Genomic DNA, 57,671 nt, shown 5'->3' with positions numbered 1-57,671 from the left:
ATCGGCCAACCGGTGCACGGTATGTCGGCGCTGGTGCTGGATTCACGATTGAATCCGGTGCCGCCGGGGGTCGCCGGTGAGCTGTACCTCTCCGGTGGCGCGCTCGCCCGCGGGTACCGGAATCGGGCCGGGCTCACCGCGGAGCGGTTCGTCGCCAATCCGTGGGGTAAGCCGGGCTCGCGGATGTACCGCACCGGCGATGTGGTGCGCTGGTACGCCGATCCGGCCGATCGCGATGGGGCACAGCCGAACTGGGAGCTGGACTATGTCGGGCGCTCGGATTTCCAGGTCAAGATCCGCGGCTTCCGCATCGAGCTCGGTGAGATCGACGCGGTGCTCGGCCGCCATCCCGAGGTCGAGTTCGTCATCTCACTCGGGCGCGAGAATGCCGCCGGGGCAACGGTTCTGGTCTCCTATGTGCTGGGCGTTCCCGGAACCGCGCCGCAGCCGCGTGAGCTCATCGAGTTCGCGGCAGCCAGTCTGCCCGCACATATGGTGCCCTCGGCCGTCGTGCTGCTCGACGAGATTCCGCTGACACCGGTCGGCAAACTGGATCGCAAGGCGCTGCCGGAACCCGAACTGGCACAGCCGGAATACCGCGCGCCCGGCACCGGGGCGGAGGAGTCCGTCGCCGCCGTATTCGCCGAGGTGCTCGGTGTTTCGCGCGCCGGGCGCGATGACGACTTCTTCTCGCTCGGCGGCACCTCGCTGCTGGCCAGCCAGGTGGTGAGCCGGTTGCGCAAGGCGACCGGCGCACAGGTCATGGTCGCCTGGTTCTTCACCGATCCGACCGTGGCTGGCCTGGCCGCGCGGATCGAGGCGGAGCTCGGCGGCGCGGAGGCCGAGGCCGCCGATGTGGCGCTGGGTGTGGTGCTGCCCATTCGCGGCACCGGTAGCCGGACGCCGCTGTTCTGTGCTCCGCCGATGGCCGGAATGTCCTGGTGCTATGCGGGATTGGCGCAGTACCTGCCCGAGGATCAGCCGATTCTGGGCTTGCAATCCCCGGCGCTCACCGAATCCGGATACTGGCCGGAGTCACTGACCGAGGTGGCGCGGCGGTATGTCCGGGAGATGCGCGCCATCCAGCCGCACGGGCCATATCGGGTGCTGGGCTACTCGCTCGGCGGGACGCTGGCCCAGGCCATCGCCACCGAACTGCAGGCGCAGGGGGAGCGGACCGATGTGCTCGCGATCCTGGACGCCTATCCCGATGCGGATATGTCGGATTTCCGGGACGCACTGCGCGACGAATTCATCGCGCTCGGCGTGACCGACTTCCCGGAGGGCGATCTCCAGGAGCTCGGGGATGACGCACTGCTCGCCCTACAGGCCGCCATTCCGGCCGATCTCGCGGTCTTGACGCTGGAGCGGCTACGCCGGATCTACAGCGGTGCGGTGCGCACCATCGAACTCGGATCCGCGTATCGGCCGAGCAATTTCGATGGCGATCTGGAGCTGTTCCGGGCCGAGTACCGGGGCCCGGACGAGCCCGCCTACGGGCCCGGCCACTGGCGGCCGTTCATCGGCGGAGCCATTACCGACCGGCCGGTGCCGGTCACCCATCAGCTGATGGTGGGGACCGACGCACTGGCCCTCATCGGACCGGAGCTGGCGGCACTGCTCGACGCCGCCGACCGTGGACCCGCGCCCGTGCCGGGGCCGCTGCCGATCGAGGACGAATCCTCGGATTGGGCTATTACACAGGTGCTTCCGGTGATCACCGCGCTGCCGGGAATCCAGCCCGATCCGATGGCGACCACGGTGCTGCCGGTCATCACACCGGAGACTTCAGAGGCTCCGCTGGCCCGTGCCATCGCCGACCGGCGCAGCACGACCGACACCGTCTCGCCGCTGCCCGCCGGTGCGGTGAGCCTGCTCGCGGTCGAGCCCACCGGATTGCATGTGCGGGCGATCGCCCTGGATATCGCCGCCGGTGTCTCCGGCTCGCGCGTGCGGCGTTCGGTGGCCGGTCTGCGCGACCGGCATCCGGCCCTGTGGGCGCGGCTGCGGCAGGACGGCGAGCCCGCGCTGGAGATCCCGGCCCGGGCGAACTCCGATGACGCCGTCGTCTGGCAGATCGATCCGACGGTCGAGACCGTGGGAGATCCGATCGCGGCCGTCATTCACGCGGCCGCCGCCGAGCTCGACCCGGCCGCGGGCCGCAATATTCGATTCGTGCTGATGGACGGCATCGCACCCGATCTGGATCCGAGTCCGGATCCGGCCGATCGGCCCGGTGCCGTACTGATCGCCGTCGCCAACGGCCTCATCGTGGACGACACCTCCTGGCGGACGATTATCGAGGACCTGACCGCCTCCTGGTCGGGTGGGCACGGCGGCCCGCCGCGGAGCCTCGGCGGTGATTCCGTCGAACTCGCGCGGGCCAACGCCGAGCGGGCGCAGCGACCCGATACCGTCGGCGAATTGACCTGGTGGCGTACGGCATTGGCCACCGCCGCGGCGGGTGTCGCGGCCGATCCGACGGCGGATCGCTCGCGCGGGCGGATAACGGTCGCCATCACCGGCACCGGTGCCGCCGCGGTCGACGCCGTGGCCCGTCGCTATGCCGCCACCGTCGACGAGGTGCTGCTCACCGCCTTGGCCGTCGCCTGCTGGGATGAGGAGAGCGAATCGGTGCGCGCCACACTGGGTTCGGTGGTCCGGCTGGTCGCGGACGGCCGCCGAGGTGATCCGGCCGGGCAGTACGCGGTGGGAGCGTTCAGCACCGGGTATCCGTTCCCGCTCGCCGCGACCGGGGTGGATCACGATGACGTGCGCCGGGGTGGTGCGGCCGCCGGGCAGGCGATCACCCGGGTGCGCGATGCCCTGCTCGCGGTGCCGTCCCAGGGTGTGGGCTTCGGACTGCTCCGGTACCTGAACCCCGCCGCGGCCGCGGTGCTGTCCGGACTTCCGCAGGGCCGCATCGGTTTCCGATACCGCGATCTACGCCCGGCCCGGGTGTATCCCGAGCCCGTCACGGACGAGTTGTTCCTCGATATCACCGTCGACACCACCGCGGACGGCCTGCTCGCCCGGTTCGACTTCGCGGGCGCGGTGCTCGAACTCGACCAAGTCAAGGCGCTTGTCCAGGGGTGGGTACAGGCTTTGGGCGGGCTCGCCGAGCACGGAGAGGGGATCGATCACTAGCATTGCGTCCTTACACCCGTTTCTACGTGGACACCTGTCATCGGAGTGCCGGAAGGTACCCTGACGACGCGATGTCCATGTAGAGGCGCAGGTCGTGCCCACTCCCGATGCCGTGGCGCTGGTGTGCCAGAGCCCCGGCTGCCCTAGCTGGGACGAGTAACGCGACCCGCGCCCACCCGATTCTTCTCGGGGTGCACGGGCGGCAGGAGCAACGACGGACAGGATGAGGGACATCTTCATGATTCGGGTGGTCGGGCACCGGCAAATCGAGCGTCGGGCGGTAATCGCATGACCCGCACAGCTCGGGTACGGCCCACCCGCACCCGGCGGCCCCGCGTCCCCACCCTGCCGCAGCTGATCTCCACCGCCGTCGAGGCCAATCCGGCGGGCGTGGCCCTGATCCTGGCCGATGCCACGGGGACGCTGGCACGGCTCAGCTATGCCGAACTCGACGAGCGTTCGACCCGGCTGGCGCATCTGCTGATCGAACGGGGCGTGGGACCGGAGGATCTGGTCGCCGTCGCCATTCCGCGCTCGGTGGAGTCCGTGGTCGCGGTGTGGGCGATCGCCAAGACCGGTGCCGGATTCGTCCCGGTCGACCCGAACTATCCGGCCGACCGCGTCCTGCACATGATCTCGGATTCACAGGCCGTACTGGGTCTGACCATTACCGGCAAGCGGGCCGTGCTGCCCGGCACGGTCACCTGGATCGCGCTCGACGACGCCGAATTCATCGAGGCCACCCAGGGTTATCCGGCCGAACCGGTCACCAATGCCGACCGGGTGCGGCCGCTGCGCGCCGAACATCCCGCGTACACCATCTACACCTCGGGTTCGACCGGGCTGCCCAAGGGCGTCGTGGTCACCCACACCGGACTCTCCGGGCTGAGCGAAGAGCAGCGCGAACGCTTCCGCATCACCCCGGAATCGCGGGTCCTGCAGGTGGCCTCGCCGTCCTTCGACGCCTCGGTCTTCGAAATGCTCATGGCGATCGGATCGGCCGCCGCCCTGGTCGTGGCCGTGCCGGAGGTCTACGGCGGTGAGGACCTGGGCGCGCTGCTGGCCCGCGAGGCCGTCAGCCACGCGGTGATCACGCCCTCGGTCCTGGCCTCGCTGGATCCCCGTGGACTCGACCAGCTGCGGGTCGTGCTGGCCGCCGGTGAGGCATGCCCGCCGGAGTTGGTGCGGCGCTGGGTCGCTCCGATCGCCGACGGCCGGCGCCGACTCCTCAATGGTTACGGCCCCACCGAGACCACCGTGTGGAGCAACTGCGCGGAGCTGTCCCCGGACCGGCCGGTCACCATCGGCGCGGCCATTCGCGGAGCCGTCGCGCACGTGCTGGACGAACAATTGCGACCGGTTGCCCCGGGTGTGCCCGGCGAGCTGTACGTGGCCGGTGCGCTGCTGGCGCGCGGCTACCACCGCCGACCGGAGTTGACCGCGGCCCGGTTCATCGCGAATCCGTTCGAGGACAATGGTTCCCGGCTCTACCGCACCGGCGACCTGGTGCGCTGGACCACCGGCGGCGAACTGGAGTACCTGGGGCGCAATGACTTCCAGGTGAAGATCCGCGGCCTGCGCATCGAACTCGAGGAGATCGACGCGGTCCTGGCCGGAGCCGACGCGGTCGACTTCGCGGTCACCGTCGGACATCAAGTACAGGACCGCGCAACGGTTCTGGTGTCCTACGTGCACCCCGCCCCGGGCGCGAGCGTCGATGTGGCGGAGCTTTCGGCACTCGCCGAGAGCACCCTGCCGCCGCATATGGTGCCGGGCGCGATCATGGTGCTGGACGAGATCCCGCTGACCCCCGTCGGTAAGCTGGACCGGGCCGCGCTACCGCCGCCGGTGATCAAGGAGCGCGAGTATCGCGCACCGGAAACTCCTGCGCAGCAGATGGTTTCGTCCGTCATCGCCGAGGTTCTCAAGGTCGAGCGGGTCGGCCTGGACGACGACTTCTTCGCACTCGGCGTGGACAGCATCACCTCCATTCGGATCGTGTCGCGGGCGCGCGCACAGGGTTTGGCCTTCAAGGCCAAGGATGTCTTCGCCGCGCGCACCGTCGAGGGGCTCGCGGCCCTGGCCGCAGCGGTGACACCGGGCGAGGCCGAGGTGCAACTGGCCACCGGGCCGCTCGTCGAGGTCACCGACGCCGATCGTGCACGGCTGCAAGAGCTTTACCCGACCATGTCGGATATCTGGCCGTTGACGCCGCTGCAGGGCGGCATGCTCTTCCACGCGCAGCTGGCCGAGCACTCGGTCGACGCGTACATGACCCAGTTCACGGTCGAACTCTCCGGCGCACTGGATATTCCGCGCCTGCGCGCCGCCGCCCAGGCCATGCTGGACCGGCACGTGAACCTGCGGGTGGCCTTCGCCGAGGATTCGAACGGCAATCCGCTCCAGATCGTGGTCGACGACCTCGAAGTGCCCTGGCGCTACATGGATCTCGGCGATCGTGATACCGACGAGGCCCCCGCGCGCACCGACTGGTTGATGGCCGCCGAAATGACCGGCCACTTCGATATGCGCACCGCACCGCTGCTGCGCTTCACCCTGGTGCGCACCGCACCCGAACGCTTCCAGCTCTTCGTCACCAGCCACCACATTCTGCTGGACGGCTGGTCCCTGCCGCTGCTCATGCAGGACATGCTGGCCTTCTACGCACTCGGCGGCGATCCCGCACTGCTGCCGCCGGTCCGGTCCTACCGGGACTACCTGGCCTGGCTGGCCGCCCAGGATCGCGAGGCCGCGCGTGCCGCCTGGCGGGAGGCGCTGGACGGCTTCACCGAACCCTCACCGCTCGCTGCGGTCGACCGGTCCCGCGAAATCTCCGCCGGTATCGGCGAATTGGGCTTCGAACTCACCGCCGAGGAGACCGCCGCACTGAGCCGGGTGGCCGCCGAGGCGGGTATCACCGTCAACACCATCGTGCAGGCCGCCTGGGGTCTGCTCATCGGCCGCAGCACCGATCGCGATGATGTGGTCTTCGGCGCGACCGTCTCCGGCCGCCCGCCACAGCTGGCCGGGATCGAAACCATGGTCGGCCTCTTCCTCAACGCCATCCCGGTGCGGGTCAAGCTCGATGCCGCCGGAACACTCGCCGGACTGCTGCGACAGTTGCAGGACGAACAGGCCGCCCTGCTCGACCACCACTACCTCGGACTCGGCGAAATCCAGGAAATCACCGGTATCGACGGGATTTTCGACTCGCTCGTGGTGTTCGCCTCCTTCCCGGTCGACGATGAGGCCCTGGACGAGGCGGCCGCACCCATCGACGGTGTCGGCCTGCTCGGCACCTCCGCCGCGAACGGCACGCACTACCCGGTGACCGTCATGGTCACCCCGGGCAAGACGCTGCGGGTCAACCTCAAGTACCTGCGCGATCTGTTCGACACCGCGGCCGCCGAGGCACTGTCCGAGCGACTCGCCCTGCTGCTCAACCGATTCGGCAGCAACCCGCAGGCCCGGATCGCGGAGGTGGACGCGCTCATCGACAGCGAGCGCGAAGCCCTGGACACCGTCAATGCCACCGAAGTGCCCGAGCTGGCCGATGATTCGACGCTGCTCACCCTGTTCGACGCGCAGGCGGCCCGGACACCCGAGGCGCTCGCGGTCATCTTCGGCGATATCACCCTCACCTATGCCGAGCTCGACGCGCGATCGCGGCGGCTCGCGCGGGAGCTCATGTTGCGGGGCGTCGGTCCGGAGTCTCGGGTGGCGGTGGCCATGCGGCGTGGTATCGATCTGGTTGTTGGGATTTATGCGGTGTTGCGTGCGGGTGGTGCGTATGTGCCGGTGGATCCCGATCATCCGGTCGAGCGTAATGAGTATGTGCTGGGGAGTGCGGCACCGGTCTGTGTGCTGACTCGGGCCGGTGAGGGTTTCGAAACCGATTCCGGTGTACCGCTTTTCTTCGTCGAGGCGCTCGCGGGTGCGAGTGAGATCGAGTTCGTCGGGTCGGTGTCGGTGCGGGCGGACAATGCCGCGTATGTGATCTATACCTCGGGGTCGACGGGTCGTCCCAAGGGTGTGGTGATCACTCATAGGCAGATGGCGAATCAGTTCCGTTGGGCGCAGCGGACGTATCCGCATGGTGCGGGTGATGTGGTGTTGCATAAGACGCCGATTACTTTCGATATTTCGACGTGGGAGTTGTTCTGGCCGTTGCAGACCGGTGCGGCGGTGGTTATCGCGGAGCCGGATGGGCATCGTGATCCGGGGTATATCGCGCGGATGATCGGCGAGTACGGGGTCACCTCGGTGCATTTCGTGCCGTCCATGCTGGAGGCGTACCTCGACGGCCTCGCGCGGTCCTCGACCGCGCCGACCGAACAGCTGCGCTGGGTATTCGCCGCCGGTGAGGCGCTGTCCACCGAGACCGCCGTCAAGTTCGGTGCGGCACTGCCGGATACGGCCCTGGTCAACTGGTACGGCCCGGCCGAGGCGACCGTGGTCACCGCGCATCCGGCCGATCAGGCCGCGGGCAATGCCGTGCCGATCGGTAGTCCGGTCGCCAATACCCGTGTGCATGTGCTGGATCGTCAGCTGCGGCCGGTGCCGTTCGGCGCGGCCGGTGAGTTGTATGTCGCCGGAGTGCAATTGGCGCGCGGGTACCTCGCTGCGCCCGGGCTCTCCGCGGAGCGGTTCATCGCCTATGAGAATGGTGCGCGGCTGTATCGCACCGGTGATGTGGTGCGTTGGATCGTCGATCCGGCGGGGAGCGGTCACGCGCTGGAGTATTTGGGCCGCAGTGATTTCCAGGTCAAACTGCGTGGTCAGCGGATCGAGCTCGGTGAGATCGAGACGGTGCTGTTGAGTCATGCGGCGGTGCATCGGGCCGCGGTCACGCTGGTGCGTGCGGTGACCGGTGATCGGCTGGTGGCCTATGTCGTGCTCGAATCCGGTGCGGTGGTAGCGGATTCGGATCTGCTGGCGCATGCTCGTGCGGCGTTGCCGTCGTACATGGTGCCTTCGGCGGTGGTGCGCTTGGCGGCGATGCCGCTCAATGCCAGTGGCAAGCTGGATCGGAAGGCGTTGCCGGAGCCGGAGTTCCACGCGCGTGCCTATCGTGCCCCGTCGACTCCGGGTGAGCGTGCGGTGGCGGAGGTGTTCGCGGCGGTGCTGGGTGTGGAGACCGTCGGGGCGGATGACGATTTCTTCGAACTCGGCGGCAATTCGCTCAGCGCCACCCAGGTGGTCGCCCGCCTCGGTGCCGCCGTCGGCGCGCGCGTACCGGTGCGCACCATCTTCGAATCGCCCACCGTCGCCGAACTCGCCACAACCCTTGGCGACCAGGCGGATTCGCTCGGTACCCCGCTGCGCCCGATGGAGCGGCCGGAGCTGATTCCGCTCTCCTACGCCCAGCAGCGCATGTGGTTCCTGAACCGCTTCGACACCGCCGCGGGCACCTACAACCTGCCCACCGCACTGCGCATCACCGGACCGCTGGATGTGCCCGCCCTGCGCGCGGCGGTCCGGGATCTGGTCGAGCGCCACGAGGTGCTGCGCACCGTCTACCCGGAAAGGGACGGCGTCGGCCACCAGGTGATCCTGGCCGCCGATGATCCCGAGGCCATGCCCTCGATGCCCATGGTGGATGTGCGCGAGGACGGCATCACCGCCGCCGTCGCCGAGGCCGCCATCGCCGGCTTCGATGTCACCGCGGCCCCGCCGCTGCGAGTTCGCCTGCTGCGCTTGGGAACAGACGATCATGTCCTGGTCTGCGTGGTGCACCACATCGCCGGTGACGGGTTCTCGGCCGGACCGCTGACCCGCGACCTGATGACCGCGTACCTGAGCCGGATCCAGGGCCGCGAACCCGAGTGGACACCCCTCGAGGTGCAGTACGCCGACTACGCGCTCTGGCAGCGCGAAATCCTCGGCGACGAAACCGATTCCGGCTCCCTGCTGGCCCGCCAGCTGCACTACTGGCAGCGCACCCTGGCCGGACTGCCCGACCAGCTCGAGCTGCCCGGCGACCGGCCCCGCCCGGCCGTGGCCAGTGGACGCGGTGCGACCCTGGCCTTCGAGATCGATCCGATCGTGCACGCCGCGCTGCACCGGGTCGCCTCCGAGCACAACGCCACCCTGTTCATGGTGGTGCACGCGGCCTTCGCCGCCCTGTTGGCCCGACTCTCCGGCACCGGGGACATCGCCGTCGGCGCGCCCATCGCCGGACGCGGTGAGGCCGCGCTCGACGACCTCATCGGCATGTTCGTCAACACCCTGGTGCTGCGCGCCCAGGTCGACCCGGCCGCCTCCTTCGGTGAACTGCTGAACGCGGTGCGCGAGGGCGATATCGCCGCCTTCGGACACGCCGACGTCCCGTTCGAGCGTCTGGTCGAGGTGCTCGATCCGGCCCGCTCGCAGGCGCGGCATCCGCTGTTCCAGACCATGCTCACCTTCCAGAACGTCGGCAACTCCGAACTCTCCCTGCCCGGGGTCTCGGTCTCCGCGGTCGAGCTGGATGTGCCGCTGGCCAAGTTCGACCTGCAACTGACCGTCAGCGAACATGTCGACGCCGACAACGCCGCGCAGGGCATGACCGCCCTGTTCACCTACGCCACCGACCTTTTCGACACGGCCACCGTGCAGGGCTTCGCCGACCGTTTCCGCCGCATCCTGGTCGCGGTCACCGCCGATCCCACCCGCGCGGTCGGCGATATCGATGTGCTCGCCCTCGACGAGCGCCGCAAGGTGCTCACCGAATGGAACGAGACCGCCATCGATCTGCCCGCGGGACAGCTGTTCTCGCTGTTCGAGGCGCAGGCGGCCCGCAATCCCGAGGCGGTGGCGCTCAGCTTCGAGGGCACCGAACTCACCTACGCCGAACTGGCCTCCCGGGTGCACCGGCTGGCGCGCCTGCTCACCGCGGCCGGTGTCGGACCGGAAAGTCTGGTGGCACTGGGCATTCGGCGCTCGGTCGACCTCGTCGTCGCCATCTACGCCGTCCTCGAGGCCGGTGGCGGATATGTCCCGCTGGACCTGGATCAGCCCGCCGACCGCATCGAACATGTGCTCGAGACGGCCCAGCCGGTCTGCGTACTCACCACGCGCCGTGACGGTTTCACCCCCGCGCCGGGTGATGTACCCACCGGCCGGGTGCTCACCATCGACGCACTCGATCTCTCCGGTTACTCCGATGAGCCCATCCGCCATGACGAACGCCACGCACCGCTGTACAGCGCGCATCCGGCGTACGTCATCTTCACCTCCGGCTCGACCGGACGGCCCAAGGGCGTCGCGGTCTCGCATGCCGCCGCGATCAACCAGATCCGCTGGATCACCACCGAATACGGCATCAGCGCCGATGATGTGGTGCTGCTCAAGACGCCCGCCACCTTCGACGTGTCGGTCTGGGAGCTGTTCGGGCCGCTCGCGGTCGGCGCGAAGCTCGTGATCGCCACCGCCGACGGGCACCGCGATCCGGCCTATCTGGCCGAAGTCATCGCCGCCGAACGCATCACCATGACCTCGTTCGTGCCGTCCATGCTCAGCGCCTTCACCGATACCGCCGCTCCGGCGGCGCTCACCTCACTGCGCACCCTGCTCATCGCGGGTGAGGCGTTCACCGGGGACGCGGTCGCCGCGTTCCGGCGCATCGGGCGCGCGGAGCTGCACAATCTGTACGGCCCCACCGAATTCACCGTGCACGCCACCTATGCGCCCGTCCCGGCGGAGGTTTCGGGTGCGGTGCCGATCGGCGCACCGGTGTGGAACGCGCAGACCTATGTGCTCGACGCGCGCCTGCACCCGGTCGCCCCGGGCATGGCCGGAGAGCTTTACCTCGCCGGTGATCAGCTGGCCCGCGGGTATCACGGGCGCGCCGACCTGACCGCGGATCGCTTCGTGGCCAACCCCTTCGGCGAGCGCGGTACGCGCATGTACCGCACCGGCGATCTGGTGCGCTGGACCGATCGCGGTCAACTGGTGTACCTGGGTCGCACCGACTTCCAGGTCAAGCTGCGCGGACTGCGCATCGAACTCGGCGAGATCGAATCCGCGCTCACCGCACAGGAATCCATTGCCCGTGCCGTCGTGGTGCTGCGCCACGACGATCGACTGGGGGACCAGCTGGTCGCCTACGTCGTGCCCGCCGCTGGCGCGGTGGTCGACACCGTCGCGGTGAAGACCGCTGTGGCGGAACGGGTTCCGGGCTATATGGTGCCGTCGGCCTTCGTCGTCCTGGACGAATTCCCGGTCAACCCGTCGGGCAAACTGGACCGGCGTGCCCTGCCCGCACCCGATTTCGCCGCCGATCACGAGTTCCGGGCGCCCGAGACCGAGACCGAACAGGCCGTGGCCGCCGTCTTCGCCGAGGTGCTCGGCCTGGACCGGGTCGGCCTGGACGACGACTTCTTCGCGCTCGGCGGTAATTCGCTGGTCGCCACCCGCGTCATCGCCCGGGTGAACGCCGCCCTGGATGCCGATCTCGGCGTCCGGGATCTGTTCGAGGTCTCCTCGGTCGCCGCACTCGCACAGCGGGTTTCGGGTACCGAGGGCATCGCCCCGCGCCCCAAACTGGTCGCCGGGCCGCGCCCCGAACACGTACCGCTGTCCCTGGCGCAGCAGCGCATGTGGTTCCTGAACCAGTTCGACCCCACCTCCTCGGCCTACAACCTGCCGATCGCACTGCGGCTCACCGGTGCGCTCGATACCGAGGCACTGGGGCTGGCCGTCGCCGATCTGCTGGAGCGGCACGAAACGCTGCGCACCATCTACCCCGAGGTCGAGGGCACGGCGCACCAGGTGATCCTGCCCGCCGCGCAGGTGGTCCCGGAGCTCACGCCCGAGCGAATCGGTGTGGACGCGGTCGCCGAGCGGGTCACCGCCCTGCTCACCGCCGGATTCGACGTCACCCGCGAGATTCCGTTGCGGGTCAAGCTGTTCCGGCTCGATACCACCGACGACATCGAACATGTCCTGGTCGTGGTCACCCACCACATCAGCTCCGACGGCTGGTCCATGGGACCGCTCTCACGCGATCTGATCATGGCGTACATCGCGCGCTCGGCCGATACCGCGCCCGAGTGGGCGCCGCTGCCGGTGCAGTACGCGGATTACACCCTCTGGCAGCGCGCGGTGCTCGGCTCCGAGGACGATCCCGAGAGTCTGATCTCGAAGCAGACCGAGCACTGGCGCACCGAGCTCGCCGGACTTCCGGACGAGCTGAACCTCCCCGCCGATCGCCCGCGCCCGGCGACGCAGTCGTTCCGCGGCGGCAGTCTGAACTTCACCATCGACGACGAGACTCACCAGGGGCTGCGGCGGATCGCGCGGGAACAGCACGCCACGCTGTTCATGGTTGTGCACAGCGCGCTCGCACTGTTCCTGGCGCGACTCTCGGGCACCGACGATATCGCCATCGGCACCCCGGTCGCGGGCCGCGGCGCGGCCGAACTCGACGATGTCATCGGCATGTTCGTCAACACCCTGGTGCTGCGCACCCAGGTGCCGGGCGAGCTGCGCTTCGATGAACTGCTGGCCCGCACCAAGGACGCCGATCTGCGCGCCTTCGCCAATGCCGAGGTGCCGTTCGAGCGCCTGGTCGAGCTGCTCAATCCCGAGCGCTCCACCGCCCGCAATCCGCTGTTCCAGGTCATGCTGGCCTTCCAGAACCTGCCGGACAACAATGCGGAACTGCCCGAGTTGCGCATCGCCGCACTGGAATCCGAGGTCGAGACCTCCCAGTTCGATCTGTCGCTGACCATGAGCGACGGCGGGGGACAGGGGCTCCAGGGCGCCTTCACCTTCGCCCGCGACCTGTTCGACTACGCCACCGTCGGCGTCTTCGCGGACCGCTTCAAACGCCTGCTCACCGCCATCGTGGAGCGGCCGGGCACGCGCGTCGGCGATCTGCCGCTGCTGGACGACAGCGAATACGAGCTGCTCACCCACGTACACGGCGATGACGTCATGGCCACCGGACTGCTGCCGGAGCTGCTCACCCGCGGTGTCTCACTGGGCCGGGATCGGATCGCGGTGCGCTACCGCGGCCACTCCATCACCTACGGCGAACTCGACGATTACTCCTCGCAGCTGGCGCGGGTACTCATCGGCCGCGGCGTCGGACCGGAAAAGCTTGTCGCCATCGCCTTCCCGCGCTCCTTCGAAATGGTGGCCGCCGTACTGGCCGTCGCCAAGGCCGGTGGCGCGCACGTACCCGTCGATCCCACCTACCCGGCGGATCGCGTGCGGCATATGGTGACCGACTCCGGAGCCGTACTCGGCATCACCGGGCGCGCCCATCGCGACAGCCTGCCCGGCGAGGTCGAATGGCTGTGCCTGGACGACGCCGCCACCGACGGGGCCTGCATGGCGCAGTCCCCGGCGCCGGTCACCGACGCGGATCGTATTGCGCCGCTGCGCATGCAGCATCCGGCATACGTCATCTACACCTCCGGGTCCACCGGAATGCCCAAGGGCGTCACCGTGACCCATGTCGGTCTGGGCGGCCTCGCCGACTACGCGGTCCCGCTCTACGACCTCGCCGCCGAGCATCGGCTCATGCATATCTGCTCGCCCAGCTTCGATCCCTCGGTCCTGGAGTGGGTCTGCGCGTTCTACACCGGCGCGACCCTGGTCATCGTGCCCTCGGAGATCCTGGGCGGACCAGAACTCGGCGAGCTCATGCGCACCGAGAGCGTCTCGCACGCGCTCATCACCCCGGCCGTGCTCGGCACCCTCGATCCGGCGACCCAGCCGCAGCTCGAGGTGCTCTCGGTCGGCGGCGATGTGACACCGCCGGAGCTGGTGGCGCGCTGGAAGGCCGCCGGGCGGGTGTACCACAACGCCTACGGTCCCACCGAGACCACGATCATCTCCACCTACGCCCAGCTCACCCCGGGCCGCCACATCACCATCGGCAAACCGGTGCACGGCATGTCGGCACTGGTACTCGACTCGCGACTGAACCCGGTACCGCCGGGCGTCGCGGGTGAGCTGTACCTCGCCGGTGGCGCACTCGCGCGCGGATACCGCAATCGCGCCGGGCTCTCCTCCGAGCGATTCGTCGCGAACCCCTGGGGCGCACCGGGATCGCGGATGTACCGCACCGGCGACGTGGTGCGCTGGTACGCCGACGCCGACGAGCGCGGCGGCAATACCGCACTGCCCGATACCAAGTGGGAGCTCGACTATGTCGGGCGCTCGGACTTCCAGGTCAAGATCCGCGGCTTCCGCATCGAACTCGGTGAGATCGACGCGGTGCTCGGATCGCACCCGGATGTCGACTTCGCCGTCACCGTCGGACGCAAGAACCACACCGGCACCACGGTTCTGGTCTCCTACGTGCTCGGCAAGGCGCTCGACCCGGAGGCGCTGCAGAGCTACGCCGCGCAGAGCCTGCCCCCGCATATGGTGCCCGCCGCCGTCGTCGTACTGGACGAACTGCCGCTCACCCCGGTCGGCAAACTCGACCGCAAGGCACTGCCCGAACCCGTACTGCGCCAACGGGAATACCGTGCGCCCGCCACCCCGCTGGAGGAGACCATCGCGGCCACCTTCGCCGAGGTGCTCGGTGTCGATCAGGTCAGCGTGGACGAGGATTTCTTCGCCATCGGCGGCAACTCGCTGCTGGCGACGCAGATCGTCAGCAAACTGCGCAAGGTCTCCGGCGCACAGGTCATGGTCGCCTGGTTCTTCACCGACCCGACCGTCACCGGACTCGCCGAACGCATTCGCCTCGATCTGGAGAGCAAGCACGACTACGACTCGGCCGCCGACGCCGCGCTCGCCGTGGTGCTGCCGATCCGGGCCACCGGTGACCGCACCCCGCTGTTCTGCGCACCGCCCATGGTCGGAATGTCCTGGTGCTATGCCGGATTGGCGGGTTACCTCCCCGCCGACCAGCCGCTCTACGGTCTGCAATCCCCGGCGCTCACCGAGGCCGACTATGCCCCCGACAGCCTCGAAGAGGTCGCGCGGCGGTATGTCGAGGCCATGCGCGGGGTACAGCCGCACGGGCCGTACCGGGTGCTCGGCTACTCACTCGGCGGCATCCTGGCGCACGCCATCGCCACCGAACTCCAGGCCGCCGGTGAACAGGTCGATGTACTGGCCAACCTCGACGCCTATCCGGACGCCGAGTTCACCGACTTCACCGCCGCCGTGCGCGACGAATTCGCGGCCCTGGGCGTCGGCGAGGAAGCCTTCCCCGACGGCGATATGCGCGACCTCAGCGATGAGGCCCTGGCGGCGCTGCACGAGGCCATCCCCGCCGACCTCGCCGTGCTGACGGTGGAGCGACTGCGCCGCATCTACCGGGGTGCGGTGCGCACCGTCGAACTCGGATCGCGCTACCGCCCAACGGCATTCGACGGGCGGATGGAGCTGTTCGCGGCCGAACTCGGTCGCGGCGACGATCATCAGCACTCGGCCGCCGACTGGCGCCCCTTCGTCACCGGGCCGGTCAGCGAGCATGTGGTGCCGGTCAAGCATCAGCTCATGACCACCGCCGAGTCCTATGCCGTCATCGGCCCGCGGCTCGCCGCCATCCTCGATGGTGAAATCGGCGCTCCCGCAGGCGAAGTGACGGTCGACAGTGACAACGGTGAGGGTGAGGGCGACTGGACCATCACCCAGGTGCTGCCGGTCATCGACTTCGACACGTCCACATCGGAGATGAAACTCCAGGCCCGCGAAGAGGATTCGGAACACCTCACCGAGGAGGTTCCGGAGCGGATCGCCGAGGTCGAACCGGAACCCGCTCCGGAGCAGGAGCAGGTGGTCGAGGCCGAGACCGCCGCCGAGGTGGACGTCACCGAGCCCGAGGACGCACCCGAAAGCTCGGAATCGATTGCCGAGCCCGAGGTTCCGGCCGCACCGGCCGCACCGCCGATCATGGGTCCGAGACTCACCGCCGTGGGCAAGGTCTCCCCGCTCCCCGCGGGCGCGGTCAGCCTGCTGGAGATCGAACCCACCGGACTGTGGATTCGGGCGATCACCCTCGATATCGCGGCCGATGTCTCCGGCAGCCGCGTCCGCAGGTCCGTACGGACCCTGCTGGACCGGCATCCGGCACTCTGGTCCCGCCTGCGCCGCGACGGCGATATCGCCGTCATGGACATTCCGGTACAGGCGAATTCGCGGGACGCCGTGGTCTGGCAGCTCGATCCGTCGGTCGAGGCCGTCGGTGATCCCATCGAGGCCGTCATCCACGCCGCCGCCGCGGAACTGGACCCGGACAAGGGCCGCAATATCCGCTTCGTCCTGATGGCGGGTGGCGAGGCCGATCCGAATCTCGATCCGTCCGACCGGCCCGCCGCCGTACTGGTCGCGGTCGCCAACGGCCTGGTCGTCGACGACACCTCGTGGCGCACCATTATCGAAGACCTGACCGCCTCCTGGTCCGGTGGCCACGCCACCCCGCCCAGCGCGGACGCGCATCCGGTCGGCATCGCCCGCGACCTCGCGGAACGCGCCGCCGCCGCCCAGACCGTCATCGAATTGGAGTGGTGGCGTTCGGCTCTCACCTCCGCCCTGCCCGGCCGCGATCCGGCCGAGGTACTCGGCGGTGACGGCGACCCCCTCGACCGCGGCCGGGTCTCGGTCTCCATCACCGGTGAGGGCGCGGCCGCCGTCGACACCGTGGCCCGCTACTACGACGCCAGCATCGACGATGTGCTGCTGGCCGCACTCGCGGTCACCCTGCTCGACGACAGCGCCGAAACCGCCCGCACCGCACTGGGTTCGGTGGTGCAACTGGTCGCCGACGGCCGGGTACCGGGGGACCCCGCCGGGCATCGCACCGTCGGCGCCTTCTCCACGCCGTACCCGTTCCCGCTGCGCGTCTACGGCGTCGACTTCGAGGAGGTGCGGCAGGGCGGACCCGCCGCCGGATCGATCATCCGGCAGATCCGGGACCGCTGCCGTGAGGTTCCGTCCCAGGGCGTCGGATTCGGACTGCTGCAGCATCTGAATCCGGACACCGCCGACGCCATCGCCGGACTCCCGGTGGGCCGCATCGGCTTCCGCTACCGGGATCTGCGACCCGCCCGGGTGTATCCGGAACCCGTCACCGATGATCTGTACCTCGACGTCACCGTCGACACCACCCAGGACGGCCTGGTCGCGCGCTTCGACTTCGCCGGTGCGGTACTGGACCTGGAGCAGATCAAGCGTCTCGTCGAGGGTTGGGTACAGGCACTCGGCGGACTCGCCGAACACGGACGCGCGACCAATCCGTAACATTGTCCGCTATCGCGGCGATGGCATTAGCCGTATGGTCTCTCGGGGATGAATCCTGCCCGGAGACCACGGCTGGGTACCCGGGCAACACTGCGCCGCAGGGTGGTAAGACCGGCACAAACGAACCAAAGCGAAGGTGTGAACATTGATTCGTCGACACGTCCGTAATGGGATTGTGGGGCGTCGGCGCGGTGCGCGAACCGCTGCCTTCCTCGCCGCAACGGCAGTGCTGACCGGCCTGGTGGCCGGCGTCGGCGTACCGAGCGCCTCCGCCGACCCGATCATCGACAGCAAGAAGCTGCTCGCCGATCCCGTCGCCCCGGACGGGTCGAAGATCACCAAGGCGGAGATGAAGGACGGCCGCAATATCCGGCTGTACGTCTACTCCGCGGCCATGGACGCCACCTACCCCGTCGATGTGCAGCGCCCGGCCGACGCCTCCGAGCCGCGCCCGACCCTCTACCTGCTCAATGGTGCGGGCGGCGGACAGGACGACGCCTCCTGGCAGAAGAAGACCAATATCGTCAACGGCTTCCTCGGCGACAAGAACCTGAACGTGGTCCAGCCCATCGGCGGCAAGTGGAGCTACTACCAGGACTGGCAGAGCGATGACGAAACCCTCGGCCGGAACAAGTGGCAGACCTTCTTCACCGAGGAGCTGCCCCCGCTGATCGAGGCCGCGCTCGGCACCAACGGTGTGAACGCCATCGCCGGTATCTCCACCTCCGGCACCACCGTGCTGTCGCTGCCCGAGGCCAAGCCGGGCCTGTTCCGCGCCGCGGCCGCCTACAGCGGTTGCGCGCAGTTCGCCGATCCGGTCGGCCGCGAATTCATGCGCCTCACCGTCGAGACCTGGGGCGGCGGCAAGCTGGAGAATATGCACGGTCCGGAGGACTCCCCGGCCTGGGCCGAGAACGATCCGGTCATCCATGCCGAAAAGCTGCGTGGCACAGAGCTTTACATCTCCTCGGGCAGCGGCCTGCCCGGCCAGTACGACGCGCTGAACGGCCCGTACGCGCTGCCCGGCGCCTACGGCCTGGCCAATCAGCTGATCATCGGCGGCGCCATCGAGGCGGGCACCAACTACTGCACGCACAATCTGCAGGCCAAGCTGGATTCGCTGGGTATCCCGGCGACCTACAACTTCCGCGCCACCGGAACCCACTCGTGGGGTTACTGGAACGACGAGTTCATGAACTCGTGGCCGGTGCTGGCCCGGGGCCTGGGCCTCTGAGGCTGCGGCTCGCGGGGCGGTAAGCCCTGAACTCTGGAGACCGATCCGACGGAACCGTCGGGTCGGTCTCTTTTTGCCTGCGCGAAAATGGCCCGGGTCTTTTTTCTGGGGTAGCTCTCAACAAAAAGTTCGGTAACCCGTAAACTATTGTTGTGAGTACCAGCCTGGCCGATAAGCGCTCGACGTTCCAGCGAGCGCGATCGGCCACGGTCCTGCTCGGTCCGGCCTTCGTCGCCGCCATCGCCTACGTCGACCCCGGTAACGTCGCCTCCAATATCAGCGCCGGAGCCAAATTCGGCTACCTGCTGGTCTGGGTCATCGTCATGGCCAATGTGATGGCGGGGCTGGTGCAGTTCCTCTCCGCCAAACTCGGCCTCGTCACCGGCATGTCACTCCCGGAAGCCGTGCGGGACAAGGCCGGTCGCAAAACCCGGCTCGCCTACTGGGCGCAGGCCGAAACCGTCGCCATGGCAACCGATCTCGCCGAGGTCGTGGGCGGGGCCATCGCCCTGAAGCTGCTGTTCGACCTGCCGCTACTGCTCGGCGGGGTCATCACCGGCATCGTCTCCCTCGCACTGCTGCTGGTGCAGAACAAGCGCGGACAGAAACCGTTCGAACGCGTCATCACCGGCATGCTCGCCGTCATCGCCATCGGATTCCTTGCCTCCGTGGTGATTTCACCGCCCTCGGCCGGCGGGACCATCGGCGGACTGCTACCGCGCTTCGACGGCAGCGAGAGCGTACTGCTCGCCGCCGCCATGATCGGCGCGACCGTCATGCCCCATGCGGTATACCTGCACTCGGCGCTCGCCCGGGACCGGCACGGCAGCCCCGAACCGGGACCGGCGCGCGCCCGGCTGCTGCGCATCACCCGCTACGACGTCGGCCTGGCCATGCTGCTCGCGGGCACCGTCAACCTCGCCATGCTGCTCATGGCCGCCGGTACGCTGCGCGGGCGCGAGGATGTCGACTCGCTCGAAACCGCGCACGCCGCAGTGCGGGACACCCTCGGACCGGCCGCCGGGCTCCTGCTCGCGATCGGCCTGCTCGCCTCCGGCCTGGCCTCCACCTCGGTGGGCGCGTACGCGGGCGCGATGATCATGGAAGGGCTGCTCAACCGCACCATTCCGCTGCTGGTTCGGCGACTCATCACGCTGATCCCGGCGCTGGTCATTCTCGCCATCGGCGTGGATCCCACTCAGGCCCTGATCATTTCGCAGGTGGTGCTCTCCTTCGGCATCCCCTTCGCCCTGATCCCGCTGGTCCGCTTCACCGCCGACCGCAACCTCATGGGCGACGATGTGAACCCCCGCCTCACCACCGCGCTCGCCTGGTTGGTGGCCCTGATCATCTCCGCCCTGAACGTCGCCCTCATCTACCTGACGGTCACAGGTAAGTAGCCCCGCAGTGGCGCGAAGCCATCCCGCTATTCCGCGAAGACCGCCTTGCGCTTCTGGAGCATCGCGGTAGCGCCCTCGGCGAAGTCGGGGGCGCGCAAAAGCTCAGCCTGGCCGGTCTTTTCGGTCGCGAGCGCCGCGTCCAGCGAGGTCAGAGTGGCGGCATTGAGTGCGCGCTTGGTGAGCTCCAGGGCGCGCCGCGGGCCGTGCGCGAGCTTGGCGGCGGCGGCCTCGACCTTGGCGTCGAGCTCCGCATCGCCGTAGACGCCCGCGATCAGGCCGCGGCGCACCGCCTCGGTGACCGGGAGGCGATCGCCGAGCAATGCCATCTCCGCGGCGAGCGGGCGACCGGCCGCGGCGGCGACCATGGCCGCCGCGCCACCGTCGGGCATCAGGCCGATATTGATGAATGCCAGCAGCAGATACGCGTCCTCCGACGCATAGGTGAGGTCGGCGGCGAGCGCGAAGGCCACGCCCACCCCGGCGGCCGCACCCTTCACCCGTGCGATCACCGGGATCGGCGCGTCCACAATCGCCTTGATCATCCGATTCGCCACATCCATGGTCTGTTCGGGCGTGATACCGCGCGCAGCCTCGCCCGGACTCGCCGCCAGATCCGCACCGGTACAGAAGTCGCCGCCCTCGCCGGTGAGCACGATCACCCGGACAGCCGGATTCTCATATGCCGAAAGCACCGTCGCACCGAGCCCCGCCATGGTGTCGTAGTCGATGGCGTTCTTGCGCTTGGGATTGGTGATGGTGACACGCAGTACCCGGCCGTCCAGCACAGCGGTGTAGCCCGGGGTCGTCGCAGTGTTGCTCATGTCTGCTCCTGCTCTGCGTGCGGTGCGAATCGCGGCGCAATGTGTTCAGCTGTGCGAATTGTGGTTAACTTAGGTGGATCCGTCCGGCACTGTCAACAGCCGGTGCCGTTGAGAAGGAGAAGTGCATGGTCGCCGATCGCAGCGAAGCAGGACTCGCTTCCGCGCGACCGTCCGGCGAATCCGGACCCCGGCGACGACCCAAGAATCGCAAGGCCCAGATTGTCGGCGTGGCCGCTCGCGCCTTCGCTGAGCGGGGCTATCACCCGGTCGGCGTGGACGAGATCGCCGCCGAGGTCGGCATCTCCGGGCCCGCGCTCTACCGGCACTTCAGCAATAAGTACGCCATGCTCGTCGCCGCCGCCGAGATGGGCGCACAACAACTTCTGGACTCCGCCAAGGCCGCCGACAATCCGAAGCTGGAACCGGAACCGCGACTCACCGCACTGATTCGCGGCATTACCGAGCACACCATCGACTGCCGCCGCGAGGGCGGACTGTACCGCTGGGAGCGCCGGTATCTCGAGCGCGAGGACCGCGCGCGCATTCGCGTCAGCTACGCCGAACTGCACGAAACCGTCGCCGCACCCATCGCGGAGCTGTACCCCGACGCCGATCCCGCCGATGTCATGCTGCGCTCGGCCGCGGTGCTCTCGGCCATCGGCAGCGTCACCGGACATCGCACCGCACTCTCCAATGCGCGAATCGTGGCCCTGCTCAACGACATCTGCTGGGATATCCTGCGCGCCGAGCTACCCCCGCCGCCCCCGCCGGTCACCGGCGACCCGATCGTGCGCGGCCTACCCGTCATCTCCAAACGCGAACAGCTGCTCACCGAGGCGATTCGGATCTTCGGCCGGCAGGGCTATCACGAGGCCAGTATCGAAGAGATCGGCGCCGCCGCCGGGATCAACGCCTCCAGCGTCTACCGCTACTTCAGCAGCAAATCCGATCTGCTCGCGGCAGCCTTCCACCGCACCGGTGAACGTGTGGCCATCGCCAATGCCGAGGCGCTGTCCGAGGCCACCGGCCGCGCCGACGCCGCCGTCCGCATTGCCGAGCGCTTCGCCCGCATGACCTTCGCCATGCCGGAGATCCTCCCGGTCTACTTCGCTGAATTCTCCAATCTGCCCGCCACCGAACAGCACCGACTCCGCTCCATTCAGCGCCAGAACGTCCTGGAGTGGGCCAACCTCCTCGAAGGCGACCAAACCGAAGCCCGCTTCCGCGTCCACGCCGCCATCGGCCAGGTCATCGATGTAGGCCGCCGCCTCCGCTTCGACTCCCGCCCACAGCAATTGGCAAGAGTCCGCGCCCTGATGAGCGCGGTCCTGCTGGGTGCGGCCCCTGCCGACGAGTCGCCTCTTCCTCCCGGCGAGTAGCACCCCGTCATCCCGGCGCGCTTTTGGCCGGGACCCACATCCACAGGGCTGCAACGAGTTCGGTGGATCCCGGCCAGGAGTATGCCGGGATGACGAGGTGTCCGCCCCGGAGGGGATGAGAGTGATCGCCGACGGGATGACGAGGGTGGTCGGCTCAGACTCGATGACGCAGGCGGAATAGGGCTCTTGCCATTCGGAGGCGCTGGGGGTGATTGTCGAAGGTGCCCAACGGGTCTCGGTGGCGCTGTTCGGTGATGAGTTGGGGGCGGGTGAATTCCAGTAGGGATCGCGGGTCGCGGATGCGGCCGGGGCCGTTCACTCCGTAGACCGGGGTGGCGTTGACGGTGACCAGTGGGGTGCGCAGGCGTTCGGCGAATTCGGGGACGCTGCGGATGTCGCGGGTGAAAACGGCTACGGGGAGCGATCTTTCGGAGGCGTTGACCCGTTCCACCGCCTCGTCCATACCGGCTACCCGATTGACGACGAGGACCGGGCCTACCGCGTCGCCGGTGATGGCCAGGCTCACCTCGGGGACCTCGGTCAGGACCACCGGTTCGATATAGGGCTCCCGGATCGATTCGAGGCTGCCGACCACGGCGCGACCACCGCGGGTGAGTGCGTCGCGGACCTGGCGGCGCACCACATCGAGTTGGGCCTCCAGGACCATCGGACCGTAGGAGGCGCGGCGGTCGGCGGCGGGCCGCAGACGGCGGGCCGCAGCGGCGACCAGTTCCAGGAACGGCTCGTAGACCGAATCGGCGACGTACACCACATGTACGCCCGCCGGATGCTGACCGGAATTGGACATGGAACCGTAAACCGCTGCGGCAGCGGCGGTATCGAGCCGGGCGTCCACCTGCACCACCATCGCGCCGCGACCGCCCTGCTCGACGATCAGCGGTGTACCGGTCTGCGCGCAGAGCACGGTCACCTCGCGGGCTCCGGCGGGGGAGCCGGTGTAGGCGATCTTGTCCAACCGGGACCGGCAGAGTGCGGTTGCCGTGGTGCTGTCACCGGTAACCACCTGCAGCACAGGCTGACTGGGGGACAGGCGACTCCAGGTATCGGCCAGCCACGCGCCCACGCCGGGGGTCAGTTCACTCGGTTTGAAGACCACCGCGTTACCCGCCGCCATGGCGCTGGCGATCGAATTCATCGGCGCGAGAACGGGATTGTGCCACGGGCCGAGTACACCGATCACACCCAGCGGCAGATGTCCGATCGAACCGGGCTGATCGCGCCGGAATCGGGCGGCGGCGCGGGTGGTGCGGCCCAGGGTCCGCTCGGCATGGCGCGCGACCCAATCCAGATGTTCCACCGCCAATGTCACCTCGACGGCGGCGTCGAGGCGCGGTTTTCCGGTCTCGGAGCTGATCAGCTCCACCAGATCTCGGGTGCCGCGCGCGATGGCGCGTTTCCAATCCAGCAGCCAGCGTTTGCGTCCGGCGAAATCCATTGTCGCCCACCACTGTTCGGTGGTGTTCGCGGCGCGCACGGCGCGCGTCAGCTCGCCGGCGCCCATAATGGCGAAATCGCCCACGACCTCCCCGGTCCGTGGATCGTACGAAGTCAGGACCTTGGATCGGCCCGCTCCGGTGCGCGCTGCGGCCCGTGGCTGCTGCGCAGACTCGGCCATGGTTACCCTCTCGTGGCCATCGAAAACTCTCCCCTCCACGTCAGACTATGGTTCGACGCACACCCCCGACAAGGTGCGGAAATTCAGCAGACCGCCCGGTCTGGCCCTGGATCCGCGGCTATTCGTAGACCTACCGGTTTGTGGTCAAGCTCACGTTTGATCCAATGCTGCTGAGGCAAAGCAACGACCCCGCATCCGAGTGGCCGGTAACATCGCGCGCGACGGAGTGGATCATCCCGAGGGGATGTGGGGACCCGCCGCCCGGGGCGACTGAAATTGCCCGCCCAGCCGATAGTGGAGAGTTGATGCCGAGCCAGGACAAACCGGATTCGCCGCAAAGCGTTTCAACAACAGCGCGCGGCGGAAGCGATCCGGCCGTATATGTCGAAGACGTCCGCAAATCCTTCGGTGAGGTGCATGCCCTGAGCGGCATCAGCTTCACCGCCGAACGCGGACAGGTACTCGGCATTCTCGGACCCAACGGCGCGGGGAAGACCACCTGCGTCAAGATCCTCTCCACCCTGTTGCGCCCCGACGCCGGCATCGCCCGGGTCGCCGGACACGATGTGCGCAAGGATCCCGCCGCCGTCCGCCGATCGATCATGATGACCGGCCAGTACGCGGCGCTGGACGAGAACCTCTCCGGACGTGAGAACCTCGAACTCTTCGGCCGCCTCATGGGCCTGCCCCGCAAGGCCGCCCGCCAGCGCGCGGACAACCTGCTCGAGGAGTTCGACCTCACCAGCGCGGGCCGCCGCGCCGTCCGGCACTACTCCGGCGGTATGCGCCGCCGTGTCGACATCGCCTGCGGACTCGTGGTCCGGCCCGAGGTCGTCTTCCTCGACGAACCCACCACCGGCCTGGACCCGCGCAGTCGCCAGGGCGTCTGGGATCTGGTCAACGCGCTCAAGACCCAGGGCATCACCGTCCTGCTGACCACGCAGTACCTCGAAGAGGCCGACGTACTCAGCGACAACATCATCGTCATCGACAAGGGCACCGTCATCGCCGAGGGCACCGCGGACGCGCTCAAGGAGAAGACCGGCGGCAGCTACTGCGAGGTCGTCCCACTCGACCCCACCCATCTGATCCAGGCCGCCGACGCGCTCGGCGATCTCGTCCCCGCCACCGTGCGCGCCGAAATCGATGGCGGCGACCGACTTTCGATTCCCGCGCCGGAGGGGGCCGCGACCCTCGCCGAGGCGCTACGCCGACTCGACACCGCCGGTATCCCGCTCGCCGATATCGGGCTGCGCCGGCCCTCGCTCGACGATGTCTTCCTCTCGCTCACCGGACATACGGGCGGCACCCAGTGACCGCGGCGCCGGTCGAAGCCGTCCGCACCGATCTTTTCGCCGGACTGCCCAAGTCCAAGCCGAACAGTTTCGGCCAGTGGCGCGCGCTCACCGGACGCATCCTCTGGGTGATGGCCACCAAGGGCGAACTGATCTTCGCGACCATCACTCCGCTGGTGCTGACGCTCGGGTTCTACCTGCCGCTCAAGTACGTCATGCAATTCCGCGGCATCGACTACGCGCAGTTCGTCATGCCGATCATCGTGCTGCAGACCATGTCCGTCACCATGATGTCGAACGCGCAGATGGCCGCCTTCGAGGCCATGACCGGATTCAACACCCGATTGCAGACCATGCCCGTCGGCAAGATGGTGCCGCTGCTCTCCCGCCTGAGCGCGGGGCTGGTGCGCTCGATCGTCTCACTGGCCGCGGCCATCGGCTGGGGTCATATGATCGGCTTCCGATTCGTGGCCGGATGGTGGCAGGCGATCCTGTTCTGCCTGTTCTCGCTAGCGGTCGGCACCGTGCTCGCTATCGGTGCCGACGCACTCGGATCGCTCACCAAGAGCCCCGAATCATTGAGTCAGGCGCTCACCCTGCCGACGCTCATCTTCGGCATGCTCTCCTGCGGCTTCGTACCGGAATCCGGCTTCCCCGCATGGGTTCGGCCGTTCGTGCGTAATCAGCCCATCTCGCAGTTCTCCTTCGCACTGCGCGATATGGCGGCGCACGGGGTGACCTGGGGTGTGTTCTGGGTACCGATGCTGTGGGTGATCGGCGCCGCTGTGGTCTTCGTACCGGCAGCGGTCTGGGCGAGTATGAGGCGGTCATGAGTTCGGTAGTCGAAGCCCAGCAGTTCGAGGGCGAAACGATGACAGCGGAGCAGGATTCGTGGGCGGGGCATCAGCCGCTGCCCCGGGTGAAGCAGCGGTCCGAGCGGGCGCTCGCGGTCTGGTTGGAGCAGAGCCTCATCCAGTGCAAGCGACTGCTGATCGGATGGGCGCGCGACCCCGCGACCACCATTCAGACCATCGTGTACCCGGCGGCCACGCTGCTGATGTTCCGTGTGGTGCTGGGTGATTCGATCAGCTCGGCCACCGGCACACCCAGCATCTACGGCACCGTGCCGATGGTCATGCTGGTCGCCGCCATGTCCGGATCGGTGGTCTCCGCACTCGGATTCAAGGTCGAGAAGGTGACCGGCCTGCTCGGCCGGTTCTGGACCATGCCGGTGCACCGCGCCGCCGGACTCACCGGCCGACTGCTCGCCGAGGCGATTCGCGTCTTCGTCACCTCGCTGATCGTGCTCGCCGTCGGAGTCGGGCTCGGCTTCCGATTCTGGTTCGGCCCAGCGGCTTCGCTGGCGATGCTGCTGATTCCGGTGCTGTTCGGTATCGGCTTCGCGGTGCTGGTGACCGCGCTCGCCACCATCACCGAGGGCGTGATGCTGGTGCAGGTCATCGGTGTCATCAACACCCTGCTGATGTTCTTCAACACCGGATTCGTGCCCGTCTTCGCGTACCCGGTGTGGCTGCAGAAGACCGTCGAGAACCAGCCCATGAGTACGGCGATCGATGCCATGCGCGGGCTCGCCTACGACGGACCGATCGCCATGCCGTTGATGAAGACGGTCGCGTGGGCGGTCGGCATGGTGCTGGTATTCGGTTATCCGGCAATCCGCGGCTACCGCAAGGCGGCCGAGACCGGAGCCTGATCGGCAACGAGAATCCGTCCCGCATGCGAGCTTTGAGCGTTTTGCGGAGCCGCAGGCAGAGTGTGGCGCGCGTCACGCTAGGGTGAGCCCATGGCTTACCTGGTTACCGGGGCAACTGGGTTCATCGGTCGGTTCTTGGTTCCCGAACTACTGAAACGCGGCGCCACCGTCCACGTGCTGGTGCGCCCCGGCGAGGACTCCGTCCTGCGCTTCAACCGCTGCCGGCGGATGTGGAACGCGGGCGACCGGGTGCGCGCCGTACGCGGCGACCTCAACGCACCCGGCATCGGCGTCGACCCGAGCTGGATTGCGGCGCATCGGGGTTCGATCGAACACGTCTTCCACCTCGCGGGCGGACTCGACTCCGTCGAACCCGGCGGCGGCACCCGGCGCGTCGCCGAACTCGCGGCACAGCTGGAAGCGGGCCTGCTGCACCATATTTCGACCGCGCAGATCGCAGGCGGCTGGGACGGGGTCTTCACCGAGGACATGTTCGACGTCGGACAGGTGCTCGGCTCCCCGTACCAGCGCGCCATGCTCGAGGCCGAACGCGCCGTGCGCGATCAGGACAGGGTGCCGTGGCGGATCTACCGGCCCTCGATCGTCATCGGCGATTCGCACACCGGGGAGATCGACCGCATCGACGGGCCCTACTACTTCTTCCGGCTGCTGCGCATGGCGGCGCAGCTGCCGCGCATCCTTCCGGTGGTCTCACCGCAACTGGGCGAAACCAATATGGTTCCGGTCGATTACGTGGCGCGCGCGCTCGACCACCTCGCACATCGGCCAGGCGGTGGGGGAGCGACCTACCACCTCACCGATCCCCGGCGGCAGAGCGTCGCGGAGGTCTTCAACCTCTTCGCCGATGAGGCCGGGGCGCCGCACCTCATGGAGGTCATGCCGAAACAAACCCTCGACGTGACGCTGCGCGTACCCGGCATGGGCTGGGCGCTGCGTCAGGTCGGGGTGCCCATGGATGTCATCGAGCACAGCGAATTCGCCTGCCACTTCGACTCCCGCCAGGCCCAGGCCGCGTTGGCCGGAACCGATATCAGGGTTCCGCCGCTGGTCGGCTACGCGCCCATCATCTGGAAATACTGGATCGAGAACTGGGTCTGAGGGCCGGGCGCCCCGTCATCCCGGCATGCTTTCGGCCGGGACCCACACCCGCGGCGCGTTCAGGATGCGGAGTCGTCCTCGAACCCGGATAGCTCGCCGCGCTCGAGCCGCCCGTAATCCCAACCCACCCAACGATTTCGGTTGGTCCAGCCGACCAGGTCGTAACGCCAGCGGAACGGCCAGGTGCGGGCGACGGTCATGAACAGCACGCCGCCGAGCGCGGCGTAATCGTCATGCGCGGATAGTAGTGCCCGCTGCTGGCGCGGCGAGGCGGTGAAGAAGGCGTCGAACATGGAGATCGACTGTTCGGTGGTGAGCCGTCCCAGCCCGTACACCCCGCGCATCCGCATCCAATAGACCAGCCGCGCCCGCATCGGCCACAGCGCCGCGATCGGATCCTGCCCCCGCTGAACGGCTTCCACCGCCGTATCCACCAGCGCCAGCGAATCCGCCACGCTGTACCCGGTGCACGGATGCATCATTCCGCCCCGCGAACCGAATGGAATCGATTGCCCGGGACCGGATTTCGGCGGCACGTCATCGAGCGGATAGTGCGCGGCCTCGGTCGGTTCGTCGCCGGTGAGCCGAATCCCGTGCCGCTCCAGTCGATGTAGCGTCCGCTTGCGTAGTTCGTGCTGCGGCATCCCGCCCCGCAACCCGAGACTGGTCTCCTCGAAAACCACGGTCCCGTCCCCGAGCGGCATGGCGTACAGGAACGACGGCGGCTCATCGGCTCCCGCGCCATTCTCATCCCGCCAATCCAGCAGCAGCCCCTCACCCGGGGTCACCATCGGCGCGGCCACCTCCTCCCGCACGAAAATCCCGTGCGCCGCCGCCACCCGGCGCTGCCCAGGTGAAACCTGCCCGCGCGTATCGAAAACCACCGCGGCCCGAATCTCGGTGCCATCGGCCACCACCACCCGATGCGCCTCGACCACCTTGGCCCGCCCCGCGATCACGGTCGCGTCGTCCAGCGCCAGCGCCGCCTTCAACCCGGGCTTGGACAACACGCAATACGGCCGATCGATCCGATGCTCCCCCTTGGTCCACACCACCGGCTTATCCACCCGACTGGCAATCACACTCTCCGGCAACCACTCCGGCAGCTCATCGATCCAGCACGAGTACGTAGGCGGCCACACCCGCTCCGGCCGCGGATCCACCCCCACCACCTTCAACCCGGCACTCATCGCCCGATGCGCGAGCGCCTGCCCCGTGGGCCCCAACCCCACAACACAAACATCCGCCACCCCACCAACCACCCGGCCACTCATACTTCGCATTCAAACAGCCCCGCCCCCGCCCCACCACCATCCACCCGACTTCGCACCCCCCGAGAGTGTTCGGAAGCGGGCGGTGGTGCGACCGGGCCACCTTGCGGCCCACCAGGCGATTCTGCTGGGGGACAGCAGAATCGCCGCTCCCGGACTACTTCGGGGTGACCCAGGTGGTGATGTCGGCGTGGACTACCTCGACGCCGGATTTGTCGTAGATGGCGACGGGGACGATCAGGTTCCGGCCTTCGGTGATGGCCGAGAAGTCCGGGAGTTCGGGGAGTTCGGCTACCGCGCGGAGGCCGGAGTTGGCCTTGGCCAGGTATTGCACGTTCATGGCTTTGGGGATCCAGCGGTGGGTGTCGGGGACCGTGGCCTCGGACAGCATGCCCATGGCGACCTCGGCGAGGTTGCAGGCGGCGATGGCGTGGAAGGTGCTCAGGTGATTGTGGATGCCGAACCATTTGGGGGCGGTCACTTCGCAGAGCCCGGGTTCCAGGCGCACCACGGTCGGCAGGACGGTGCCGAAGTAGGGGACGCGCGCGACCATGCCAAGGGAGAACAGGGTGTGGCCGAGGCGGTTGTCCGGCAGCTTCTTCCAGCCGCGGTAGGTGGCGGTCTCTTTGCTCATACCGCGTATCTTACTCAGAAGTAAGTTCGGGGGAAGGGTGCGGTGGGCCGAGCTGCACGCGCGGCGAACCGAGCACTTGCTTGGTACGTTGAACCGCCGCGTGAGGAGCGCGGCTGGACCGGTGCCATTTCGCCGGTATGGGTTGGGGAATTGGAGTTCTGAAAGACATGCGTATTCGTACCGCTGCCGCCACGCTGGGAGCTGTCTTGGCGGGAGCAGTGTTCGCCACCACCGTGGGGGCGAACTCGGCCTCGGCGGTGACGCCGATCATCGATCCGGGCAAAGGCATCTACCTCGCCGTCCTGTTCGATCGCGGCGAGACCGCGGCGCTGAACAACTCCCCCATTCCGGGGCTGCTCGATCGAGTGGCCCCGGATGGACAGACGCTCATGTTCGTCGATCCGGCTTCGCGTTTGCCGCAGGACGAGGACGTCGTCTATGCGAGCGTTCCGGATGTCGTGGCAGAGGCCGCCGTGCGCAATGGGGTATTCGGCATCGGGTGGTACAACCCCGCCGACAACGCGGGCTACCCGGTCCGGGTGGTAGAAATTCTGCCCTGATCGGGATATCGCGGGCATCGTTGCGGTGCCCGCGTTCTCGTCCCGTGCGACGCGCCCGGGTGACGACACCCCGTGGTTGAAAGCCGCACGCGGCGACGGTTGTGACCTGCTCCATCGCGATTCCGGGGGACTGGGGGGCCGATTTGAAGTCCCCCATAGCCGTGGGGCATACTGTTCAGGTTGCCCGCACCGGGTTGTGCCTTCCTTCAGGAAAGGCGCAGGTGGTGGCGGGTGAGTAGGACCCACTCTTGTACCCCGCCGGATAGGCGCGGGTGCTTCCGGGACAAGGTTCCAAGGCTCAGAGATCACTCGGGCCGAAGAATGAGCGGATGGGCGACACGCCCGACCGCGTGGACCGGATGGAACCATGACAGATGAACAGCGGCGATGGATCGGGCCTCGAGAGGCCGGGTCGTGTGGTGGCTGATGCGTCTTCGTGTGTTCGGGCTGTGCAAATGAGGGTGTTTCGAGAGCGAAAGCTCTTGGGGCACAAACGTTAAGCGGAGAAAAGGACACTCAGCGTGGCGGGACAGAAGATCCGCATCAGGCTCAAGGCCTACGACCATGAGGCGATCGACGCGTCTGCGCGCAAGATCGTTGAGACGGTCACCCGTACGGGTGCCCGCGTCGTTGGCCCGGTGCCGTTGCCCACCGAAAAGAACGTGTACTGCGTTATCCGTTCGCCGCACAAGTACAAAGACTCGCGCGAGCACTTCGAGATGCGTACACACAAGCGGCTGATCGACATCCTCGACCCGACGCCGAAGACGGTTGACGCTCTCATGCGTATCGACCTCCCGGCCAGCGTCGACGTCAACATTCAGTGACGGGGATTCCAGATATGACTGACAACAAGAGCAGGCCGGCTGCCGGCATCCTGGGAACCAAGCTCGGTATGACCCAGGTCTTCGACGAGAAGAACCGCGTTGTTCCGGTGACCGTCGTCAAGGCCGGTCCGAACGTCGTGACCCAGATCCGCACCGCTGAGCGCGATGGCTACGCCGCCATCCAGATCGCTTACGGCGCCATCGACCCGCGCAAGGTGAACAAGCCGGTCTCCGGCCAGTTCGCCAAGGCCGGTGTCACCCCTCGCCGCCACATCACGGAGATCCGCGTCGCTGACGTCGATTCCTTCGAGGTCGGCCAGGAGATCGGCGCGGAGGCCTTCGCCGAGGGCAGCTACGTCGACGTGACGGGCACCTCCAAGGGCAAGGGCTTCGCGGGCACCATGAAGCGTCACGGCTTCAAGGGCCAGGGCGCCTCGCACGGCGCGCAGGCTGTGCACCGTCGTCCGGGTTCCATCGGTGGTTGCTCCACCCCGGGCCGCGTGTTCAAGGGCATGCGTATGTCCGGCCGGATGGGTAGCGACCGCGTGACCACGCAGAACCTCACGGTCCACAAGGTGGATGCCGAGAACGGTCTGCTGCTGATCAAGGGTGCGATCCCGGGCCGTCGCGGCCACATCGTGATCGTCAAGAGTGCAGTGAAGGGTGGTGCCCGGGCATGAGCACCGAGACCAAGACCAACCTGACGCTCACGGTCAAGGCCGCTGGCGGCAAGACCGAGGGCACCGTCGAGCTCCCCGCGGAGATCTTCGACGTAACCGCCAACATCTCGCTGATGCACCAGGTCGTCGTGGCCCAGCTGGCCGCGGCTCGCCAAGGCACCCATGCGACCAAGACCCGCGGTGAAGTCCGTGGTGGTGGGCGTAAGCCGTACCGCCAGAAGGGCACCGGCCGCGCGCGCCAGGGTTCGACCCGTGCGCCGCAGTTCGCCGGTGGTGGCACCGTCCACGGCCCGCAGCCGCGTGACTACACCCAGCGCCTGCCCAAGAAGATGAAGGTCGCCGCACTGCGTGGCGCTCTCTCCGACCGGGCTCGCAACGAACGCATCCATGTGATCACCGAACTGGTCCCGGGTCAGACCCCGTCGACCAAGGTCGCCAAGAACTTCCTTGCCGAGCTCTCGACTCGCAAGCAGCTCCTGGTGGTCGTCGGTCGCGAGGACATCGCCACGTGGAAGAGCGTCGCGAACCTGCAGAACGTGCACCCGATCGCTCCCGATCAGCTGAACACCTACGACGTGCTGAAGGCCGATGAGGTCATCTTCTCCGTCGAGGCGCTCAACGCCTTCGTGCACGGCCCTGCCGAAGCTGCACAGGAGGAGAGCAAGTGACCACGATCGCCGACCCCCGCGACATTCTGCTGGCGCCGGTCATCTCCGAGAAGTCCTATGGACTGATCGAAGAGGGTACCTACACCTTCATCGTGCACCCGGACTCCAACAAGACGCAGATCAAGATTGCCGTCGAGAAGGTCTTCGGCGTCACGGTGACCAGCGTCAACACCGCTAACCGTCAGGGCAAGCGCAAGCGGACCCGCTTCGGTTACGGCAAGCGCAAGAGCACCAAGCGCGCGCTCGTGACCCTCTCGGCCGACAGCAAGCCCATCGAGATCTTCGGAGGCCCGGTCGCGTAAGCGGCGGGGACTTCAGAAAGTAGAGAAGAACTCATGGCAATCCGTAAGTACAAGCCGACAACCCCGGGTCGCCGCGGTGCCTCGGTCTCGGACTTCGCCGAGATCACCCGCTCGACCCCCGAGAAGTCGCTGCTGCGTCCGCTCACCAAGACCGGTGGCCGTAACGCTCAGGGCCGCATCACCACTCGTCACAAGGGTGGCGGCCACAAGCGTGCCTACCGTCTGATCGACTTCCGTCGTTTGGACAAGGACGGCATCCCGGCCAAGGTCGCGCACATCGAATACGACCCCAACCGCACCGCCAATATCGCCCTTCTGCACTTCGCGGATGGCGAGAAGCGCTACATCATCGCGCCCAAGGGCATTGCCCAGGGCACGAAGATCGAGTCCGGCACCGGCGCGGACATCAAGCCCGGCAACAACCTGCCGCTGCGCTCGATCCCGACCGGTACCACCATTCACGCGGTGGAACTGCGTCCGGGTGGCGGCGCCAAGCTGGCTCGCGCTGCCGGTATGAGCATTCAGCTGCTGGGTAAGGAAGGCGCCTACGCCGTCCTGCGTATGCCCTCCGGTGAAATCCGTCGCGTCGATGTGCGCTGCCGCGCCACCATCGGCGAGGTCGGCAACGCCGAGCAGTCGAACATCAACTGGGGCAAGGCCGGCCGTATGCGGTGGAAGGGCGTTCGCCCGACCGTCCGTGGTGTCGTGATGAACCCGGTCGACCACCCGCACGGTGGTGGTGAAGGTAAGACCTCCGGTGGTCGCCACCCGGTCTCGCCGTGGGGCAAGCCCGAGGGCCGTACCCGTAAGCCCAACCGTCCCAGCGACAAGCTCATCGTCCGCCGCCGCGGCAAGAAGCGTTAAGGAGGAGGTTAGACATGCCACGTAGCCTGAAGAAGGGCCCGTTCGTCGACGGCCACCTCCTGAAGAAGGTGGACGTACAGAACGAGAAGGGCACGAAGCAGGTCATCAAGACCTGGTCGCGTCGTTCCACCATCATTCCCGATTTCATCGGCCACACGTTCTCGGTGCACGACGGCCGCAAGCACGTGCCGGTGTTCGTGTCGGAGAACATGGTCGGACACAAGCTCGGTGAATTCGCGCCGACTCGGACGTTCAAGAGCCACGTCAAGGAAGATCGGAAGAGCAAGCGGCGATGAGCACTGAAACTCAGAATCAGACCGCACGCGCGACCGCCAAGCATGTCCGCGTGACGCCCATGAAGGCTCGTCGTGTTGTGGACCTGGTCCGCGGCAAGCGGGTCGAGGATGCGCTGAACATCCTGCGGTTCGCTCCGCAGGCCGCCAGCGAGCCGGTTGCGAAGGTTGTCGCCTCGGCGGCCGCCAACGCCGAGAACAACCTCGGCCTCAACCCGGCGACCCTGGTCATCTCGACGGCGTTTGTCGACGAGGGCGCGACCATGAAGCGTTTCCAGCCGCGTGCCCAGGGCCGTGCGTTCCGGATTCGCAAGCGCACCAGCCACATCACCATCGAGGTCGAGAGCGTGCCCACTGCCGGCGCTGCCACTCGTAGCCGCCGGAAGGGAGGGGCGAAGTAAATGGGACAGAAGATCAATCCCCACGGCTTCCGCCTCGGCATCACCACCGACTGGAAGTCGCGCTGGTACGCCGACAAGCAGTACAAGGAATACGTCGGAGAAGACGTCAAGATCCGCAAGCTCCTCTCCACCGGTATGGAGCGCGCGGGCATCTCGAAGGTCGAGATCGAGCGCACCCGTGATCGCGTCCGTGTGGATATCCACACCGCGCGTCCGGGCATCGTGATCGGCCGCCGTGGCGCCGAGGCCGACCGCATCCGTGCCGAGCTGGAGAAGCTCACCGGCAAGCAGGTGCAGCTGAACATCCTCGAGGTCAAGAACCCCGAGTCGGATGCGCAGCTCGTTGCCCAGGGTGTGGCCGAGCAGCTGTCGAACCGTGTGGCGTTCCGTCGTGCGATGCGTAAGGCCATTCAGTCGGCCATGCGTTCGCCGAACGTCAAGGGCATCCGCGTGCAGTGCTCGGGCCGCCTCGGTGGCGCCGAAATGTCGCGCTCGGAGTTCTACCGCGAAGGCCGTGTGCCGCTGCACACGCTTCGCGCGGACATCGACTACGGCCTGTACGAGGCCCGCACCACCTTCGGCCGTATCGGCGTGAAGGTGTGGATCTACAAGGGCGACATCGTCGGTGGCAAGCGTGAGGTCACCGCGACCGCAGCGCCCGCCGGTGACCGTGATCGCCCGCGTCGTGAGCGGCCCAGCCGCCCGCGTCGTTCGGGTGCCCAGGGCACAACCGCGACCAGCACTGAGGCCGGGCGTGCCGCGACTGCTGTCGCGGAAGCTCCGGCTGAGACGACCCAGGAGGGCTGACCTATGTTGATGCCTCGCAAGGTCAAGCACCGTAAGCAGCATCACCCCAGCCGTTCGGGCATGTCCAAGGGCGGCACCTCGGTTGCGTTCGGTGAGTACGGCATCCAGGCTCTGGAGCCGGCTTACGTGACCAACCGTCAGATCGAGTCGGCGCGTATCGCGATGACCCGCCACATCAAGCGTGGCGGCAAGATCTGGATCAACATCTACCCCGATCGCCCGCTCACCAAGAAGCCGGCCGAAACCCGCATGGGTTCCGGTAAGGGTTCGCCGGAGTGGTGGATCGCGAACGTGAAGCCGGGACGGGTCATGTTCGAGATGTCTTACCCGAATGAGGAGACCGCTCGTGAGGCCCTGCGCCGCGCGATGCACAAGCTCCCCATGAAGTGCAGGATCGTGACGCGAGAGGAGCAGTTCTGATGGCTACCGGAACTCCGGCTGCAGAGCTGCGCGAGCTGACCGAAGAGGAGCTCGTCGCGAAACTGCGTGAAGGCAAGGAAGAGCTGTTCAACCTGCGCTTCCAGATGGCGACCGGTCAGCTGACCAACAATCGTCGTCTGCGTGTGGTCCGCCACGAGATCGCGCGCATCTACACGGTCATGCGGGAGCGCGAGCTCGGCCTGGCCTCCGGTCCTGAAGGCAAGGGAGACGCCGCATGAGCGACGTAAAGGGCCCGGCCAAGACGCCGGCCAAGGCAGAGGAGCGGGGCCAGCGCAAGGTGCGCATCGGCTACGTTGTCTCCGACAAGATGACCAAGACCATCGTGGTCGAGCTGGAAGATCGCGTGAAGCACAAGCTTTACGGCAAGATCATCCGCACCACCTCGAAGGTCAAGGCGCACGACGAGAACGAGATCGCCGGTATCGGTGACCGCGTGCAGCTGATGGAGACCCGTCCGCTGTCCGCCACCAAGCGCTGGCGTCTGGTCGAGGTGCTGGAGAAGGCCAAGTAAGGTCTGCTCCGGACTTCGACAGCAGTCGAAATACGAAGGCCCGCTTCCCATGTGGAGGCGGGCCTTCGTCATTTCATCAGACGAGCCGCGCGCCGTGAGGTGTCAGAAGGAACCCATATCGGCCGATAGCCAGTGTTCGGGCCGCATATAGACGGCCACCTGGTCACCGATGGCGTCGGCCTGCTTCATATACGCCTCGACCTGGTCGGGGGTGAGATAGTGGGCGGCCATCTCGCGGTGCATCTCATCGGTGACGGGGGTGACGCGGGTGATCGGGCCCTCCGCCGTCACATAGCGGACGGTGGGTTCCAGGGCCTGGGCCATAATGCTGAACCGGCCGGATTCCTTCAGCCGCCGCATCTTTCGTGAATCGGGACCGGTGAGGACCCAGAGCTCGCCACCCGGCTCGTATTGGTACCAGATGGGGACGTTCAGTGGCGCTCGATCCGGTTCGTCATTGACCGCCAGTGCGCCGATGTGTGGTTGGGCCAGGAAACTCTGTCGTTCTTCCAACGTCAGTGCCATGCCATCCACGGTAGCGCGGGGGTATGACCGGTTCAGGTGTGCAGAGATTCGACGGCATGCACCAGTGGAGCCAGTTCGGGGTTGGTGGCGGCCTGGTCCAGGGCTTCGCGCAGGGCGGCGTCATTGGTGGGGCGGGCCTGTTCGAGCAGGGTGCGACCGGATTCGGTGACATTGGTGTAGATACCGCGCCGATCGGTCGGGCAGAGGTAGCGCTCGAGCAGGCCGCGGTCCTCGAGCCGGGTGACCAGGCGGGTGGTCGCGCTCTGGGACAGCACCACGGCGTCGGCGACCTGCTTCATCTGCAGGTGGCCGCCATCCCCGTCATGTTGCCGACTGAGGACGTCGAGCAGGGAGTATTCGCGGACGCTGAGGTCGTGGCCGGCCTGTAGTGCGCGTTCGATATGCGCTTCGATGCGCCCGTGCAGCATGGCCAGGGCGCACCAGCCCTGGGCCAGGGCGGTGAGAGCCGGATCGGTCGCGGTCATCTCACCAGGATAGAACACTTCCGCGATTGCCCGCGCTTGCAAGTATCACGCGTCTGCAACTATTGTGTATGCAATAACGCGCTCTTGCAATCGTCTGGAAGGTGTTCTCCATGCCGCTCGCACTGCTCGCCCTGGCCATCGGGGCCTTCGGTATCGGCACCACCGAGTTCGTCATCATGGGCCTGCTGCCCGAGGTCGCCGGTGATTTCGGCGTCTCCATCCCGACGGCGGGCTGGCTGGTCACCGGGTATGCGCTCGGCGTCATGCTGGGTGCGCCGATCATGACCGTGCTCGGCACCCGTATCTCCCGCAAGCGCATGTTGATGCTGCTCATGGGATTGTTCATCGCCGGGAATCTGATCTCCGCGGTCGCGCCGGTCTTCGGGGTCATGCTGCTCGGCCGTGTGGTCGCGTCACTGGCGCACGGCGCGTTCTTCGGCATTGGCGCGGTGGTCGCCGCTGACCTGGTCGCACCGGATCGCAAGGCCGGGGCCATCGCCATGATGTTCACCGGCCTCACCGTCGCGAATGTGGTCGGCGTGCCGCTGGGTACGCTGGTCGGGCAGCAGATCGGGTGGCGGGTGACCTTCGGGATCGTCGCGCTGCTGGGCGTGGCCGGGTTGGCCGGTATCGCCGAGCTGGTACCGGATATGCCCGCCCCCGAGGGTGTGCGCATTCGCCGAGAACTGGCCGCCTTCAAGAACATTCAGGTGCTGCTGGCCAATGGTATGACCGTGCTCGGCTTCGGCGCGGTCTTCGCCGCCATCACCTATATCGCGCCGATGATGACCGAGACGGCGGGTTTCGCGGACGGTTCCATCACCTGGCTGCTGGTGCTGCTCGGCCTGGGGATGGTTGTGGGCAATCTGGTGGGTGGCCGTTTCGCCGATCGCGCGCTGCTGCCGATGCTGTATGTCTCGTTGTCCGCCTTGGCGATCGCGCTGGCGCTGTTCACCGTCACCGCCCATAGCAAGCCGCTCGCGGCCGCCACCATCTTCGTGATCGGTGGGCTCGGTTTCGCCTCGGTGCCCTCGCTGCAGAAGCGAGTGCTGGATCAGGCCCCCGATGCGCCGACCCTGGCCTCGGCGGTGAATATCGGGGCGTTCAATCTCGGAAATGCCTTGGCCGCGTGGCTCGGTGGGTTGACGCTCTCCGCGGGTATGGCCTATACCGCGCCGAACTGGGTGGGTGCGGGTCTGGCCGCTTCGGCGCTGTTGCTGGCGCTGCTGTCGGCGGCGCTGGAGCGCCGGGAAACCGCTGCCGCCGTGGCGGTTCCGGCACGGGATCCGGTGCCCGCGGCGCGCTGAGCGAGCATTCGGCGTTTCGCAAGTTCGCGTTCGGCGTTTCGCGAGCTGAGGCGTATTCCGTACCGCGCGTTCTTGTATGGGATTTATCGCATTGCTACTCTCGGCGAAGTGCCCGCTACCGGGTACAGATCCTCGGGCGCGATCGGTGAGTGAATGCTCGACAATGTTGTTCGCATTGCGATAGTTGGAATGGGACCTCGCGGTCTGAATGTCTTCGAACGTATTTGCGCGAATGCCCGGCAGCTGGGTAGTTGTGCCGGTGTGGAACTGATTCTCATAGACTCGAAAAGGGTTGGTACGGGAGCGGTCTGGCGTACCGATCAACCGGCTCAGCTGCTGATGAACACGGTAGCCGAGCAGGTCACCATCTTCACCGACGATACGGTGGAGATGGCGGGTCCGGTGGATCGAGGGCCCAGTTTGTACGAATGGTCCAATTTCCTCGCCAAGATAGGCAATTTCGCCGGACTGCCCTCCGGCGCATACCGCGAAGCCCTGCGAATCCGCGCGGATACCTATCCACCGCGCTACTTCTACGGCCATTATCTGCGCTGGGCATTCGAACGAACCCGCGACCGCTATGCCGAATGGGCGCACACTCGCGAAATTGTGGCTACCGCTACCGATCTGCGAGACGGTCCGGGCGGATTGCAGGAGCTCGAGCTCAGCACCGGTGAACGGCTGCGCGGTCTGCACGCCGTGGTGCTCACCCAGGGGCATCTGGGGGAGGAGCCGCCGGAGGAGCCCGGCTCCCTGCCGGATTCGGCGCGCCAGCTCGGCCTCGGCTATGTGCCCCCGGCCAATGCCGCCGATATCGACACCGATCGCATTCCCGAGCGCGAACCGGTGCTCATTCGCGGCCTCGGCCTCACCTTCTTCGACTACCTGACACTGCTGACCGTCGGCCGCGGCGGGTGTTTCAAGGAAAGCGACGCGGGCCTGGAATACGTGCCGTCGGGCCGGGAGCCGGTGATCATGGCGGGGTGCCGCCGCGGCGTACCGCATCACGCGCGCGGTGAGAATCAGAAGGGTGTGGACGGCCGGTACGCGCCGATGCTGCTCACGCCCGAGCGCATCGCCCGATTGCGCGGTCGCTCACGGAAATTCGGTGATGTGTCGTTCCGGCACGATGTGTGGCCGCTGATCGCCCGCGAGGTCGAATCGGTCTACTACTCGGCGATCCTGGCCGAGCGGCTGAGCCCGCAGCGACTGGAGTCCTTCCGGGACCGCTATCTCGCCGCCACGGCGGTCTCCGAGACCGCGGAGTTGTTGCAGCGCTTCCATATTCGTGAGACCGAGCAGTGGGACTGGTCCACCCTCGTGGACCCCACCGGTGGCCGCGCCTTCACCGATCCGGACGATTTCCACGATTGGCTGCTCACCTACCTCGACGCCGATGTGCGTGAGGCCCGCCTGGGCAATGTGCGCGGTCCGGTGAAGTCGGCCCTGGATGTGTTGCGCGACCTGCGCAATGAGGTCCGCCTGGTGGTCGACCACGGCGGTATCGCGGGCTCGTCGTACCGCGATGATCTGGACCGCTGGTACACGCCCATGAACGCCTTCCTCTCCATCGGTCCGCCCGCCAGTCGTATCGCCGAACTGGCGGCGCTGATTCGAGCGGGCGTGGTGCGGGTCATCGGCCCGGGTATGCGCATGCGGGTCGATACCGGTCGCCGCCTGTTCTCGGCGGAATCTCCGCGGGTCGAGGGTTCGCAGGTGCGTGGCCGCCACCTCATCGACGCCTGGCTGCCCGCCCCAGATCTGCGCCGCACCGCGGACCCGCTGCTGCGTAATCTGCTGGGCCGCAAGGATGTCAGCGGTTTCACCATCGGTTCACCCGATGGCAGCGACTATCGCACCGGCGGTCTGGCGCTCGCACCCAACACCCATCATCTCGTGGATGGTGAGGGTCGAATTCATCAGCGCCGCTATGCCTTCGGCGTCCCCACCGAATCGGTGCGCTGGGTGACCGCGGCCGGTCCGCGCCCCGGCGTGAACTCGGTGACGCTGGCGGACGGCGACGGTATCGCCCGCGAGATTCTCACCACGCACCGCTATGAGCGGTCCGCGAATCCTCTGGAAGGGCAAGACGATATGGCGATCGAATACGGTCTGCTGTCCCCGGTGGGGGTGGGTGCGCCGGTGGAGTCTCTACTCGGTGACGATGCCTGGATCGAGGCCATGCTGGAGGTGGAGGTGGCGCTCGCGCGGGCGCAGGCGCGGCTGGGCATGGTGCCGGAGGTGGTGCCCGAACATATCGTCATGGCGGTGCGCGGGCACTCCTTCGATGCCCGGGAGATCGCGGAAGCCGCACGGGGAGCGGCGAATCCGGTGGTGTGCTTCGTGGAGCGGCTGCATCGCGCGGTCGCCGATATCGATCCGGTGAGCGCGAACTATGTGCACTACGGCTCCACCAGTCAGGACATTCTCGATACCGCGACCATGTTGATCGCGGCGCGGGTGCTGTCGGTGGTGATCGCGGATCTGAACGGCATTCTGGGTTCGCTGGCCGAACTGGCGCGGCGGCATCGCAGTACGCCGATCGCCGGTCGCACCCTGGCCATGCAGGCGGTGCCGACGACCTTCGGTGCGAAGGTGGCGGTGTGGATGCAGGGCATTCTGGACGCGCGGGAGCGGCTGTGTCAGGTGCGCACCGGGCTGCCGGTGCAATTGGGCGGTGCGGCAGGCACTTTGGCGTCGTATATCGAGTGCGCGCGCTGTGGTGATTCGGAGCTGGCGCTCGCGCCCAGCGGTGAGATCGTGGAGCGGTTGAGCGCGGAGTTCGCCGCCGAACTGTCGCTGGGGGTGAGTGCGACCCCGTGGCATTCGGTGCGCACCCCCATCGCCGATCTGGCGTCCGCGCTGGCGCTCACCTCGGGCGTGCTCGGCAAGATGGCGGTGGATGTGATCTCCCAGTCCCGTACCGAGGTGGCCGAACTCTTCGAGCCCTCGGCCGAGGGGCGCGGTGAATCCTCCGCCATGCCGCAGAAGCGAAATCCGGTGCTGAGCACCATGATTCGCGCGGCCGCCCTGCAAACCCCGGCGCTGGCGTCGACGCTGTTCGGTGCGCTGCTGGCCGAGGATGAGCGGCCCGCCGGTTCCTGGCATGCCGAATGGCAGCCGCTGCGCGAATGTCTGCTGCTGGTGGGTGGTGCGGCGCATACCGCGGTGGAGTTGGCCGCCGGTCTCACCGCCGACGCCGATCGGATGACCGCGAATCTGACGCTCACCGAGGGGCAGATCGTCTCCGAGCGGCTCTCGATTCGGCTGGCTCCGCTGCTGGGTAAGCCGGTCGCGAAGAAGACCCTGCAATCGGCGTCGTACGAATCGCAGTCCACGGCGCGTCCGCTTGCGGAGATCCTGGCCGAATCCCCGGATATCGCAATGCATTTGAGTCCGCCGGAACTGAACGACCTGCTCCGACCGGAAAACTATCTCGGCGCGGCCCCCGACCTTGTCGATCGAGTGCTGCGCCGAATGTGAGCCTCTCCGCGTCATCCCGGCGCGTTTTTGGCCGGGATCCACTGAACTCGTTGGAGCGCAGGCGGTGTGGATCCCGGCCAAAAGCATGCCGGGATGACGGGGTTACTACCAGCGTTTGGCGGGCCGGTTGGTGGCGGCGCGGCGGGCGGCCTCCTTGGCCTTGACGCGCTCGGCCTCCTTGCGGACCTCGGCGTAGTTCTCGCGTTCGCGCAGCAGCCACTCGGGCGGGTTCGCGATGAGGGCGTCGATCTCGGCGGTGGTCAGCGCGTCCTCGACGCCGGCGCGGCCCAGGCCGGAGTTGGAGATGCCGAGTTTGCGGGCCACCACATCGCGCGGGAAGGGTCCGTCCCGGTGCAGATCCTGCAGCCACTGCGGCGGATCGGTGCGCAGCTGCTCCAGCTGGGCGCGGGTGACGGGTGAGTTCCGGAACTCCTCGGGGGTTGCGGGGAGGTAGATACCGAGTTTGGCGGCCGCGGTCAGCGGCTTCATGGTCTGGGGGTTCTTGTCCGGGCTCACCTGATCAGGGTATCGGGCCGGGTGTGGTGAACCGGCCGCGCGGTGCGGTTACTCGGATGCCGGTGCAATAACCTGGGTGGAATGAGCCGGTTCGAGTCGATCGATGTCACGCGTCTGCGCTGGTTCGCCGGGGTTGCGGAGGAGTTGCACTTCGCCCGCGCCGCACAGGCGATGGGGATTTCCCGGCAGCGTTTGAGCCGGACGGTTATCGAGCTCGAGGAGGAGCTCGGTACCAAACTCTTCGTACCGGGCGCTCAGCCCACCCAGCTCACGGCCGCGGGCGAGGAGTTGTTGACCGCGGCCCGCGAGATTCTCGCGAATGTGGTGCGGGAGCCCGCCCCGGCGGCCGATGACGAGGCCGAGCGGCTGCGCGTGGGATTCGTACCGGGCGTGACGGTCACCAAATGGGAGCGCATCTGGCGTGAGCGTTTCCCGGAGCTGCCGCTGGAGATGGTGGCGATCCCGATGCGTGACCAGGAGTCGGCCCTGCGCGAGGGCCTGGTCGATATGGCGTTCGTACGTCTGCCGGTCGATCGCGACGGTATGAGTGCCATTCCGTTGTATCGCGAACTGCCGGTGGTGGTGGTGCCCAAGGACCATCCGATCTCGGTGTTCGAGCAGGTGAGCACCCTCGAGCTCGCCGATGAGCGGATGCAGGACGCCGCCGATCTCGATGATGCCGCCATGACGATGGAGATGGTGGCCGCGGTCGGTGGCGCGGCCATCGTGCCGCATTCGATCGCCCGCCTGCATGCTCGCAAGGATCTGGTCTACCGGACTGTCACCGATGTGCCGACGACGGAGATCGCGCTGGCCTGGCCGGAGGATCGGACGACCGAGCTGGTGGAGGAGTTCGTCGGTGTGGTGCGCGGTCGTTCCGCGCGCAGTTCGCGTTCGCCGTCCGGCCAGGAGTCGAAGAAGCCGCAGGCCAAGGCGCAATCGCGGGGTGTGAAGAAGCCGTCCGGCGGTAAGAAGCCCGCACCGGCCAAACGTGGTGGGGCAGTGCGGAAACCGGGTAAGCGGCGCGGCCGCTGATCATCGGGGTCGATCTGGGGATATCTCAGGGTCGATTCAGGGTTGCGCTATACGTATACGTCTACTTATAGTGATTGCGGGCGGCGAAGAGGCCGCCCGCTGATGGTCGTCGGTATCTGAACCTGTTGCGGCACAGTGCATCTCAATCCGTGGTGGCACGTTGTAGATGCATGCCTATATGCGCATCAACGAATGTGGCTGTCGTCAACTAATGGTTGACTATCGAACTGAAGTCAACTTAAAGTTGACGCGCGCGAGAATTGGAGTACGTCATGGACATCGACATGCAGAAGCCCGAGGGCGGCGAGCCCACCCGGGGTGCTCTCGTCACGCAGGATTTTCCGGAGGGCATGAGCCGCATCGAACTGCGCGTCGGCCCCGGCGGGGGTCGCACCCAGACCTTCGTCGGTCGTCTGCTGTCCGAATCGCAGCAGGTCACCAAGGTCGGCACCGAGGTGGTGGGCGTCTATCTCAGCCGTAAGGGCAAGTTCGTCGTGCATCGCCAGTACGTCGAATGGTCCGACTTCCAGCAGGCGACCAAGCAGGCGTATCACACCGTCCGTGCCGACTTCGTCACCGCGCGACGCAATTCCGATCAGTCCGACTTCTCGCCTATTACGCACTGGGTCAAGGAGTTTAAGAACTGGCGCGAAATGCTTGGCCTTGGTAAGGATGGATACGGGGACTTCACTCTGGACATCGTCGACTCGCTGGACGAGTTGCGTAGCCGTGTCCCCGCCAAGGCCTTCCGGATCGCCGCCGACGTGGTGTCGAACCCGGCCTCGCAAGACCTCGATATCTGAATAGCGCGGCCGAACCCCGAAAGGACTTCTCCCGCATGTTCTCCCGACTGGGACGCTTTGTCGTCAAGCAGCCGTGGCTGGTCATCGGCGTCTGGCTGATCGCCATTGTCGCCATCGCTGCCACGGCTCCCAAACTCACCGCAACCACGGAACAGGCCGACTTCCTCCCCTCGCACTACGAGTCCATCCAGGCGATGCAGACTCAGGAGAAGGCCTTCCCCAACAGTGCCACCCCGTCCGCGCTCATTGTCTTCGAGCGCGCCGACGGCGCACCGCTGACCGAGGCCGATACGGCCACCGTGAAGGCGGCGGCGGCCAAGCTCACCGAGCGAAACATCAAGGATGTCACCGCGATCGCGGCGATGCCGGTATCGGAGAACAAGCTCGTCGATGTCGTCGCGGTGCAGATGACCAAGGTCACCAGCCCGAACGACAAGCGGCAGACCGATGCGGTGAAGGATCTGCGTACCGCTCTGAAGGAGACGGTCGAGGGTTCGGATCTGAAGGCGGGTGTCACCGGTCAGGCGGCGCAGACGCTGGATCAGCAGGATTCCGGTAACAAGGCGCTGGCCATCATCGGTATCGCGACCATTGTGCTGATTCTGGTGCTGCTGCTGGTGATCTTCCGCAGTCCGGTCATCGCACTGCTGCCGATCCTGGTGATCGGTGCGATCTCGATGGCGGTCAATGGCCTGATCGCCATGGTGTCCAAGGCTTTCGATCTCAAGGTCGACAGTTCCGTGCAGTCACTGCTGGTGGTGGTGCTGTTCGGTGTCGGCACCGATTACATCCTGTTCCTCATGTTCCGGTATCGGGAGCGGCTGCGTGCCGGTGAGGACCCCAAGACCGCCATGGTCAGCGCGGTGACCCGGGTCGGTGAGGCGATCAGTTCGGCCGCGGCCGCGGTGATCATCGCCTTCGGTGCGCTGATGCTGTCGACGCTGGGCATGTTCCGTTCGCTCGGTCCGGCGCTGGCCATCGCCGTCGCGGTGGCGCTGCTGGCGGGTCTGACCCTGGTTCCGGCGATCGTTTCGCTGTTGGGCACCAAGGTGTTCTGGCCGTCGAAGGCGTGGAAAGTGGAGCCGGACGCGGCGCGTTACGCGGCGATGGGTAGGTCGCTGGGCAAGCGTCCGGGTCTGTACGCGCTGGTATCCGGTGGTTTGCTGGTGGCGTTGGGGCTGGTCGCGCTGGGCTTCAATCCGACCTTCGATCTGAGTTCGAGTTCGACCTCGGATACCTCCGAATCCACGGTCTACAGCAAGGAATTGCTCAAGGGCATGCCCGCGGGTACGACCCAGCCGTCGCAGGTCTACCTGAGTTCGGAGGGCACGGCGCTCACCTCGGATCAGTTGGCCGCCTATCGCACCGCGCTGACCGGTATCTCCGGTGTGGGTCAGGTGTCCGAGCCGAAGCTGTCGGAGAACAAGGAGATCGCCGAATATCAGGTGACGCTCAATGACGCTCCGGAGTCCGATGCCGCGTTGCAGACGGTGCAGGGTCCGCTGCGCGATGTGGCGCATTCGGCGGCGCCGGAGGGTACCAAGGCCGTGGTCGGCGGTATGACCTCGATCTTCGTTGACTTCAAGGCCGCGATGAATCGTGATTACACGGTGGTGTTCCCGGTGGCCGCGGTGCTGATCATGCTGGTGCTGGGTCTGCTGCTGCGCAGTCTGGTGGCGCCCTGGTATCTGATCGCGTCGGTGTTCCTCGGATTCGCCGCCACGCTGGGTGCCGCGGTACTGGTCTTCCAGCACCTGCAGGGTAATTCGGGTCTGATCTTCACCTTGCCGCTGATCATGTACCTGTTCGTGGTCGCGCTGGGTACCGACTACAACATCCTCATGGTGGCGCGATTGCGGGAGGAGGCCCGCGAGGGTCATGATCCGCACCGGGCCGCGGCTGAGGCCGTCAAACACACGGGTCCGACTATCGCGGCGGCCGGTGCCATCCTCGCGGGCACGTTCGCGTCGATGATGCTGGCGGGTAATACCGCGCTGTCGCAGATGGGTTTCGCCATCTCGGTGGGCATCACCATTGCCGCGTTCGTGATGGCGATGTTCTTCACCCCGTCGGTGACCGCGCTGATCGGTCGCAAGGCGTGGTGGCCGGGTCACGGTGGTGATGCCGATCCGCAGGCGGAGTGGAACGAGCAGCAGTGGGCGCAGCCCACCTCTGATTCCGCGCGCCACTAGCCACGAATCCTGTTCCAGCACAGCCGGGCCCGTCTCCTTTTCGGAGGCGGGCCCGGCCGTTGTACTGGGCATTCGCGGTTGTGACAGAAACACGTTTCAGTTTTTTCCCGAAAGTGCCACCGTCCGAACTGGACAAACGATATGGTTCGCCGGACCGTACCCGCAGGGGGTTGGCACCCGAGGAGATTCCAGACATGACCACGACCGTGAACAAGCGCATCGCCCAGCGGGCCGGATTCGGCATCACCGCTCTGGCGGCGGTGGCCTGTTCGGCGGCCCTGACCGCGCCCTACGCGTCGGCGGTCCCCACTGGCCTGTCGGTGAACGCCCGCAATATCTACGCGGCCTGCACCTACGAGGTCACCGCGACCTACGACCACTGGTTCGAAGCCTGGTTCTACGACAACGGCCTGGTCATCGGCGGCAGCCCGATCAGCCCCACCAATGGCAAAGCCACCATCCAGTGGACCCCCAAGAGCGCCGGCACCCACACCCTGTCCACCCTGCAGGGCACCGCCTGGGAGCTGAAGGTCAACGTCCTGCAGCCCACCCTCACCGGCAGCGCCACCTGCGGCGCCAGCCCCCTGGGTTTCCTGGGCTCCTGATCTCGGTTCGGTGGCGGCCCAACCACACCGAACCGTCCCGGACCGGCCGACCGCCAAATCCTCTGTTCCCTAGGTCGGCCGGTCCACCCCTTTTCCAGGGCGAAAGTGTTTTCAGCGCAGGGTCGTATGCCAGACGAGGGCTGCGGCCAGGGCGCCCGCGCCGTTCACCGACCAGTGCAGGGCGATGGGGGCGAGCAGGCTGCCGCTGCGGCGGCGGAGCCAGGTGAAGACGGCTCCGGCTGCGGCGGTGGCGATTACGGCCAGGCCGATGCCCATGATTTGGCCCGCTACACCGCTGCCGAGGATGCCGCTCAGGCCCTTGTTGCCGTTGGTCAGGCCGAGCGATGAGGCCACGTGCCAGAGGCCGAAAAGCATTGAGCCCGCCGCGAATACGCCGCGCGCGCCGTAGGCGCGGTCGAGGGTGCCGTGTAGGACGCCGCGGAAGGCCAGTTCTTCGGGGATGGCCGTTTGCAGCGGGATCACGATCATCGATGCGATGAGTGCGCCGGAGATGGTGGCGTAGCGGTCGGCCAGGAAGAACGGGCGGGTGATCGGCAGCAGTGCGCCGATGGCCACGGCGGTCAGGACTACGCCTACGGCGGCGAGGGCCCAGACCGAGCCGCGTCGCCAGTGCCTGGGGGACAGGCCCAGTTCGGCCCAGCCGAGGCCGCGGCGGCGGACCATGGCGAGCAGCACAATCGCGGCAATGGGGACGGTGACAATGCTGGCCCAGGCGGTGGTGAAGTGCGCGATGAGATTCGTGCAGATCAGAACGGCGACAACGACGGCCACATCGATGTAGGCGTGCAGGCGGTGGTGGAGAGGTGCGGGTGCTGCGGGGAGCACGGCGATCGCACCGTTATCGTTCTGAGACATCCCGGCCAGTGTACGTACGGATTCTTGGAACGCACTGGAAATGTGGTTAAAGCTGATCTCCGGTACGGATCGGGCCGGATGCCCAGCCCTCGGGATCGGCCCAAGCCTGCAGCGTGCGGGTGGTTTCGAAGCGCCGCGGCTGCCGTGAAATCGGGTCGGTGAATTCGAGCGCACCGGCGAGCAATTGCAGCGGCCGCGAGTAGTCGTCGACCGGTTTGTCGGTGAGGTCGGGATAGAAGTCGTCGCCGAGAATCGGGATGCCGAGCGAATTCATATGCAGTCGTAGCTGATGGGTGCGACCGGTCTTCGGCTTCAGTCGGTAGCGCCCCAGACCGTCGCGCTGCTCCAGCAATTCGACCAGCGTCTCGGCATTGGGTTCGCCCGGTTCCTCGAAGGCCCGCAACACCTGCCGCTCCTTGATGATTCGGCTGATCACCGTGCGCGGCAGTTCGAGTTCGGGATCGAAGCGCGCGATGGCCTCGTACTCCTTGTGCACCACCCGCCTGTGGAACATGGTCTGATACGCCCCGCGCACGGCGGGATCGACGATGAACAGGATCAGCCCGGCGGTGACGCGATCCAGTCGATGGGCGGGCACCAGGTCGGGTAGGTCGAGGTCGCGTCGTAGGCGTACCAGCGCGGTCTGCAATATGTGCTGCCCGCGCGGAATCGTGGACAGGAAGTGCGGTTTGTCGATGACGAGAATGTTCTCGTCCCGGTGCACGATGCCGATCTCGAACGGCACCTCGGTCTCCACGGGCAGATCCCGGTGGAACCACACCGCACCGCCGGGCACATACGCCGCATCGGGTGCGATGGGTCCGTCGAGGTCGACGATTCCGCCTTCGCGCAGCAGTGCGTCGATGCGCGCCGGATCGACGCGGGGCAGTCGATCGACGAGGTGATCGCGAATGGTCGCCCATTCCCCGTCCTCGGGCATTCGCAAGCGCGCCGGGTCCAGCCCGTGCCGCTTGGCCAGCGGCGGCTGCTGCTTACGTCTCACCGCAAGAACCCTATCGGCGTGGTGAATGCATCGGTGCGGGGGCCTGCTCCCCGTTTGCAAAGTTAGCCTAACCTATCCTTCGAGCGAGACTTGTGTGAGGATCGGGCGGACGGAACAAGGGTGAGGGGCTACTGATGACAGTCGAGGTCGCGCCGGACAAGGCGGCGGCGAAGGCGCGCAAGCAGCGGGAAGCGCGGGCGCGCAAGGAGATTCTGGCTCCGGTCGGCGGGGTGCTGACGCTGGCGAGCCTGCTGGTCGCCATCGCCTCGATCTGCGCGGTGGTGCCGTTCCTGCTGATCGTCTCGGCGTGCCGGGAGCTGTTGAACGATTCGGTCGATACCGATCGGGTGTGGCGGCTGCTGCTCATCGCGGTGATCGTGCTGGTGGCGCGGGCCCTGCTGCAGGCGGTCGCGCTGACCTGGTCGCATCTGGTCGATGCCGGATTCCAGCTGACGCTGCGCCGCCTGCTGGCCGATAAACCGACCCGGGTTCCGCTGGGCTGGTTCGGTGATCGCACCTCGGCGGAGGTGAAGAAGTACCTCCAGGATGATGTGGAGGCGCTGCACTATCTGGTGGCGCATGCCCGCCTGGATTTCATCGGTTCGGTGACCGTGCCATTGGTGACGCTGATCTATCTGTTCACCGTGGACTGGCGGCTCACCATCGTGCTGCTGGTGCCGCTGGTCCTGTACGCGCTGTGCATGAGGAAGATGCTGGACGAGCCGGGCCGCGAACGCATGCTCACCTACAACGCCTCCGAACAGCGCACCCGGGAGGCGACCGTCGAGTTCGTGGACGGTATCCAGGTGGTTCGGGCATTCGGCCGGGCAGGCAAGGCGCACAGCGTCTTCCAGGACGCGGTCGATCATCAGACCGACAGCCTGCGGCGGTTGAAGATGCCGATCGTCTCGGTGCAGTCGCTCTCGGATGCGGTGGTGTCGCCGGTCTTCGTCATGCTGCTGGTCGTGCTGGCGGGGTTGGCCGGTGGCGGTGCGGGCTGGATCGAGCCGCTGGATGTGTTGCCGTTCTTGCTGATCGGGCTGGGCCTGGGCAGTTCGCTGATGGGTCTGGGCTACGGTGCGCAGGCTCTGCGCACCGCCGGTGATGCGGCGTTGCGGCTGCACGACCTGTTGCAGACTCCCGAATTGGCTTCCGGCTCAGCGGTTTCGAGCGCACCGGGGGATAACGCCGATCGGGTGCGGTCCGCGCCGGTCGCGGCGGGTCTGGTGCGTTTCGAGGGCGTGAGCTTCGGCTACCGTGACGATCATCAGGTGCTGCGCGGCATCGATCTGGAGTTGGCTCCGGGTACGCTCACCGCGCTGGTCGGCCCGAGCGGTTCCGGCAAGTCCACCCTCGCCAAACTGCTGCCTCGCTTCTATGACGTGCAAGCGGGCCGAATCACCATCGGCGGCCGAGATATTCGCGACTTCAGCACCGAGGAGCTGTATCGCACGGTCGGATTCGTCTTCCAGGATGTGCGCCTGATCCGCGGCAGCATCCGCGACAACCTGCTGCTGGCCCGCCCGGATGCGGAGACCGACGCCCTCGAGCGTGCGGCCCGCGCGGCGCAGATCCACGATCGGATCATGACCCTGCCGCGTGGCTACGACTCCGAGATCGGTGTCGATGCCACGCTCTCCGGCGGTGAGGCGCAACGACTTTCGATCGCCCGCGCCCTGCTGGCGGACACCCCGGTGCTGGTGCTGGACGAGGCCACCGCCTTCGCGGATCCCGAGTCCGAGGCCGCCGTACAGGATGCGCTGGCCGCGCTGGTCGCGGGCCGAACCGTGCTGGTGATCGCGCATCGGCTGCACACCATCACCGGTGTGGACCGAATCCTGGTGCTGGAGAACGGCGTACTGGTCGAACAGGGCGATCATTCGAGCCTGGTCGCGGCCGGTGGTCTCTACCAGCGACTGTGGCAGCTCAATGAGGCGGCGCTGGATGTGGTGCTGGAGGGAACACGATGATTCGCAAGGTTTTCGCACTGGTGCCGAGCGAGTTCGCGGCGCTCACACCGAGATTGCTGGCCGCCATCACCGCGCAGGCGCTGAGTCAGGCCGCCGCGTATGTCCTGCTGGTGCCGGTGCTCGAGGCCCTGTTCGACGGTGACACCGCGAGCGCCTGGCGCTGGAGCATCGGGTTGGCCGTCGCGGTGGCGGGTGTCATCGGATTCGGTTTCGTCCAGGCGGTTCTCGGCCTGCGTATCGGTGTCGGTATGCAGCAGGGGCTACAGACCCGGCTCGGTGATCATCTCAACTCCTTGCCGCTGGGCTGGTTCGAGACCCAGCACGCCGGTTCGCTGTCGCGGCTGGTGGTGGAGAATGTCCGCGAGGTGCAGGGTCTGATCGCGTATCTGCTGGCCAAGATGTTGACCGGGGTGATCGTCCCGCTCGGTGTGGCCATCGGAATGTTGTTCGTGGACTGGCGAATCTCCCTCGCCATGCTGCTGTCGGCTCCGGTGCTGTATCTGGTGAATCTGTGGGCGAATCGTTCGTATACCGCCTCGGATGAGCAGTTGCACGAGGCGTCGGCCGAGGCCAATGCCCGGGTGCTGGAGTTCGCGCAGGCGCAACCGGTGCTGCGTTCCTTCGGTGCGGTGGGTGCGGGCAATAAGGCGTTGAACGCGGCCTTGGTGCGGCAGCGCAAGGCCGCCACGGGCCTGCTGTTCGCGAGTGTCCCGGGCCTGATGGTGTTCTCGCTGTGTGTGCAGGCGGTATTCCTGGTGCTGGTGTACCTGGTGGTCGGGCAGGTGACCGACGGTGGTATCTCGGCGGCCGCGGCGATTGCCCTGGTCGCGGTGAGTTCACGCTTCATCGAGCCGTTGAATCAGGCCGCGCAGTTGGGCACGGCGCTGCGCGCGGCCGCGGCGGCGGCGGACCGGGTGACCGCGCTATTGGCCGAACCCGTACTGCCGCAGCCGGATTCCGATCCGGAGCCCGGTGCCCCGAGTGTGGTCTTCGAGAATGTGAGCTTCGCGTATCGCACCGGCGCGCAGGTGCTCTCGGAGGTGTCCTTCACCGTCGAACCGGGTACCACCACCGCGATTGTCGGCCCCAGCGGTGCGGGCAAGTCGACGGTATTGCGCCTGGCCGCCCGCTTCCACGATGCCGATTCGGGTCGAGTCCTGGTGAGCGGCAGCGATGTCCGCGAGCAGACCTCGCGGGCGCTACTGGGCCGGATGTCCCTGGTATTCCAGAACGTCTACCTGTTCAACCGCTCGATTCTGGAGAATATTCGAGCCGGTCGACCGGAGGCCACCGACGATCAGGTGCGCGTAGCCGCCGCCGCGGCGCGGGTGGACGAGATCGCCGACCGCCTGCCACAGGGCTGGGACAGTGCGGTGGGTGAGGGTGGCGCGGCGCTGTCCGGTGGTGAGCGCCAACGGGTTTCGATCGCCCGCGCCCTGCTCAAGGACGCCCCGGTGGTGCTGCTGGACGAGGCCACCAGCGCCCTGGATCCGCAGAGCGAGGCGGTGGTGGTGCGCGGAGTGCACGAGTTGACCCGGGATCGCACGGTGATGGTGGTGGCGCATCGCCTGGCCACCATCGCGCACGCCGATCAGATCCTGTTCATGGAGGCTGGCCGCATTGTCGAGCGCGGCACCCATGAACAGCTGCTGGCCCTGGACGGACGCTATTCCGCGTTCTGGAATGAGCGCACACGGGCGACCGGGTGGCGACTGGAAGCCGTTCCCGCGTAGTACTTCTCGAACCTCGAGGAGTGAAATATGGGTCAACCCCGGGTATTCCATGGAATACCCGGGGCTTCGCGTTGCCGTGCAGTGAATTACAGACTCATACGAGGCCGAGAATCACAGGTTGCAGGACTGTCCCGCGTAGTACGCGACCGAGCACTCCGATTCGCGGGTCAGCTTCCAGGTGCCGTCGATCTCGCGCCACGCCATCTCGATATTCGGGAAGGTGCCGTAGCCGTCGACGGTGACCTGCAGGTTGGCGGTGAGGGTGTCGCCGTTCTGTGCGACCGGTCCGGCGAGTGTCCAGCGCAGGCTCGGAACCGTATTGATCACGCTGCCGACCTGATCGAGCAGCGGCAGACCGGCTTCTCCCGCTTCGAGTTCCGCGGCGCGGGCCGAGCGGGACGCACCCGGATTCAGTGCCAGTCGCAGCTTGGACTGCAGGTCGCCCAGGCCCGGCTGTGCGGTGCGGACCGGTGCGACGATCGGGGCGGCCTGGGCCGGTGCGACAGTCGCCACATTGATCCCGCCGATAACCGCCGCTGCGGCGAAAACCGCTGCTCCCAGCTTCTTTCGGGTGGTGCTGATCATGTATTCATCCAATCGTTCACTTCGGTGGGCCGCGGGCGTTGCCCAAGCGGTACCCAAGCAATATAAGGTAAGCCTATGCAAACATGGGAGGGGACCTTGGTTGCTGTGACGCGATCGCCGAGCGGTTGCGGAGGAAAGTGAGTGTGAACCCGGTGAAGACTCTGCTGGTCGTCGGCGCGGGCCCGAAAGCCCTCGCGGTAGCCGCGAAAGCGCATGTCCTGCAACGACTCGGCCTGCCCGCACCGCGCGTGGTGGTGGTGGAGCCGCATGCGGTGGGCGGCAACTGGCTGCCCAGTGGTGGCTGGACCGACGGCCGTCATCGCCTCGGCACCAGCCCGGAGAAGGATGTGGGCTTCCCGTACCACTCCACCTGGGCCCGCGGCCGCAATCGTGAGATCAACGAGGCCATGCACGCCTTCAGCTGGCCTTCGTTCCTGGTCGATCAGGGCGGTTACGCGGAGTGGATCGATCGCGGCCGGCCCAGTCCGCAGCATCATGTGTGGGCCAAGTATCTGCAGTGGGTCGGGCACCGCATCGATCTGGAATTGGTTCGGGGCCGGGTGAGTTCGATCGCACCGGCGGCCGACGGCTGGCTGATCTCGGTGACCGGCTCCGACGGTGTGGTCACCCTGTTGGACGCCGATGAGCTGATGATCACGGGTCCTGGGCGCAGCTCGCGGGCGCTGGCCGGGCATCCGAAGGTGTTGAGCATCGCCGACTTCTGGGAGTTGGCGGGCCGACGCGCGTTGCCGGTCTCCTCGCGGGTAGCGGTGATCGGCGGCGGTGAGACCGCGGGTTCGGCGCTGGACGAGCTGGTTGCCCACGAGATGCTGACGGTCTCGGTGATCTCGCCGATGCCCACGCTCTACACCCGTGGTGAGAGCTACTTCGAGAACGCGCTGTACAGCGATCCGGGCCGGTGGGCGGGGTTGAGTCTGGAGCAGCGCCGCGATGTGATCCGCCGGACCGATCGCGGGGTGTTCTCGGTGCGGGTGCAGGAGAGTCTGTTGGGGGACAACCGGGTTCATCATCTGCAGGGCCGGGTGACGCGGGTGCGGGAATCCGGTGCGGGGGTCGAGCTGACCCTGCGCAACGCGCCGCGCGCCGATGAACTGCACGTCTTCGATCTGGTGGTGGACGCGACCGGCGGTCAGCCGCTGTGGTTCCTGGATCTGTTCGATACCGATGCCGCGGATCTGCTGGAGCTGGCGGTGGGTGGTCCGCCGACACAGGCCCGGATCGAGGCGGCGGTCGGCTATGACCTGGCCGTATCGAATCTGGAGGCCAAGCTCTACCTGCCGAATCTGGCCGCGCTGACGCAGGGGCCGGGCTTCCCGAATTTGAGCTGCCTGGGCGAACTTTCGGATCGGGTGCTGCGACCGGCGGTCGATGGCTCGGAGGTTGCCAGTCGGGTCGCGGTGGGACGGGTGGAGCACGCACGAGCCAGAAAGTAGGCTAGGCTAGCCTTACTTAAGAGGAGATGAGGTTCGGTTCAATGCGTATCGTGTCGTTCGGCTTCCAGACGTGGGGGCGCAAAACCCTTGCGGCCCTGATCGATTCGGAGCACGAGGTGGTACTCGCGGTCACCCATCCGGCCAGCGAGTCGTCCTACAAGGCGATCTGGAACGATTCGGTCGAGGAGCTGGCTCGCGAGCACGGTATTGCGGTGCACCTCACCGAGCGCGCCGACGCCGAGACGATCGACCTGGTCAAGCGGGCCGAACCCGATGTGATCGTGGTGAACAGCTGGTACACCTGGATGCCGCCCGAGCTGTACAAACTGCCGCCGTTCGGCACGCTCAACCTGCACGACTCACTGCTGCCCAAGTTCACCGGCTTCTCCCCGGTGCTGTGGGCATTGATCAGTGGCAGTGCGGAATTCGGCCTCACCGTGCACCGGATGGACGAGCAGTTGGACACCGGCGACATCCTGGTCCAGCACAAGCTGCCCATTCCCGCCGGAGCCACCGGCACCGAACTCGTGCTCGCCGGAATGGAGTTGATTCCGGGCGCGGTGCACGAGGCCCTGGCGGCGCTGACCGACGGCACCGCGCGGTGGAGGCCGCAGAACAAGGCGGACCGCACCTACTTTCACAAGCGCTCCGACTGCGACAGCCGAGTCGACTTCGCCTGGGACGCGGTAGATCTGGAGCGTTTCGTACGCGCCCTCTCCGAGCCATACCCCCGCGCCTTCTCGCACTACCGCGGTGAGCGCATCGAAATTCTCGCCGCCACCATCTCCGAGGCCCGCTACGGCGGCACCGCGGGCCGGGTCATCGTCCAGGAGGGCGGCGGCGCGGTCGTCTGCGGTCCGAACCCGGTGCGCGGCAACAACCATGCCCTGGTGATCACCCGCGTTCGCACCGCCGACGGCATCGAGCACGACGGCGCCGAATTCTTCGTACGCGGCGGCTATCTCACCGATTCACCCGAATGAGAACCCGTGCCATGTCCACCGCACCCGACGGGACCACGGCCGACGGCGATGCCGCCGAGGGGACCGTAGCCGACCGCGATGCCGCCGAGGGGACCGCAGCCGACGGCGGTGCGGCCGAGGGGAATTCGGTCCCCGGTGTCGTGGCCGAAAGGGACTCCGCCACGTTCTCAGCCTTGGCTGCGCGTGTGTCCGAAGAGGCGGTGGCGGAGGGGAATTCAGCTGATCGGGCCGGGCGACGGGGTTCCGCTCTCGTCGTTCGCCGACCCCTGTCGCCCGGACAGCGTCGCGCCTGGTTCCTCCAGCATCGCGATCCGTCGAATGCCGACCTGAATGTCGGCATCTCCTACCGGCTGACCGGTGACCTGGACGCCGCGCTTTTGCGCGCGGCGGTGGGCGAAGTGGTGGCACGGCACGACATTCTGCGCACCGTCTACGGTGCCGGCGCGGACGGTGAGCTCTTCCAGTCCGTGCTCGCCGATAGCGAATGCGCTTGGCAGGAAGCCGATCTCGCCGACCTACCGTCGACGAGCCGATCCCGCCGCGCGGAAGTCCTGATCCGCCGTATCCTCGGCGAACCCTTCGCCCCGGTCGCAGCGCCTCCCATCCGGTTCGCCCTGATCCGCACCGGCGCTGATGAATACGTCTTCGCCCTGGTAGCCCACGCCCTGTGCTGGGACGACGAATCCTGGGACATCTTCGCCCGCGATCTGGCCGCCGCCTACAACGGCCGACTCCCCGCCGCTCCCGCGATCCAGTACGCCGATCTGGCTGTCGGTGCATCGAACTCCATCGCACCGCCTTCGGACGCTGTGCACGCGAGGGCTGCTGCCTCGCACGGTACGACTGCAAGTGCCGCGATCGTCGACGCTGCGGATTCGACCACCACGGGCGTGATGTCGCTGCCGTACTCCGATGATCGGGGAGTATGCGCGGTCGGTATGGATGACGCGGGCGTCGAGTTCTGGCGGTCGGAGTTGTCGCCGCTGCCCGAACCGCTCGAACTGCCGGGCCATGCCGCGATGTCGCCCCGATCTGTTTCGGCGCGCCGGGTTGTGCGCGAGCTACCTGCCGAATTGGTCTCGGCCGTGGAAGATTTCGCGGTCCGGTTCCATGCCGCCGGGCCTGACACTGCGGCTGCACCCCGTCACCGCCCTGCGGCTGCACCGCGTCGTCCCGGCGCGTCGCCCTTCGGGTCGGGGGATGGTGAAGGGCGGCCGCTCGAGTCGGTATTGCTGGCGGCCTTCGAGGTGCTGATGTGCCGGTACACCGGGACTGCCGACTTTCTCGTGTCCGCGCCGGTTTCGACGCGCGAGGGGGAGGCGCTGCCGGATCGCCCGGATGCGCCGATCGGCTACTTCGGCAATACCGTGCTGCTGCGTGCTGCCCTCGATGATCGGTGGACCTTCGCTGAATTCGTTGCCGCTGTGCGGGATTCCCGGGTTCGGGCGCATGAGCATCGGGCGGTCGGCATCGACCGGGTGGTGGCGACTGTCAATCCGGAGCGGACCGGGGATCGGGATGGGCTGGACCAATTGGTTCGGCTCGGTTTCGGGGTGCGTACCGCTCCGGTCGGTCCGGTGCTCGACGGGGTGACCGTGGCGCGTTTGGAGCTCGGTAGTCCCGCGCCGCGAGTGCCACTGCGGTTCACCGTGGTTCGTGACAGTGCGGGCGCGTATGTGGAGGCCGAGTATCAGGCCGGGCGCTTCGCATCCGGATTCGTCGAGCAAATGCTCACCCACTATCTGCGGTTGTTGACCGTTGCCACGGCCGCGCCGGAGCGCCGCATCGGTGAGTTGGATCTGCTGGACGCGGCCGAACACGCTCGGTTGCTGGAGCTTTCGCGTGGTGAGCGGCGGTCGGCCCCGGCGACCACGATGGTGGCGTTGTTCGAGGAACGGGTGTTGACCGCGCCGCAGGCGACG

At 67.1% G+C, this 57,671-nt stretch carries 40 protein-coding genes and 2 pseudogenes (2 of these 42 running past the window's edge); 32 read left to right on the top strand and 10 right to left on the bottom strand.

The features are described 5' to 3' along the window. From OHB26_RS07460 to OHB26_RS07445, 4 genes and pseudogenes are all read left to right on the top strand, one after another. Nucleotides 1–3,147, top strand: a pseudogene (locus tag OHB26_RS07460) (amino acid adenylation domain-containing protein); its annotated part reaches 10,536 nt to the left of the window's first position; the annotation flags it as partial. Nucleotides 3,148–3,435: 288 nt separating this feature from the next. Beyond that, nucleotides 3,436–17,337: pseudogene (locus OHB26_RS07455) on the top strand (amino acid adenylation domain-containing protein); the annotation flags it as partial. Nucleotides 17,338–17,578: 241 nt separating this feature from the next. After that, nucleotides 17,579–18,571 (top strand): alpha/beta hydrolase, encoded by a 993-nt coding sequence (locus OHB26_RS07450; protein ID WP_330185531.1) that lies wholly within the window; start codon nt 17,579–17,581, stop codon nt 18,569–18,571. 152 nt (nt 18,572–18,723) lie between these two features. Continuing rightward, the gene (locus OHB26_RS07445; RefSeq protein ID WP_330183473.1) at nt 18,724–19,971 is read left to right on the top strand and encodes an Nramp family divalent metal transporter; all 1,248 of its coding nucleotides are present in this window, start codon (nt 18,724–18,726) and stop codon (nt 19,969–19,971) included. Nucleotides 19,972–19,997: 26 nt separating this feature from the next. Here OHB26_RS07445 and OHB26_RS07440 read toward each other — a convergent pair whose 3' ends face one another. After that, nucleotides 19,998–20,792 (bottom strand): enoyl-CoA hydratase-related protein, encoded by a 795-nt coding sequence (locus tag OHB26_RS07440; protein ID WP_330183472.1) that lies wholly within the window; start codon nt 20,790–20,792, stop codon nt 19,998–20,000. Nucleotides 20,793–20,917: 125 nt separating this feature from the next. On the opposite strand from OHB26_RS07440, the gene OHB26_RS07435 reads away from it, so the two are divergent. After that, nucleotides 20,918–22,171, top strand: a complete 1,254-nt coding sequence (locus tag OHB26_RS07435; RefSeq protein WP_330183471.1) for a TetR/AcrR family transcriptional regulator — start codon at nt 20,918–20,920, stop codon at nt 22,169–22,171. Nucleotides 22,172–22,325: 154 nt separating this feature from the next. On the opposite strand, the gene OHB26_RS07430 is transcribed toward OHB26_RS07435, so the two are convergent. Beyond that, nucleotides 22,326–23,807 (bottom strand): aldehyde dehydrogenase family protein, encoded by a 1,482-nt coding sequence (locus tag OHB26_RS07430; RefSeq protein WP_330183470.1) that lies wholly within the window; start codon nt 23,805–23,807, stop codon nt 22,326–22,328. Nucleotides 23,808–24,112: 305 nt separating this feature from the next. Between OHB26_RS07430 and OHB26_RS07425 the strand changes: the two genes are divergently transcribed. The 4 genes from OHB26_RS07425 to OHB26_RS07410 all read left to right on the top strand — a co-directional run bounded on the left by OHB26_RS07425 (nt 24,113) and on the right by OHB26_RS07410 (nt 27,935). Beyond that, a complete protein-coding gene (locus OHB26_RS07425) occupies nt 24,113–25,123 on the top strand; it encodes an ATP-binding cassette domain-containing protein (protein WP_330183469.1) in 1,011 nt (336 codons plus the stop codon). After that, entirely contained in the window at nt 25,120–25,935 is an 816-nt protein-coding gene (locus OHB26_RS07420; RefSeq protein ID WP_442942871.1) for an ABC transporter permease, read from the top strand. Before OHB26_RS07425 ends, OHB26_RS07420 begins: the two co-directional genes overlap by 4 nt. A 38-nt stretch (nt 25,936–25,973) precedes the next feature. Beyond that, nucleotides 25,974–26,816: an ABC transporter permease gene (locus OHB26_RS07415; protein ID WP_442942987.1), complete on the top strand. Its 843-nt coding sequence runs from the start codon at nt 25,974–25,976 to the stop codon at nt 26,814–26,816. Between the two features lie 90 nt (nt 26,817–26,906). Next, nucleotides 26,907–27,935, top strand: coding sequence for an SDR family oxidoreductase (locus tag OHB26_RS07410; protein ID WP_330183467.1), 1,029 nt, complete (start codon nt 26,907–26,909; stop codon nt 27,933–27,935). A gap of 59 nt (nt 27,936–27,994) precedes the next feature. Here OHB26_RS07410 and OHB26_RS07405 read toward each other — a convergent pair whose 3' ends face one another. Both OHB26_RS07405 and OHB26_RS07400 read right to left on the bottom strand, forming a co-directional pair. Further along, a complete protein-coding gene (locus OHB26_RS07405) occupies nt 27,995–29,209 on the bottom strand; it encodes a lycopene cyclase family protein (protein WP_330183466.1) in 1,215 nt (404 codons plus the stop codon). 154 nt (nt 29,210–29,363) lie between these two features. Continuing rightward, nucleotides 29,364–29,840 carry a hotdog fold domain-containing protein gene (locus OHB26_RS07400; RefSeq protein WP_330183465.1) on the bottom strand — a complete coding sequence of 159 codons (477 nt, stop codon included), beginning with the start codon at nt 29,838–29,840 and terminating at the stop codon, nt 29,364–29,366. Between the two features lie 206 nt (nt 29,841–30,046). Between OHB26_RS07400 and OHB26_RS07395 the strand changes: the two genes are divergently transcribed. The 12 genes from OHB26_RS07395 (at nt 30,047) to rpsQ (ending at nt 36,194) form a co-directional block, all read left to right on the top strand. Beyond that, nucleotides 30,047–30,400, top strand: coding sequence for a hypothetical protein (locus tag OHB26_RS07395; protein ID WP_330183464.1), 354 nt, complete (start codon nt 30,047–30,049; stop codon nt 30,398–30,400). A 521-nt stretch (nt 30,401–30,921) separates the two neighbouring features. Beyond that, nucleotides 30,922–31,227, top strand: coding sequence for a 30S ribosomal protein S10 (gene rpsJ, locus OHB26_RS07390; RefSeq protein ID WP_003938093.1), 306 nt, complete (start codon nt 30,922–30,924; stop codon nt 31,225–31,227). A gap of 14 nt (nt 31,228–31,241) precedes the next feature. After that, nucleotides 31,242–31,907: a 50S ribosomal protein L3 gene (gene rplC, locus OHB26_RS07385; protein WP_330183463.1), complete on the top strand. Its 666-nt coding sequence runs from the start codon at nt 31,242–31,244 to the stop codon at nt 31,905–31,907. Continuing rightward, nucleotides 31,904–32,575 carry a 50S ribosomal protein L4 gene (rplD, locus tag OHB26_RS07380; RefSeq protein ID WP_067571113.1) on the top strand — a complete coding sequence of 224 codons (672 nt, stop codon included), beginning with the start codon at nt 31,904–31,906 and terminating at the stop codon, nt 32,573–32,575. The genes rplC and rplD overlap by 4 nt, the downstream gene beginning before the upstream one ends. Further along, entirely contained in the window at nt 32,572–32,877 is a 306-nt protein-coding gene (gene rplW / locus OHB26_RS07375) for a 50S ribosomal protein L23 (protein WP_067571115.1), read from the top strand. The genes rplD and rplW overlap by 4 nt, the downstream gene beginning before the upstream one ends. Before the next feature lie 33 nt (nt 32,878–32,910). Continuing rightward, nucleotides 32,911–33,741, top strand: coding sequence for a 50S ribosomal protein L2 (gene rplB, locus OHB26_RS07370; RefSeq protein WP_067571117.1), 831 nt, complete (start codon nt 32,911–32,913; stop codon nt 33,739–33,741). A 14-nt stretch (nt 33,742–33,755) separates the two neighbouring features. After that, a complete protein-coding gene (rpsS, locus tag OHB26_RS07365) occupies nt 33,756–34,037 on the top strand; it encodes a 30S ribosomal protein S19 (protein ID WP_040804204.1) in 282 nt (93 codons plus the stop codon). Next, entirely contained in the window at nt 34,034–34,435 is a 402-nt protein-coding gene (gene rplV / locus OHB26_RS07360; protein WP_067519526.1) for a 50S ribosomal protein L22, read from the top strand. The genes rpsS and rplV overlap by 4 nt, the downstream gene beginning before the upstream one ends. Next, nucleotides 34,436–35,242: a 30S ribosomal protein S3 gene (rpsC, locus tag OHB26_RS07355; protein ID WP_067571121.1), complete on the top strand. Its 807-nt coding sequence runs from the start codon at nt 34,436–34,438 to the stop codon at nt 35,240–35,242. Nucleotides 35,243–35,245: 3 nt separating this feature from the next. Next, nucleotides 35,246–35,662, top strand: coding sequence for a 50S ribosomal protein L16 (rplP, locus tag OHB26_RS07350; RefSeq protein ID WP_330183462.1), 417 nt, complete (start codon nt 35,246–35,248; stop codon nt 35,660–35,662). After that, the gene (gene rpmC, locus OHB26_RS07345) at nt 35,662–35,901 is read left to right on the top strand and encodes a 50S ribosomal protein L29 (protein ID WP_067571125.1); all 240 of its coding nucleotides are present in this window, start codon (nt 35,662–35,664) and stop codon (nt 35,899–35,901) included. The genes rplP and rpmC overlap by 1 nt, the downstream gene beginning before the upstream one ends. Then, a complete protein-coding gene (rpsQ, locus tag OHB26_RS07340; protein WP_067571127.1) occupies nt 35,898–36,194 on the top strand; it encodes a 30S ribosomal protein S17 in 297 nt (98 codons plus the stop codon). The genes rpmC and rpsQ overlap by 4 nt, the downstream gene beginning before the upstream one ends. A gap of 102 nt (nt 36,195–36,296) precedes the next feature. Here the strand turns inward: rpsQ and OHB26_RS07335 are convergent, their stop codons facing one another. Next, on the bottom strand, nt 36,297–36,719 hold the full coding sequence (locus OHB26_RS07335) for a pyridoxamine 5'-phosphate oxidase family protein (RefSeq protein WP_330183461.1): 423 nt from the start codon (nt 36,717–36,719) through the stop codon (nt 36,297–36,299). A gap of 32 nt (nt 36,720–36,751) precedes the next feature. After that, nucleotides 36,752–37,204 (bottom strand): MarR family winged helix-turn-helix transcriptional regulator, encoded by a 453-nt coding sequence (locus OHB26_RS07330; RefSeq protein WP_330183460.1) that lies wholly within the window; start codon nt 37,202–37,204, stop codon nt 36,752–36,754. 110 nt (nt 37,205–37,314) lie between these two features. Between OHB26_RS07330 and OHB26_RS07325 the strand changes: the two genes are divergently transcribed. Continuing rightward, a complete protein-coding gene (locus OHB26_RS07325; protein WP_330183459.1) occupies nt 37,315–38,511 on the top strand; it encodes an MFS transporter in 1,197 nt (398 codons plus the stop codon). Between the two features lie 153 nt (nt 38,512–38,664). Beyond that, a complete protein-coding gene (locus tag OHB26_RS07320) occupies nt 38,665–41,994 on the top strand; it encodes a 3-carboxy-cis,cis-muconate cycloisomerase family FAD/NAD(P)-binding protein (protein ID WP_330183458.1) in 3,330 nt (1,109 codons plus the stop codon). A gap of 105 nt (nt 41,995–42,099) precedes the next feature. On the opposite strand, the gene OHB26_RS07315 is transcribed toward OHB26_RS07320, so the two are convergent. Continuing rightward, nucleotides 42,100–42,510 (bottom strand): DUF5997 family protein, encoded by a 411-nt coding sequence (locus tag OHB26_RS07315; RefSeq protein WP_330183457.1) that lies wholly within the window; start codon nt 42,508–42,510, stop codon nt 42,100–42,102. Nucleotides 42,511–42,591: 81 nt separating this feature from the next. Here OHB26_RS07315 and OHB26_RS07310 point away from each other — a divergent pair, with 81 nt between their 5' ends. From OHB26_RS07310 to OHB26_RS07295, 4 genes are all read left to right on the top strand, one after another. Next, nucleotides 42,592–43,545 carry a LysR family transcriptional regulator gene (locus tag OHB26_RS07310; protein ID WP_330183456.1) on the top strand — a complete coding sequence of 318 codons (954 nt, stop codon included), beginning with the start codon at nt 42,592–42,594 and terminating at the stop codon, nt 43,543–43,545. Between the two features lie 272 nt (nt 43,546–43,817). Beyond that, nucleotides 43,818–44,348: an EXLDI protein gene (locus tag OHB26_RS07305; protein WP_330183455.1), complete on the top strand. Its 531-nt coding sequence runs from the start codon at nt 43,818–43,820 to the stop codon at nt 44,346–44,348. A gap of 35 nt (nt 44,349–44,383) precedes the next feature. Further along, nucleotides 44,384–46,540: an MMPL family transporter gene (locus OHB26_RS07300; RefSeq protein WP_330183454.1), complete on the top strand. Its 2,157-nt coding sequence runs from the start codon at nt 44,384–44,386 to the stop codon at nt 46,538–46,540. A 194-nt stretch (nt 46,541–46,734) separates the two neighbouring features. Then, nucleotides 46,735–47,145, top strand: a complete 411-nt coding sequence (locus tag OHB26_RS07295; protein ID WP_067571165.1) for a hypothetical protein — start codon at nt 46,735–46,737, stop codon at nt 47,143–47,145. Between the two features lie 111 nt (nt 47,146–47,256). Here OHB26_RS07295 and OHB26_RS07290 read toward each other — a convergent pair whose 3' ends face one another. Further along, nucleotides 47,257–48,021: a CPBP family intramembrane glutamic endopeptidase gene (locus tag OHB26_RS07290; RefSeq protein WP_330183453.1), complete on the bottom strand. Its 765-nt coding sequence runs from the start codon at nt 48,019–48,021 to the stop codon at nt 47,257–47,259. A 46-nt stretch (nt 48,022–48,067) separates the two neighbouring features. Next, nucleotides 48,068–49,024, bottom strand: coding sequence for an RluA family pseudouridine synthase (locus OHB26_RS07285; protein ID WP_330183452.1), 957 nt, complete (start codon nt 49,022–49,024; stop codon nt 48,068–48,070). A 134-nt stretch (nt 49,025–49,158) separates the two neighbouring features. Between OHB26_RS07285 and OHB26_RS07280 the strand changes: the two genes are divergently transcribed. Then, entirely contained in the window at nt 49,159–50,994 is a 1,836-nt protein-coding gene (locus OHB26_RS07280) for an ABC transporter ATP-binding protein (RefSeq protein WP_330183451.1), read from the top strand. Next, nucleotides 50,991–52,727, top strand: coding sequence for an ABC transporter ATP-binding protein (locus OHB26_RS07275; protein ID WP_330183450.1), 1,737 nt, complete (start codon nt 50,991–50,993; stop codon nt 52,725–52,727). The genes OHB26_RS07280 and OHB26_RS07275 overlap by 4 nt, the downstream gene beginning before the upstream one ends. A gap of 111 nt (nt 52,728–52,838) precedes the next feature. Here the strand turns inward: OHB26_RS07275 and OHB26_RS07270 are convergent, their stop codons facing one another. Next, on the bottom strand, nt 52,839–53,312 hold the full coding sequence (locus OHB26_RS07270; RefSeq protein ID WP_330183449.1) for a hypothetical protein: 474 nt from the start codon (nt 53,310–53,312) through the stop codon (nt 52,839–52,841). Between the two features lie 152 nt (nt 53,313–53,464). On the opposite strand from OHB26_RS07270, the gene OHB26_RS07265 reads away from it, so the two are divergent. The 3 genes in view from OHB26_RS07265 to OHB26_RS07255 are tightly spaced (at most 41 nt apart) and all read left to right on the top strand, a layout consistent with a single transcriptional unit that may run on beyond the window. After that, nucleotides 53,465–54,766 carry a SidA/IucD/PvdA family monooxygenase gene (locus OHB26_RS07265; RefSeq protein ID WP_330185529.1) on the top strand — a complete coding sequence of 434 codons (1,302 nt, stop codon included), beginning with the start codon at nt 53,465–53,467 and terminating at the stop codon, nt 54,764–54,766. A 41-nt stretch (nt 54,767–54,807) separates the two neighbouring features. Next, a complete protein-coding gene (locus OHB26_RS07260) occupies nt 54,808–55,749 on the top strand; it encodes a methionyl-tRNA formyltransferase (RefSeq protein WP_330183448.1) in 942 nt (313 codons plus the stop codon). A gap of 11 nt (nt 55,750–55,760) precedes the next feature. Next, nucleotides 55,761–57,671, top strand: partial view of a non-ribosomal peptide synthetase gene (locus OHB26_RS07255; protein ID WP_330183447.1) — the 5' portion only. Its footprint extends 1,713 nt past the window's final position; 1,911 of the gene's 3,624 nt are visible here — the first part of the coding sequence; the start codon lies at nt 55,761–55,763; its stop codon lies beyond the right edge, outside the window.

Source organism: Nocardia sp. NBC_01503, from assembly GCF_036327755.1.
In the GTDB taxonomy this organism is placed as follows: Bacteria; Actinomycetota; Actinomycetes; order Mycobacteriales; family Mycobacteriaceae; genus Nocardia.
The sequence above is the reverse complement of the archived record's forward strand: the minus strand, read 5'-3'. Positions and strand labels throughout refer to the sequence as shown.

Excerpts from the sequence above, each read along its gene's own strand:
- OHB26_RS07440 (WP_330183472.1), bottom strand. The coding sequence starts at position 20,792 with ATGAGCAACACTGCGACGACCCCGGGCTACACCGCTGTGCTGGACGGC.
- OHB26_RS07435 (WP_330183471.1), top strand. The coding sequence starts at position 20,918 with ATGGTCGCCGATCGCAGCGAAGCAGGACTCGCTTCCGCGCGACCGTCC.
- OHB26_RS07430 (WP_330183470.1), bottom strand. The coding sequence starts at position 23,807 with ATGGCCGAGTCTGCGCAGCAGCCACGGGCCGCAGCGCGCACCGGAGCG.
- OHB26_RS07425 (WP_330183469.1), top strand. The coding sequence starts at position 24,113 with ATGCCGAGCCAGGACAAACCGGATTCGCCGCAAAGCGTTTCAACAACA.
- OHB26_RS07415 (WP_442942987.1), top strand. The coding sequence starts at position 25,974 with ATGACAGCGGAGCAGGATTCGTGGGCGGGGCATCAGCCGCTGCCCCGG.
- OHB26_RS07410 (WP_330183467.1), top strand. The coding sequence starts at position 26,907 with ATGGCTTACCTGGTTACCGGGGCAACTGGGTTCATCGGTCGGTTCTTG.
- OHB26_RS07405 (WP_330183466.1), bottom strand. The coding sequence starts at position 29,209 with ATGAGTGGCCGGGTGGTTGGTGGGGTGGCGGATGTTTGTGTTGTGGGG.
- OHB26_RS07400 (WP_330183465.1), bottom strand. The coding sequence starts at position 29,840 with ATGAGCAAAGAGACCGCCACCTACCGCGGCTGGAAGAAGCTGCCGGAC.
- rplC (WP_330183463.1), top strand. The coding sequence starts at position 31,242 with ATGACTGACAACAAGAGCAGGCCGGCTGCCGGCATCCTGGGAACCAAG.
- rplD (WP_067571113.1), top strand. The coding sequence starts at position 31,904 with ATGAGCACCGAGACCAAGACCAACCTGACGCTCACGGTCAAGGCCGCT.
- rplB (WP_067571117.1), top strand. The coding sequence starts at position 32,911 with ATGGCAATCCGTAAGTACAAGCCGACAACCCCGGGTCGCCGCGGTGCC.
- rpsS (WP_040804204.1), top strand. The coding sequence starts at position 33,756 with ATGCCACGTAGCCTGAAGAAGGGCCCGTTCGTCGACGGCCACCTCCTG.
- rplV (WP_067519526.1), top strand. The coding sequence starts at position 34,034 with ATGAGCACTGAAACTCAGAATCAGACCGCACGCGCGACCGCCAAGCAT.
- rpsC (WP_067571121.1), top strand. The coding sequence starts at position 34,436 with ATGGGACAGAAGATCAATCCCCACGGCTTCCGCCTCGGCATCACCACC.
- rplP (WP_330183462.1), top strand. The coding sequence starts at position 35,246 with ATGTTGATGCCTCGCAAGGTCAAGCACCGTAAGCAGCATCACCCCAGC.
- rpmC (WP_067571125.1), top strand. The coding sequence starts at position 35,662 with ATGGCTACCGGAACTCCGGCTGCAGAGCTGCGCGAGCTGACCGAAGAG.
- rpsQ (WP_067571127.1), top strand. The coding sequence starts at position 35,898 with ATGAGCGACGTAAAGGGCCCGGCCAAGACGCCGGCCAAGGCAGAGGAG.
- OHB26_RS07335 (WP_330183461.1), bottom strand. The coding sequence starts at position 36,719 with ATGGCACTGACGTTGGAAGAACGACAGAGTTTCCTGGCCCAACCACAC.
- OHB26_RS07330 (WP_330183460.1), bottom strand. The coding sequence starts at position 37,204 with ATGACCGCGACCGATCCGGCTCTCACCGCCCTGGCCCAGGGCTGGTGC.
- OHB26_RS07325 (WP_330183459.1), top strand. The coding sequence starts at position 37,315 with ATGCCGCTCGCACTGCTCGCCCTGGCCATCGGGGCCTTCGGTATCGGC.
- OHB26_RS07320 (WP_330183458.1), top strand. The coding sequence starts at position 38,665 with ATGCTCGACAATGTTGTTCGCATTGCGATAGTTGGAATGGGACCTCGC.
- OHB26_RS07310 (WP_330183456.1), top strand. The coding sequence starts at position 42,592 with ATGAGCCGGTTCGAGTCGATCGATGTCACGCGTCTGCGCTGGTTCGCC.
- OHB26_RS07305 (WP_330183455.1), top strand. The coding sequence starts at position 43,818 with ATGGACATCGACATGCAGAAGCCCGAGGGCGGCGAGCCCACCCGGGGT.
- OHB26_RS07300 (WP_330183454.1), top strand. The coding sequence starts at position 44,384 with ATGTTCTCCCGACTGGGACGCTTTGTCGTCAAGCAGCCGTGGCTGGTC.
- OHB26_RS07295 (WP_067571165.1), top strand. The coding sequence starts at position 46,735 with ATGACCACGACCGTGAACAAGCGCATCGCCCAGCGGGCCGGATTCGGC.
- OHB26_RS07290 (WP_330183453.1), bottom strand. The coding sequence starts at position 48,021 with ATGTCTCAGAACGATAACGGTGCGATCGCCGTGCTCCCCGCAGCACCC.
- OHB26_RS07280 (WP_330183451.1), top strand. The coding sequence starts at position 49,159 with ATGACAGTCGAGGTCGCGCCGGACAAGGCGGCGGCGAAGGCGCGCAAG.
- OHB26_RS07275 (WP_330183450.1), top strand. The coding sequence starts at position 50,991 with ATGATTCGCAAGGTTTTCGCACTGGTGCCGAGCGAGTTCGCGGCGCTC.
- OHB26_RS07270 (WP_330183449.1), bottom strand. The coding sequence starts at position 53,312 with ATGATCAGCACCACCCGAAAGAAGCTGGGAGCAGCGGTTTTCGCCGCA.
- OHB26_RS07260 (WP_330183448.1), top strand. The coding sequence starts at position 54,808 with ATGCGTATCGTGTCGTTCGGCTTCCAGACGTGGGGGCGCAAAACCCTT.